The sequence below is a fragment of the Hymenobacter psoromatis genome (genome assembly GCA_001596155.1).
Taxonomy (GTDB): Bacteria; Bacteroidota; Bacteroidia; order Cytophagales; family Hymenobacteraceae; genus Hymenobacter.
In genome coordinates this window covers 57,672-115,342 of the sequence record CP014769.1, presented here as the reverse complement: position 1 = coordinate 115,342, position 57,671 = coordinate 57,672, and the positions used below count along the sequence as shown (strand labels likewise).

The 57,671-nt window shown below is 58.4% G+C and carries 50 protein-coding genes and 3 pseudogenes (1 of these 53 only partly in view); 22 read left to right on the top strand and 31 right to left on the bottom strand.

Going from position 1 to position 57,671, the window contains the following annotated elements; all coding sequences use genetic code 11:
- Window positions 1-33: 33 nt before the first annotated feature.
- From A0257_22865 to A0257_22815, 11 genes and pseudogenes are all read right to left on the bottom strand, one after another.
- Window positions 34-1,155: a hypothetical protein gene (locus A0257_22865; GenBank protein AMR25533.1), complete on the bottom strand. Its 1,122-nt coding sequence runs from the start codon at window positions 1,153-1,155 to the stop codon at window positions 34-36.
- A gap of 269 nt (window positions 1,156-1,424) precedes the next feature.
- Complete coding sequence (locus A0257_22860; GenBank protein AMR25611.1) at window positions 1,425-2,153, bottom strand: ABC transporter permease; 729 nt, start codon at window positions 2,151-2,153, stop codon at window positions 1,425-1,427.
- A gap of 1,802 nt (window positions 2,154-3,955) precedes the next feature.
- On the bottom strand, window positions 3,956-5,194 hold the full coding sequence (locus A0257_22855) for a hypothetical protein (GenBank protein ID AMR25532.1): 1,239 nt from the start codon (window positions 5,192-5,194) through the stop codon (window positions 3,956-3,958).
- Window positions 5,195-5,469: 275 nt separating this feature from the next.
- A complete protein-coding gene (locus A0257_22850; protein AMR25531.1) occupies window positions 5,470-6,315 on the bottom strand; it encodes a hypothetical protein in 846 nt (281 codons plus the stop codon).
- Between the two features lie 3 nt (window positions 6,316-6,318).
- Window positions 6,319-8,673 (bottom strand): collagen-binding protein, encoded by a 2,355-nt coding sequence (locus A0257_22845; protein ID AMR25530.1) that lies wholly within the window; start codon window positions 8,671-8,673, stop codon window positions 6,319-6,321.
- Between the two features lie 91 nt (window positions 8,674-8,764).
- Window positions 8,765-9,178, bottom strand: a complete 414-nt coding sequence (locus A0257_22840) for a hypothetical protein (GenBank protein AMR25529.1) — start codon at window positions 9,176-9,178, stop codon at window positions 8,765-8,767.
- Window positions 9,179-9,218: 40 nt separating this feature from the next.
- Window positions 9,219-10,097: a hypothetical protein gene (locus tag A0257_22835; protein AMR25528.1), complete on the bottom strand. Its 879-nt coding sequence runs from the start codon at window positions 10,095-10,097 to the stop codon at window positions 9,219-9,221.
- Window positions 10,098-10,680: 583 nt separating this feature from the next.
- Window positions 10,681-11,289 (bottom strand): hypothetical protein, encoded by a 609-nt coding sequence (locus tag A0257_22830; protein AMR25527.1) that lies wholly within the window; start codon window positions 11,287-11,289, stop codon window positions 10,681-10,683.
- A gap of 918 nt (window positions 11,290-12,207) precedes the next feature.
- On the bottom strand, window positions 12,208-12,870 hold the full coding sequence (locus A0257_22825; GenBank protein AMR25526.1) for a resolvase: 663 nt from the start codon (window positions 12,868-12,870) through the stop codon (window positions 12,208-12,210).
- 120 nt (window positions 12,871-12,990) lie between these two features.
- Window positions 12,991-14,643 (bottom strand): annotated as a pseudogene (locus A0257_22820) (transposase).
- 233 nt (window positions 14,644-14,876) lie between these two features.
- Window positions 14,877-16,031 carry an epoxide hydrolase gene (locus A0257_22815; protein AMR25525.1) on the bottom strand — a complete coding sequence of 385 codons (1,155 nt, stop codon included), beginning with the start codon at window positions 16,029-16,031 and terminating at the stop codon, window positions 14,877-14,879.
- A 317-nt stretch (window positions 16,032-16,348) separates the two neighbouring features.
- On the opposite strand from A0257_22815, the gene A0257_22810 reads away from it, so the two are divergent.
- The 7 genes from A0257_22810 to A0257_22780 are packed head-to-tail and all read left to right on the top strand — an operon-like array spanning window position 16,349 to window position 19,869.
- Window positions 16,349-17,299, top strand: coding sequence for a hypothetical protein (locus A0257_22810; protein AMR25524.1), 951 nt, complete (start codon window positions 16,349-16,351; stop codon window positions 17,297-17,299).
- Window positions 17,300-17,337: 38 nt separating this feature from the next.
- Complete coding sequence (locus tag A0257_22805; protein AMR25523.1) at window positions 17,338-17,631, top strand: hypothetical protein; 294 nt, start codon at window positions 17,338-17,340, stop codon at window positions 17,629-17,631.
- A 24-nt stretch (window positions 17,632-17,655) separates the two neighbouring features.
- Window positions 17,656-18,204 (top strand): hypothetical protein, encoded by a 549-nt coding sequence (locus tag A0257_22800; GenBank protein ID AMR25522.1) that lies wholly within the window; start codon window positions 17,656-17,658, stop codon window positions 18,202-18,204.
- Between the two features lie 48 nt (window positions 18,205-18,252).
- A complete protein-coding gene (locus A0257_22795) occupies window positions 18,253-18,558 on the top strand; it encodes a hypothetical protein (protein AMR25521.1) in 306 nt (101 codons plus the stop codon).
- The gene (locus tag A0257_22790) at window positions 18,555-19,106 is read left to right on the top strand and encodes a hypothetical protein (protein AMR25520.1); all 552 of its coding nucleotides are present in this window, start codon (window positions 18,555-18,557) and stop codon (window positions 19,104-19,106) included. The genes A0257_22795 and A0257_22790 overlap by 4 nt, the downstream gene beginning before the upstream one ends.
- Window positions 19,066-19,551 carry a hypothetical protein gene (locus A0257_22785; GenBank protein ID AMR25519.1) on the top strand — a complete coding sequence of 162 codons (486 nt, stop codon included), beginning with the start codon at window positions 19,066-19,068 and terminating at the stop codon, window positions 19,549-19,551. The genes A0257_22790 and A0257_22785 overlap by 41 nt, the downstream gene beginning before the upstream one ends.
- A gap of 6 nt (window positions 19,552-19,557) precedes the next feature.
- The gene (locus A0257_22780; GenBank protein ID AMR25518.1) at window positions 19,558-19,869 is read left to right on the top strand and encodes a hypothetical protein; all 312 of its coding nucleotides are present in this window, start codon (window positions 19,558-19,560) and stop codon (window positions 19,867-19,869) included.
- A gap of 66 nt (window positions 19,870-19,935) precedes the next feature.
- Here A0257_22780 and A0257_22775 read toward each other — a convergent pair whose 3' ends face one another.
- Window positions 19,936-20,766: a hypothetical protein gene (locus A0257_22775; protein ID AMR25517.1), complete on the bottom strand. Its 831-nt coding sequence runs from the start codon at window positions 20,764-20,766 to the stop codon at window positions 19,936-19,938.
- On the opposite strand from A0257_22775, the gene A0257_22770 reads away from it, so the two are divergent.
- Window positions 20,765-21,052 (top strand): hypothetical protein, encoded by a 288-nt coding sequence (locus A0257_22770; protein ID AMR25516.1) that lies wholly within the window; start codon window positions 20,765-20,767, stop codon window positions 21,050-21,052. The two genes, A0257_22775 and A0257_22770, sit on opposite strands and share 2 nt — an antisense overlap.
- 396 nt (window positions 21,053-21,448) lie before the next feature.
- Here A0257_22770 and A0257_22765 read toward each other — a convergent pair whose 3' ends face one another.
- Window positions 21,449-22,474 carry a hypothetical protein gene (locus A0257_22765; GenBank protein ID AMR25515.1) on the bottom strand — a complete coding sequence of 342 codons (1,026 nt, stop codon included), beginning with the start codon at window positions 22,472-22,474 and terminating at the stop codon, window positions 21,449-21,451.
- Window positions 22,475-25,449: 2,975 nt separating this feature from the next.
- Here A0257_22765 and A0257_22760 point away from each other — a divergent pair.
- Together A0257_22760 and A0257_22755 are read left to right on the top strand one after the other, a co-directional pair.
- On the top strand, window positions 25,450-26,214 hold the full coding sequence (locus A0257_22760) for a hypothetical protein (GenBank protein ID AMR25514.1): 765 nt from the start codon (window positions 25,450-25,452) through the stop codon (window positions 26,212-26,214).
- Entirely contained in the window at window positions 26,211-26,576 is a 366-nt protein-coding gene (locus A0257_22755; protein ID AMR25513.1) for a hypothetical protein, read from the top strand. Before A0257_22760 ends, A0257_22755 begins: the two co-directional genes overlap by 4 nt.
- Window positions 26,577-27,537: 961 nt before the next feature.
- On the opposite strand, the gene A0257_22750 is transcribed toward A0257_22755, so the two are convergent.
- Together A0257_22750 and A0257_22745 are read right to left on the bottom strand one after the other, a co-directional pair.
- A complete protein-coding gene (locus A0257_22750; protein AMR25512.1) occupies window positions 27,538-28,650 on the bottom strand; it encodes a hypothetical protein in 1,113 nt (370 codons plus the stop codon).
- Between the two features lie 906 nt (window positions 28,651-29,556).
- Window positions 29,557-30,765 (bottom strand): hypothetical protein, encoded by a 1,209-nt coding sequence (locus tag A0257_22745; protein AMR25511.1) that lies wholly within the window; start codon window positions 30,763-30,765, stop codon window positions 29,557-29,559.
- Between the two features lie 2,588 nt (window positions 30,766-33,353).
- On the opposite strand from A0257_22745, the gene A0257_22740 reads away from it, so the two are divergent.
- The 4 genes from A0257_22740 (at window position 33,354) to A0257_22725 (ending at window position 36,150) form a co-directional block, all read left to right on the top strand.
- The gene (locus A0257_22740) at window positions 33,354-33,545 is read left to right on the top strand and encodes a hypothetical protein (protein ID AMR25510.1); all 192 of its coding nucleotides are present in this window, start codon (window positions 33,354-33,356) and stop codon (window positions 33,543-33,545) included.
- 615 nt (window positions 33,546-34,160) lie between these two features.
- The gene (locus tag A0257_22735; GenBank protein AMR25509.1) at window positions 34,161-34,883 is read left to right on the top strand and encodes a hypothetical protein; all 723 of its coding nucleotides are present in this window, start codon (window positions 34,161-34,163) and stop codon (window positions 34,881-34,883) included.
- A 292-nt stretch (window positions 34,884-35,175) separates the two neighbouring features.
- Window positions 35,176-35,643 (top strand): hypothetical protein, encoded by a 468-nt coding sequence (locus A0257_22730; GenBank protein ID AMR25508.1) that lies wholly within the window; start codon window positions 35,176-35,178, stop codon window positions 35,641-35,643.
- A gap of 102 nt (window positions 35,644-35,745) precedes the next feature.
- Entirely contained in the window at window positions 35,746-36,150 is a 405-nt protein-coding gene (locus A0257_22725; protein AMR25507.1) for a hypothetical protein, read from the top strand.
- A gap of 262 nt (window positions 36,151-36,412) precedes the next feature.
- On the opposite strand, the gene A0257_22720 is transcribed toward A0257_22725, so the two are convergent.
- From A0257_22720 to A0257_22705, 4 genes are read right to left on the bottom strand one after another with little or no spacing between them, the layout of a single operon-like run.
- Complete coding sequence (locus A0257_22720) at window positions 36,413-37,678, bottom strand: hypothetical protein (GenBank protein ID AMR25506.1); 1,266 nt, start codon at window positions 37,676-37,678, stop codon at window positions 36,413-36,415.
- A gap of 38 nt (window positions 37,679-37,716) precedes the next feature.
- Window positions 37,717-38,304, bottom strand: a complete 588-nt coding sequence (locus tag A0257_22715; GenBank protein AMR25505.1) for a hypothetical protein — start codon at window positions 38,302-38,304, stop codon at window positions 37,717-37,719.
- 40 nt (window positions 38,305-38,344) lie between these two features.
- A complete protein-coding gene (locus A0257_22710) occupies window positions 38,345-38,950 on the bottom strand; it encodes a hypothetical protein (protein AMR25504.1) in 606 nt (201 codons plus the stop codon).
- Window positions 38,951-38,979: 29 nt separating this feature from the next.
- Window positions 38,980-39,468, bottom strand: a complete 489-nt coding sequence (locus tag A0257_22705; GenBank protein AMR25503.1) for a hypothetical protein — start codon at window positions 39,466-39,468, stop codon at window positions 38,980-38,982.
- Between the two features lie 157 nt (window positions 39,469-39,625).
- Here A0257_22705 and A0257_22700 point away from each other — a divergent pair, with 157 nt between their 5' ends.
- Entirely contained in the window at window positions 39,626-40,015 is a 390-nt protein-coding gene (locus tag A0257_22700; GenBank protein ID AMR25502.1) for a hypothetical protein, read from the top strand.
- Window positions 40,016-40,236: 221 nt separating this feature from the next.
- On the opposite strand, the gene A0257_22695 is transcribed toward A0257_22700, so the two are convergent.
- The 4 genes from A0257_22695 to A0257_22680 all read right to left on the bottom strand — a co-directional run bounded on the left by A0257_22695 (window position 40,237) and on the right by A0257_22680 (window position 42,700).
- The gene (locus tag A0257_22695; GenBank protein AMR25501.1) at window positions 40,237-41,265 is read right to left on the bottom strand and encodes a hypothetical protein; all 1,029 of its coding nucleotides are present in this window, start codon (window positions 41,263-41,265) and stop codon (window positions 40,237-40,239) included.
- Window positions 41,266-41,334: 69 nt separating this feature from the next.
- On the bottom strand, window positions 41,335-41,898 hold the full coding sequence (locus tag A0257_22690; protein ID AMR25500.1) for a hypothetical protein: 564 nt from the start codon (window positions 41,896-41,898) through the stop codon (window positions 41,335-41,337).
- A 92-nt stretch (window positions 41,899-41,990) separates the two neighbouring features.
- Window positions 41,991-42,296, bottom strand: a complete 306-nt coding sequence (locus A0257_22685) for a hypothetical protein (protein ID AMR25499.1) — start codon at window positions 42,294-42,296, stop codon at window positions 41,991-41,993.
- Window positions 42,293-42,700 carry a hypothetical protein gene (locus tag A0257_22680; GenBank protein AMR25498.1) on the bottom strand — a complete coding sequence of 136 codons (408 nt, stop codon included), beginning with the start codon at window positions 42,698-42,700 and terminating at the stop codon, window positions 42,293-42,295. Before A0257_22680 ends, A0257_22685 begins: the two co-directional genes overlap by 4 nt.
- Before the next feature lie 997 nt (window positions 42,701-43,697).
- On the opposite strand from A0257_22680, the gene A0257_22675 reads away from it, so the two are divergent.
- Window positions 43,698-45,497, top strand: a complete 1,800-nt coding sequence (locus A0257_22675) for a hypothetical protein (protein AMR25497.1) — start codon at window positions 43,698-43,700, stop codon at window positions 45,495-45,497.
- Window positions 45,498-45,570: 73 nt separating this feature from the next.
- Here A0257_22675 and A0257_22670 read toward each other — a convergent pair whose 3' ends face one another.
- The 3 genes and pseudogenes from A0257_22670 to A0257_22660 form a co-directional block, all read right to left on the bottom strand.
- Window positions 45,571-46,374, bottom strand: coding sequence for a 2,5-diketo-D-gluconic acid reductase (locus A0257_22670; protein AMR25496.1), 804 nt, complete (start codon window positions 46,372-46,374; stop codon window positions 45,571-45,573).
- A gap of 79 nt (window positions 46,375-46,453) precedes the next feature.
- Window positions 46,454-47,002: pseudogene (locus A0257_22665) on the bottom strand (aldehyde oxidase).
- 247 nt (window positions 47,003-47,249) lie between these two features.
- Window positions 47,250-47,705: pseudogene (locus A0257_22660) on the bottom strand (aldehyde oxidase).
- Window positions 47,706-47,879: 174 nt separating this feature from the next.
- Between A0257_22660 and A0257_22655 the strand changes: the two are divergent.
- The 3 genes from A0257_22655 (at window position 47,880) to A0257_22645 (ending at window position 50,178) form a co-directional block, all read left to right on the top strand.
- A complete protein-coding gene (locus tag A0257_22655) occupies window positions 47,880-48,776 on the top strand; it encodes a transcriptional regulator (protein ID AMR25495.1) in 897 nt (298 codons plus the stop codon).
- A 169-nt stretch (window positions 48,777-48,945) separates the two neighbouring features.
- Window positions 48,946-49,272 carry a hypothetical protein gene (locus A0257_22650; protein ID AMR25494.1) on the top strand — a complete coding sequence of 109 codons (327 nt, stop codon included), beginning with the start codon at window positions 48,946-48,948 and terminating at the stop codon, window positions 49,270-49,272.
- A 171-nt stretch (window positions 49,273-49,443) separates the two neighbouring features.
- A complete protein-coding gene (locus A0257_22645; GenBank protein AMR25493.1) occupies window positions 49,444-50,178 on the top strand; it encodes a hypothetical protein in 735 nt (244 codons plus the stop codon).
- A 284-nt stretch (window positions 50,179-50,462) separates the two neighbouring features.
- On the opposite strand, the gene A0257_22640 is transcribed toward A0257_22645, so the two are convergent.
- From A0257_22640 to A0257_22625, 4 genes are all read right to left on the bottom strand, one after another.
- The gene (locus tag A0257_22640; GenBank protein AMR25492.1) at window positions 50,463-51,440 is read right to left on the bottom strand and encodes a hypothetical protein; all 978 of its coding nucleotides are present in this window, start codon (window positions 51,438-51,440) and stop codon (window positions 50,463-50,465) included.
- Between the two features lie 238 nt (window positions 51,441-51,678).
- Entirely contained in the window at window positions 51,679-52,119 is a 441-nt protein-coding gene (locus A0257_22635; protein AMR25491.1) for a hypothetical protein, read from the bottom strand.
- A gap of 72 nt (window positions 52,120-52,191) precedes the next feature.
- Window positions 52,192-53,082, bottom strand: coding sequence for an NAD-dependent dehydratase (locus A0257_22630; protein ID AMR25490.1), 891 nt, complete (start codon window positions 53,080-53,082; stop codon window positions 52,192-52,194).
- Window positions 53,083-53,225: 143 nt separating this feature from the next.
- Window positions 53,226-54,263 carry a hypothetical protein gene (locus A0257_22625; GenBank protein ID AMR25489.1) on the bottom strand — a complete coding sequence of 346 codons (1,038 nt, stop codon included), beginning with the start codon at window positions 54,261-54,263 and terminating at the stop codon, window positions 53,226-53,228.
- Between the two features lie 445 nt (window positions 54,264-54,708).
- Between A0257_22625 and A0257_22620 the strand changes: the two genes are divergently transcribed.
- On the top strand, window positions 54,709-55,335 hold the full coding sequence (locus A0257_22620) for a hypothetical protein (protein ID AMR25488.1): 627 nt from the start codon (window positions 54,709-54,711) through the stop codon (window positions 55,333-55,335).
- Between the two features lie 343 nt (window positions 55,336-55,678).
- Here the strand turns inward: A0257_22620 and A0257_22615 are convergent, their stop codons facing one another.
- Window positions 55,679-56,035 (bottom strand): HxlR family transcriptional regulator, encoded by a 357-nt coding sequence (locus tag A0257_22615; GenBank protein ID AMR25487.1) that lies wholly within the window; start codon window positions 56,033-56,035, stop codon window positions 55,679-55,681.
- Window positions 56,036-56,229: 194 nt separating this feature from the next.
- On the opposite strand from A0257_22615, the gene A0257_22610 reads away from it, so the two are divergent.
- Both A0257_22610 and A0257_22605 read left to right on the top strand, forming a co-directional pair.
- Window positions 56,230-57,057 (top strand): MBL fold metallo-hydrolase, encoded by an 828-nt coding sequence (locus A0257_22610; protein AMR25610.1) that lies wholly within the window; start codon window positions 56,230-56,232, stop codon window positions 57,055-57,057.
- An 18-nt stretch (window positions 57,058-57,075) separates the two neighbouring features.
- A protein-coding gene (locus A0257_22605) for a hypothetical protein (protein ID AMR25486.1) crosses the window boundary here: on the top strand, window positions 57,076-57,671 show its 5' portion. Its footprint extends 13 nt past the window's final position; the window shows 596 of its 609 coding nt (coding positions 1-596); its start codon is at window positions 57,076-57,078; the stop codon falls past the right edge of the window.

Sequence of the window (57,671 nt, the reverse complement as noted above, 5' to 3'; positions counted from 1 at the left end):
CCTCGCGGAGTAGCACTTGGCTGGACGAACAAGCTACCGACCTCGGGCCAGGGGGTAATCTAGCAGTGGGTAATCTAGGAACAGGCCCTCCACAACCGGACCCGTCGGCCGTGCACCTTGATACGGGACGGCCAGTAAGTGCGCCAGGGTCTGGGCTACTTGCTTGGCGTAGAGCTGGCCCCGGCCCCGCTGTTCGCCCGTGGGGGGCGTATCGGGTCCGAGCACCGCCAGCCAGGTCTGGCCCGAGCCCGGCACCCATAAGCCGTGCTGGCGCCACAAGGGGCCCTGGCCCCGACCGTGGTCGGTGGTAATGAGCAGCGTCGTCTTGTTACGGTAGCGCGGCGTGGCCTGTACGTAGGCCCAGAGCTGCGCCAGACAGTGGTCGGCCGCGTGAGCCGCCGCTAAATAGTCTGCATAACGGCCCTCGTGGGCCAGCTCGTCGGTCTCGCCGAAGCCGATGTAAAGTACCCGCGGCTGCCGGCGCTGGAGGTAGTCGAAGGCGTAAGCAAAAGTGAGCGTATCGGTGCGCACGTGGACAAACGGCCGCGGGCATGTCCGCAGGTAGGCGTTGAGCTGCTGCTCGTGGGCCGTTAGGCCGGGCCCGGCGGCGGGCTGCCAGCCGGCGTTCACGGGAAAGTCACAGCACGGCGCATTGAGGATGTGACCCAGCACCGACCACGAAGCGAAAGCGGCCACTCGCCCCTGGTAGGCGGGGGCCTGGTTGAGGCTGGTCAGCACAGAGGGGTAGTGGTTGTCGACCGGCGCATTGCTGAGGATGCAGGCGTTCGGAAACCCCGTGAGCAGTTCTTGATAGCCCGGATAAGAGAAATGCTGGTAATTAGCCACATTGACCCGGTTGCCGGAGACGCGGTTGCCGTAGAGCTGTCCCTGTGCGGCCACCGTGTCCCACAAGAAGGGCAGCAACGCCCGTCGGCGCTGCTCGGCCGTTGACCGGGCCTCAGGAGCCACCCGTTGCCCGGCGGCGCGGCCCAGCCGCCGCTCCTTGGCACCCCCAAATATTTCCTGCCAGCGCATGCCGTCGAGCGTCACCAAGATAACATTTTCGGTGCGGTACGGCTTGGACTGCGCCAGCACCAGACCAGGCCAGTTGAGCAGAAGGAGCAACCACGCCAGGTGGCGCGGCAAGCAGTGCATCCGTGGGCACGGGCGAAGCAAGGAGTGTGGCATATTGGTTATCAAGTAGTGAGGAAGCTTACGCTTGCTTCCGGCCCAATTGGTTGGGCGCAATTGGCAGGGTATGGCGGAAGCTCCGGGCCGGTAGTGTTACTGGCGAGCTGACGACCACGCAGCAGGTGTTTCCGACCGCCAGACCCGTCTAAAAGCAGATGCAGGAGGAGGCGGCTACCCCCATTTCGAAGCGCACTATTTTACGAGTGCCTGCCCTCCCGCCTACTATAGCTTCTTCACAGTAAGAGGGCGGCTAGTACGTAGTCGGCTAGCAGAACGGCAATAATGGAATTGGTCACGGCGGCCGTGCTGGCCAGCCCTACTTCGAGGGCCCCGCCGTGCATGGTGTAACCTTTGTAGGCCGAGATACTGGCTATCAGAAATGCGAAGACGACCGATTTAATGAGGGAGAAAACCACTGTATAGGGCACGAAGTCGTAGCGAAGTCCGGTGATGTAGTCGTTGCCAGCCATCAGCCCCAGCACCTGACTGGCCACGTAGCCGCCCAGGATGCTTAGGTTCATGGCCAGCATGACGAGCAGCGGAAACACAAACAGCGCCGCCAGCACCCGTGGTAATATCAGATAAGAGGCTGAGTTGATACCCATCACATCCAGGGCCGAAATCTGCTCCGTGATGCGCATCGTGCCCAGCCCGCCGGCGATGGATGAACCCACCTTGCCGGCCAGCACGATGCTGGTAATGGTGGGGGCTAACTCCAGTATCGTCATCTCGCGCACCATGTAGCCCACCATGCTCATCGGCACGAAGGGGTTGACTAGGTTATAGGTAATCTGTACGCACGTGACGGCCCCGATGAAGCTGGCTACCAAGCCCACGATAAAGACCGAGTCGGTCCCGATAAGTACCGCTTCGTCCAGGGTCCGCCGCCCAAGCACTTGCCAGCCCTCAGGTTGGGTAACCGCGGCGAATAACAGCAGCACGAAGCGGCCGAAAGCAGAAATTGGCTGAGGGAACTTGAAATTGACCATTTTTTCGTGGTTAATAAGCAGGTGCTGGATAGGATAATGTCTCTTGGCTGGCGGCCAGCCCGCTTCCTCAAAGCTGCTACCACTACATAAGAGCGGACTCAATTTTTTTGCTAGCCGTTGCTGGTACCAGTGGGCTTGTCGTCGAGGAGAATAGTGAGGTTAGCGGAGCCGTGCAGCGCCACCCCGGGGGCCCACTCTATCACAGGAGAAAGCAGCCCAGTGCTCAGGCTGATTAAGGCGAGTAAAAAATTGATTTTCAGAGGAAAGCTTACAAGTGACGAAATGAAAGCGATGAAAAGAGCTGCTTGCAATATAGCGGGGGTAAGTACTCGTTAACAATTAGCTCATGTTAAATTCGGAGAAATTTATTCTCCATAAATTTCCTGCCTGCGCTAAACATCGGTTAACTGCATAGAAAAGGGTATCTTTGGTAGAATAGTCAACTGGGTCGAGCTGTTCTTTTTTCAGTTTACGCCAGAGTGTTTCCGCCAGATTGAGGTGTGGAGAATAAGTAGGCAAATAAAATACGTATAATCCCCGGTCTTCCCAGAAGGGTAATTGCTGCTGGATAAGTTGGGCTTTGTGAATACTCGCGTTATCTACTACAATCACCGTCGGCTTTCGAATGCGAAAGGATAATTCGTCTAATTGCGTAAACACAAACCTTGCATTAATATTCCCTTCGGTCGTTAGCCAATGCGTTTGATTGCTTCGGCTGATAAGACCCCACACGTTAATTTTATAGCCTTTTTCAACAGGTATGAAAACCTCCTCTCCCGGAAATTGCCAGCCGTAAGGAACATAGCCCGTACTGCAAACATGACTTTCATCTCCATAGAATAAGTCTATAAAATCTTGCTGAGCTAGCTTCTCCAAATCAGCTAGTTGCTCTACTTTTAGCCCGTATAATTCCGGGTTGGGTTTCCCTTTACAACGCTTTCTTATCCGCTTATATCGTCCGTTAAGACTTTTAAAAAACCTTTGAATGTACTTAGGCTAACTACTTTGCTAGATTCCTGTTCCCATGCCGCTTTGGCAGTTTGAATACGCTGTCTGTTCGCTTGTACAGCTTGCAAAACGGATTCCTTATCAACCTCCACGCTGAGCACTGCTTTTCGCCCGCGTCCAGCCTTTGTTTTTAATCCGTCCATACCCTCCTCTTTATACCGTTTTGTCCACGCATTAACACTCACATAGGTCATGGTCGTAAGCTTAGCTACCTGCTCAGAAGCTAGTCCCGCAGCTTTTAGCAAAACTACTTCACATCTAGTGCGAAAACAGGCTGTATTTCCTGTTCTTGCTCCCTGTTCTAAGATTAATTTAGCTGACTCACTTAGTACTGGTGTGTTGACTCTTCCCATGCTATAAAGGTAAGAATAATAACATAAACTATTTGCCAATGGTTACTTAGTTAGCTGACATGTATAGGTTGCTATGTCAGCCGGTATACTCGGCGTATTTGTGCCTGTCATTCGAAGTAGCGCCAGTACCCGGGCCAAGGCCGGCCAGTAAGGGGTCGCCCGATAGTAGGAATGGAAAACAACGCTAGAGATTTTTGAGCCGGCGAGCTAGCTCAGAAAACGTCCGTTTTAACGCTACAAAAGCTGTTTTAGCGGAACATACGCGCTGCCGTAGCCGGCGCGTATTCTTTGCTCATCCCACGTAGCAACGGCCTGTCCTAGCCTCAATAGCTGACCTATTGAGGAAAAATGCTTGGTTTTGACGGTCAACTGAGCTTAGCGTTATTTTTCGTTCCTACTATCGGGCGACCCCTGTTACTCAAACACTAAGCGCAGCGGTACCTGGCCGGGAAAGCGGAGCAGGTACACGCCGGCGGCCAGGTTTTCGCGGACCAGGCGCAGGTCCGTCGGGCGCGAATCGAGACGGCGCACCACGCGGCCGGACAGGTCGAGCAATTGGGCCTCGCCGAGTTGGTGCCAGGCGGCCGGCACCACCAGCTGCACGGCCTCTTGGGCGGGGTTGGGGTAGGCCTGGGCCGTTGCGCCGGCGGGAGTAGCGGCCGTGGCCGCCAGCGGCGAGCCAGCCTGCCGTAGCAGGGGCCGCAGGAAGTCGCGGATGGTCCAGAACGCGGTGTCAGCGTAAGCGGGGCTGCTTTCGGCCGGAATGTGGCCCGCGCCCCGGAGCGCACGCAACGTGTTGCGGATGCCCACGGCGGTGGCGCGGGGATTGAGCCGACCGCTGCCATACACGTACTTGGGCGGCAGCACCGAACCGATTTTGCCCTGGAAGTAGGGTACCGTGGCATCAGCCGTGCCGTGGATGCTGCACAGCGGCGCGTTGCCGGCTTCAATGATGCCGGGGCTTTGGGTGGCCCCGCTCAGGTTGAGCACGGCTAGCACGGCGCTGCTGAAGCCGGGGTTGCCGCTGGCACCCTCGATGCCGCCGAGCGCGGCCAGGCCCACGTAGGCCGGTACTTCGGCGGGTTTATCGATGTAGCCGGTTTCGAGGGCCATGAAGGCCCCGGCCGACGAGCCGCCCACTACCAGGTAATTCGGATGAACGCGGTAGGCTTTGGCAGTGGCCGCGTCCTGGCGAAAGAAGCGCACGGCGGCCCGCATGTCCTGCATCCCGCGCACGGCGGCCTGGGCCACGCCCACCGTATCGGCCGGGGCCAGGTAGCCGGTGACAGGGAAGCCCAGCCGGTACTCGATGCTGGCCGTGACGTAGCCCAGCCGGGCCAGCCGGGTACACACGGCCACCATATAGACATCCGTTTTCGAGCCGACAAAGAAGCCGCCCTGGTGGGCAAAAATGACGAGCGGCCGGCGCTGCACGGTATCACCGGTGGGCTGGTACACGTCCATCGTCAGCATTTGGGTGCCGCCAGTGTAGGTAGTGGCCGCGCCGTAAGTCACGTTGCGCACCACGTCCACGCTGGCGAAAACGGGCTGGTAGTAGCGCCCTCGCGTGGTGTCAATTTGGGCCTGGGCGGCGGCGGGACGGGCGGCGAGCAGCCAGCCGGTCAGCAAGAGGAAAAAGAAAGGTAGTTTCATCGTGCGAAAAAGTTAAATGGGAGAGATGGAGGTTTAAAGCCTGTGGGAGCACGCTGGCGTACCTGGAAGCCGTCCAGGAATTCGCCAGATGAGCATAATTTTCCTTCGGAACCTTACCAATTTCCAAACGGATTTTAAGCTAAAATTTAAAGCCTGATAGTACGTAACGCCTTCGTTAAGAACGCGCTACCCCCGGCTGCGTAACTGCAATTAAACCCTCTTTCAGCCGGTCTTTTAATCCTTCCTCTAGCCCATTCAAACACATGGTGCCTCGCCTACGGTACTTTAATCCGCCGCACGCGCCGCGAATGAGCGCTGAAATAGCCCAGGGCCCCGCCGCTGAAATTGGACGTGGGGTTGGCCGGTGTCACGCTGGAGGCGGGGTTTTCCTGCAAAATCCGGTTCAGGGTGCTGAAGTATTGGTACACGCCGGGGTCGACGTTCTGCATCTCCACGGTCAGACTGTCGCCGGAAATGAGCAAGTCGATAGGCGCGGGGGGCGGGCCGCCTGCGTTGCCGCCGGGCCCGCTGTTGCCGCTGCGTAGCTGCTGGTCCACATGCTTGCCGTCGTTAAACTTATCGTTTTGCAGGTAAATGGTTTTGTTGAGCTGGCCGTTGCGGTACTGGCGGAACAGGTAGCTGTTGCCCAGGCCCACCGGGTCGGTGTACTGCACGACGGTTTGCAAGCCGTCGTCGTTTCCGAATGCGCCCGGCTCGGTGTGCACCTCCTCGAAGGGCACCACCGCTGGCAGGGTGGACACGGCCACGTAGGCCGCGCCGCCGGTTTCGACCCGCAACGTGTACACCCGGCCCGGCACGCCCCGGAGGGTAGCGCCCACGTACTGGCCGGGACTGGTTTCGCGCAGCACTTCCAAGCTACCGGCATTGTCGGAGAGGGTAACGACGGCCCCGGTGACGGGCGGATATGCGTTGGCTTGCTTGTAATTAACTGACGTAGTGAGGCGTACCTGGGCGGGCCGGTTGTCGTCCACCAGGTTGCCTTCGATGACGATGTTCACGGGCGAGGTTTTCAGGGGCAGGTCGAGGACTTTTTCACAGCCGGTGGCGGTCAGCAGCAGCGCCGCAGCGGTCAGGAGCCGCTTGTGCAGAGAGGTGAACATGGCTTAAAAGTTGAAATTATAGGTGACGGAGGGAATCTGGCGGAACAGCGAGGTTTGGATGGCCTCCGTTCTGGTGGCGTCATTGGGGTCTTGCCGGAAGCGGAGGCTGTACGTATTCTCCCGGCCCAGCACGTTGTAAATCGAGAACGTCCAGCTGCTGCGAATGCGGTGGTGTTCCTGGCCGGGCTTCTCGTAGGTCGCGCCCAGGTCCAGGCGGTAGTAGTTGGGCAGACGGTCGGCGTTGCGCAGGCCGTAGTAGCTGATGGCCTGGCCCGCCACGTCGTATTTGCCCACCGGGAAGGTGGCCGCGCTGCCGGTGCTGGCCAGGAAGGTGCCCGAGAAATTCCACTGCGGATTGCGCTGGTAGAGCACCACCAGCGACAGGTCGTGGGGCCGGTCCTGCCGAGCCGGGTACCAGGACCCCGCGTTCACATCCGTAAACTGCCGCTCGGTTTTGCTCAGCGTGTAGCCCAGCCAGCCGGTGAGGCGGCCCGCGTCTTTACGCAGCAGAAACTCGACCCCATAGGCCCGGCCCTTGCCGTAGAGCAGGCTGCTTTCCACGTCGAAATTGCCGCGCAGCTCCGTGCCGTTGCGGTAGTCAATCTGGTGGCTCATCGTCTTGTAGTAGCTCTCCACGACCAGCGAATACGCCTTTTTGGCCCCCAGCGAGCGGTAATAGCCCACCGAAAATTGGTCGGCCAGCTCGGGCTTCACGTTGAAAGTAGTGGGCACGTAGAGGTCGGTGGGCGAGGCGGCGTTGGTGTTGCTGAGCAGGTGCAGGTTCTGCACGTTGCGGGCGTAGCCGGCCTTCACGGTGCTGGCCTCGTTGAGCTGGTAGCTCCCCGCGAAGCGCGGCTCCAGGTTGACGTAGGTTTTGAGCACTTCGTTTTTCTTGGTGTAATCGGTGCTGACCAGCGTGTTGCCTGCCGCGTCGTAGGTCGAGTAGGTGCCCGTACCGAGCAGGCTGAACACCGACAGCCGCAGGCCGGTGGTGAAGTTGAGGCGCGGCGCGGCCTGCCACTCGTGCGAGACGTAGGCAGCCGATTCAAGCGAGTAGTTGGGCTTGGTAGGCGTGGCGTTCACGGCCGCGTCGGTGGCCGCCGTCAGGTGGCCGGGCGTGATGGTGTGGTAGATGGCCTGCCCGCCGAAGCGGAGTTTCTGGGTCGGGCCGAGCGTAAATTCGAAGTCCTGCTTGAGGTTGTAGTCCTGAATTTTGGAGTCGATGCCGTAGTCCTGGCTGTTGGAAGTCAGCGTAACCTGATAATCGTACTTGCTGTAAATCAGTGAGGTATTGGAAAACACCCGGTCCGAAAACAAGTGGTTCCAGCGCAGGGTGGCCGTCTGGTTGCCGTAGTTTTGGCCGTAAGTGCCGGCCAGGCCCAGTAGGTCTTTACCCAAGTAGCCCGAGAAGTACAGGCGGTTGCGCTCGTTGAGGGTGTAATTGGCCTTGGCGTTGAAGTCGTAAAAGTAGAGCTGCGCCTTTTTGGTGGTCTCGTTCGACGAGAGCTGAAGAAACAGGTCGGCATAGGTACGCCGGCCGGTGAGCAGGAACGAGCCCTTGTTCTTCACGATGGGGCCTTCCAGGGCTAGGCGCGAGGCAATGAGACCAATACCGCCGCTGCCGTGCAGCTGCTGGTTGTTGCCCTCCTTCATCTTGATATCGACCACCGACGAGAGCCGCCCGCCGTACTGGGCCGGCATCCCACCCTTGTACACGGTCAGGTCCTTGATGGCATCGGAGTTGAAGGTGGAGAAGAAGCCCAGTAGGTGCGAGGCGTTGTACACCGGGGCCTCGTCGAGCAGAATCAGGTTCTGGTCGTAGGCCCCGCCCCGCACTGAGAAGCCGCTGCTGCCCTCCCCCGCCGACTTAATGCCCGGCAGCAGGGTCAGGGATTTGAGCACATCCTTCTCGCCGAAGAGCACCGGCACCTTAGCAATCTGCTTGAGGTCAATAATTTCGACGCCCATCTGCGCCTTGCTGATGGCCGCTTCGGCGCTGCGGGCCGTCACCACCACTTCGCTCAACTCGCTCCCGCCCGGGGCCAGTTTGAAATCGACGCGCTGGCTAATAGTGGCCGTCAGCTTCCGCTGCTGCGGCGCGTAGCCCACGAAGCTGGCCTCCACGGTGTAGGTACCCGCCGGCGCACTCAGCGAGAAGAAGCCGTAGGCGTTGGCCGCGGTGCCCGTGCCGGGCAACTCGACCAGGCGGATGGTGGCCCCGCTCAGGCTCTCCCCCGTTTGGGCATCCTGCACGGTGCCGCTGAGCGTGACGCGCGTCTGGGCCTGGGCGGCGGGCGGCGGGCCCAGCAGCAACAAAGTCAGCCAGGCCAGCCCGAAGGGGAAATTAAATCTTTTCATGGTGGCTAAGCAGTAGGTTTCAGTAGGTGATTAAGACGGGAAGCAGGATTTTCTTATTACCATCAAGCAGACTATCCACAAATAAATTTTACTAGGGGAGTCGCAGGGCGGTGGTGGTCACGGGTACGGCACGGGGCAGGATAAGCCAGGCGTAGGGCGTGCCAGCTGGCAGGTAGGGGCCAGGACTAATGTCCAGCGCGGCCAAGTAGCCGGCTGCCGGAGCTTTCACAAATACCAGATGCGCGCCGGGGCCGGTACCCACGACGAGTTTGAGCAGCGGGTCGCCGGCTTTCACCGCCTGCCCGTCCTCGAAATACACCGCCAGCACGTGGCCACCCACGGGCGAGTGCAGCACCCGCACCTGCCTGCCCGGTATCGGTCCGCGCAGCCTGACCGGCCGCACTACCACCCCCAGCGCGGGCATTGCCCGGTGCCAGGTCGCCGACCAGCGCAGCAGCGTTAGCCCGAGCGCGGCCAGTACGATAGTGAGCAGCAACTCCTTCATAACGAGCAAAATAGTTACGCCTAGTATGCGGGCAGTCAGCTCATTTAGGCGTGGGCATTCGAAAGCTTAAAGCCAGGCGCAGGACCAGCCCGTTACCGATGGGCGGGCTGACGGGGAGAGGCGCGGTACCCAAGTTGACAAAATCCAGAATGCCGCTTACCCGGTCGCCCGCCTGGTAAATTTCCAGGTTGCGCACGAGGCTGTAGCCGGCCGTGGCGCGCAGGGCCACGCGGGGCTGCACGTAGTATTCGGCAAACAGGCCGGCGATGAACGTGCGGTACCGGACGTAGTGGTTTTCCGGCTCGAGGCGGTAGCTGCCAAAATTAGCGGTCACGTCGAGGCCCGCGTTGAGCTTGGGCGTGGCGGCGTAGCTGGCGGTTAGGGTGGCCGGCACGTCACCGAAAATCCGCACTTTATCGGCTACCTGCCAGTCCAGCCCGCCCAGCAAGATATAAGTAGGGCCGTAAAACGTTTGCCGAAAACCCAGGGTAGCTCCCAATGCCAGCAGTGGATTCACCCGGTAGAGGCCCCGCACGAGGCCGCCGAACTGGACGTCTTCGCCCTTGATGCGGCGGTAGTCGGAGCCCAGGGTCGGGAGGAACAGGCCCGTTAGCCGTAGCGCGGGCGTGAGCTGGCGGGTGTAGCCGAGCACGGGCGTCACCACGAACAGGTGCTGCACGTCGAAGCCCGGCCGGTTGCCCGCGAAGTAGACCGCTTCCGCATTGAGCCCGAGCAGCAGCGCCTGCGATTTGTCGGCCCGCAGAAAACGGGGCATCACGACGCTGGCCCGCGTGATGTACGCCCGAAAATCCGACGCCTGACCGGGGTCCTTACTGGTCAAGGGTAGCACTTCGGAACTGAGGCTGGCCCCCTCCACGTACCCTTGCGCCCACCCTGCCACGGGCAGCAGCGTTAGCAAGAGCGCTCGTACTAGGTGAGCAGCGCGCTCACAAAGTCGGCGACCGAAGACGTGGGCAGGTGGGGCAGCTTGATGCCTGGTTTCGACACGCCCCGCGCCGCTTCCGAGCCAACGTAACGCGCGATTTTTCGCAGCTTGTTTTCTTCGCGCAATTCCTCCAACAGCACGACGTGCCCCAACAAGTTGTCCGAGAATACGTGAGTGACCCCGTAGCTCGTGAAAGCCAGTGGGGCCGCCCGCGTTGATAATCAAGGCATCGAGGGGCATGGTCACCCCTGCCACGGCCGCCTGCACCGAGGCAGGAGTGGCCACGTTCAGGGGCATAGTTTCGAAGATGTTCTTGCCCGTGCGTGCTGCTAGTTCCTTCTGCACGGCCTGGGCGTGCTGCGCGTTACGGCAGCCCAAGTAGGTTTTTTCGGTGCCCGGCACCAACGCTAGCTGCCGGGCAACCTCTTTGCCGGGGCTAGCATTGGCCCCGGTTATCAAGATGGTTTCGTTCATGAAGCAAGGGGAATACCAGGAGGCAAGAATTCGTTTCAGCCAGTTACTTTAACTAGTTGGTCAACTAACGGACAAAAAAACATCAGGGCTGAATAGCCCGAATGATGAACTCGGCGACATCTGTGCGACGGCGCTCCATCTCCTGCTGAAACGCTTCCTCTGACAGGTCCAGCGCCACTTGGAATATTGGCTTGCCTAAGAATGGAAATATTATTAAGGAATTCATATTAATTAGCAGTTGCGCTGAGCTGATTGGGCGGATGCGGCCCTGCGCCACGGCCTCTTCTACTTGGCGGCGATACGTAACGAGGTGTGGCTTCTGATGTTGCATGGCTGCTTTAAAAAAAAACTGCGGGTTGCGATTCGCTTCGTTGACGAGGAACAGGGGCAAAAAGCTATTGCGGCTCATAAAGGTGATGTACTCGCCCGCCAGCTGGCGAATCTTCGCAAATAAGTCCTGGTCGGTTTCCAGGATGGCCGTCAGGCGCGGCAGCAATTCGCCCACGACCCGGCTAATGATGAGGACCGCTAGCTTTTCCTTGCTGCGGAAATAATAGTGCAACAGGGCCTTGTTGATGCCGGCCCGGTCAGCAATTTCCTGCATCCGCGCACCCGCCAGGCCTTTTTCGATGAATACCGCTCGTGCAGCCACCAGGATGAGTTCTTCGGTCGAGGGCTTACGGGATTCCATTATTAGCGCGGCTTAACCAGTTGGGTAACTAAATAGCAGGAGTGCAGTAAAAGTTCAAATTCGCTTCTCGATGCTCCGTTCAGAGTTGTACCCGTCGTAACTAGTTAGGAGGCTTTTCCCCTACTAGCTGTGCCCATTCGGCCCTCAGGTAAGGCCGATGCTCAGACCGGGTAACCACGCGACGAGAGCATCTAAAAGTGTGGGGCAGTCGGGTTCAACCGCTTCTCGGCTACCTTAGATAGCCGTACTTAGGGTATTATTAACCGACTAGGGGAAAACCTCCGAGTCCGTGGCCAATTGGCGTGGTTACTCGTGACAGAGTGCAAAAGCGGCGGAAGAGACTTGAAAAACCCGCTCGTCTCACCCGCTCCTTCACGCAATCGAAATTGGGTAGCGAAAATGAACGTTAGGACTATCGTTTTGCCCTTGTTTTGGGTAATGAATTGCTAGTCAAAGCGCTAATCAGAAAAAGCATGCAGCTGGGCGGCTGAGTCGGATGTTTCCCCTATTTGGTTAATAACACCCTTATAAGGGGAGCTGGCTAGCCCAACAGGTCGTCTACTATCTTCTTTACATCGTCGGCCACGATGCCGATATCGGCCAGCAGCTTGCTGGCATCGGTGCGCAACTCGCTAGGGGCTTCCGCCGCGGGCGCATCAAGCAACGTATCGAGGTGCGTAATAGCCGGGTCAGCACTGCGCAAAGCCGGCGTCGGGTCAGGCGTAAGAGGGGGTTCCATGAGGGGGAAAGGACCAACTAGGCCAAAAGGTTACGGCTAGTTGCTGAGCACCACGAGGTGGTTTGCCTAGGTGGGACAGTTTCGGGCCTCCATTCTCTAGAATCAGGAAAAGGAGGGAGTCGAGTAAATTCGGCTGGGACCCGAGAATAGACCCCGGTTTAGGTTTTGCTCAAATCTAGCTACAGGGCCAGTACCCGCAGATATAAGCGCTTGACCTGTTCAGCCCGGAATGCCTTGCCGGTACGGGTGAGAAAGCGCAGCGCATTCAGCTTCTCGGCAATCTGAGAGTAGTTGAAGCCCTTCTCCCGCAGCAGCAGGATGTGCGCCCCCGCCCGGTCGTTGTGTTCATTCATCCGCGCATTTGCCTGATTACGGGCTCGCCCTTTTTGCGTGGCCGCGGGCGTGAGGTTCGCCGGGGTTCCGAGGCGGGCCCCGCGCGCCTTCTTGGCTGCGAGGGCATCCTTCGTGCGCTTCGAGATGGTTTCGCGCTCATGTTGGGCGAGCACGGCAAAGAGCCCCACGGTGAGGGTATTGGCATCGGGCATGTCACAACAGACAAAGTCTACGCCCGCATCGCGGAGCTGGAAGATGAAGCCCGCGTTGCGCGAGAGCCGGTCCAGTTTGGCAATGAGCAGCGTCGCGCCTTTGGTTTTGGCCAGCGCAATCGCCGCCGCTAGCTGAGGTCGCTCATTTTTCTTGCCGGACTCGACTTCCACGAATTCCCCTACTAAGGGCGTCGCTTGGACGAAGGCCCCCACGGCCGCCCGCTGGGCTTCGAGGCCGAGGCCGGACTGCCCTTGCTTCTGGGTCGAGACGCGCAGGTAGGCGACGTACTGCTTCATGGGAGCGGAGGAGTTTGGGCAAAATTAACCCCATTCCGGCGCATTTCACATTCGTTAAACGAACGAACGTTTACAAGATGGGGTTCTCGTTACAACAGGATACTGTTGGCGAATTGGGCTTCAAGCTATTGCTGGAGGAATTAATCGCTCGAAGGCGGCCTGACGCGTCTGGGCTAACGGCACTTCGTTCAACCAGTTAACGATGCGCGACAGGTTCATTGCCGTGGCGATAAAGACGTGCTGCAAATGCGTTTTGGCCAGGCCCACGTAGCGCGAACGGCGCAGGCCAAAGGCCCGGACCCCTTGCGAGAGGGTGCCTTCAATGCCAGCCCGCTGATTGTACAGCAAAGGCCAGTCTGCCTGACTGTCTCGGGCGCGGGCCGCTTGCAAGGCGTGGTATGGGGCATCGGCTCGCAGCTTAATGGCTCGGCGTTTCATGCGCGTACACAGCGCTCGGACGGGACAGGGCCCGCAGTGCTTCCGGGAAAACTTGATAAACACGCGGGGCTGGCCTTTTTCCAGCGTCTTAAGCCAAGATTGCGACGGATGCCCTTGGGGACAGGTGGCTTGCTGCGCGTCCCAGTCCACCTTAAAATCCGCCGCCGCATACCCTTGCCCCGCGAGCGCCTGCCACTTCTGGTCCTTCCGAGCGGGCCCCACCAACTCCACCTGATGGAGTTGCTGACTCTGGACGAGCAGTTCGGCGCTCACGTAAGCGGTGTCGACCAACTGCTGCGATGGCAGTAACGACTGGTCCGCCAATCCCTGCTGAATCTGCGGCAAGGTGGTCGAATCCGCCTCGGTGCTGACGGTGGTTGCTACCTGCGTAATCAGATGCGGCTGGTCGGTTTCGCAGGTTTCGCTCAAATGGACTTTATAGCCCACCCACGTCGTGGTGCGTTTGCGACTAAAACGAGCTTCTATATCGTAGGGAGAGCTGATGAGCTGCGCGGAAGGCGGCAACTCGTCCTGATTCTCCACGCGCCAGATGAGCTGACCGTCCACCACCCGAAACTGTTGGAGCCAGACCCGGCGTAGGATGTCCACGGCCGGCAGCTGCCACAGCCAGGCAGCCTGGTCATCCTGCGCTATTCGCTCCAGGAGCAACCAACCGTCCTGCCCGACTTGCTGCGCGTAGGTTTCCCGCTGCGGTTTGGTGTGCAGCAGGCGATACTCCTCGGCTCGGGGACCATACCGGGCGGCCCACTCGGGTTGGAGATGGCTGGCTAACCAGTCGGGCAGGAGCTTGGCCAAGCTGTTGAGCGTGAAGCGCATCGTCTCCCCCACGCACTCCAACCGGTTCATGTCCCGGACGCGGGCCAGCACCTACGTCGAGTCCGTTCGCTGCTTGCCCCCGGCTTTGAGCCACTGCTGGTCCTGGCAACAGCGCAGCAGGTGATGAAGGAGTCGTTCTTCGGCCTTGCCGGCCACTAACCGCTGGCGAAATTCAGAGAGGATGCTAAAGTCAAACCCAGCATCGGTCAGCTCCAAGCCCAGCAGATACTTCCAGTCAATGCGACTGCGCACGGCATCGGCCGCTTGGCGGTCGGAGAGATTCTCGGCGAATTGCAGCAGCGTCACCAGCGCCAACTGCCAGGGCGCCTGCGCTGCTTGCCCGCGTGGCGGAAACAGGTCGGCAAAGAGGGCATCGTCGTACAACGTGCCCAAGGCATCGCGTAACTTTATATAGCAATTGCCACGTGGAAAAGCCGCCTGCGCGACTTGGCGCGTTTGGGGCGGAACAGGCGCGCTGGGTTGGGGGTGTAGGCTCATCATTAGAAGCGGTTAAGATGCCTCCGAAAATAGCCTTTCTATCCCAAAACTAATTCGCCAACAGTATCCAACAGGGCGAAAAATTACGCTGAGCCCCAAAGCATTGTCTATCAATGCGCTTTAATAACATCTCACTAAACGCTCTAATTGGGCCACTTTTACATACGCTTGGTGGGCCCACTGGCCACTAAACCCAAAAAAATGAAAGGGTTTCCAGGCGGTACAAAACCCGGCTAAGCGCGAATCTGACGGAAGCCGGCGCGGATTTCGCGAGTAAATAGTACTGGCTGCTCGAAGGCTCCAAAGTGCCCGCCCCGCTCAAGCTCGTTCCAGTAGACGAGGTTGCTAAAGCGGCGCTCAGCCCAGCGGCGCGAACTGCCCGTCTGGTCTTTTGGAAATAAGCTGATAGCTAGGGGCACGGCCACGGGAAGATTTCCCCAAACCACTTCGGCGTTTTCCCAATAAAAGCGCGCTGACGAGGCCCCAGCGTCTGGCAGCCAGTACAGCATGATGTTGTCTAGTAGCTCGTCGCGCGTGAGCACGCTTTCCGGAGTACCCTGATTATCGGTCCAGTCATGAAACTTCTCATAAATCCAGGCTGCCTGCCCGGCCGGCGAATCGGCGAGCGCATACCCCAAGGTCTGCGGCCGCGTGGTCTGCTGCGTGGCGTAACCAGACAAATCATCCCGGTACCGTTGGGCTTGCGCTAGGTAAGTCCGCTCTTTGGGGGAAGCATTGGCCGTTTCTTCCGCTGTTGGGGTGATATCAAGGGTGCTGGCGTGCAGCCCGATGAGGCCCTGGGGGGCCTTGTTACCCAGGGTCATCACCACTAGCTCGCCCCAATCGCCACCCTGCGCGGCCCAGCGTTTGCCATAGCCGAGCCGTTGCATCAACTCAATCCAAGCGTTCGTGACCCGGTCGATGTTCCAACCGACTTCGGCTGGCTGGTCAGAAAACCCGTGCCCTGGGAGCGAGGGCAGCACGAGGTGAAAGGCATCGCGGGCCTGGCCGCCATAAGCGACTGGGTTTGTCAGTGGCCCAATAACTTTGTGAAACTCGACGACCGAACCGGGCCAGCCGTGCGTCATGAGGAGCGGTAACGCATTCGGTTCCGGCGAGCGAATATGAAGGAAGTGGATGCCCAGGCCATCAATGGTGGTACGATACTGTCCGAACCCGTTCAACATTCTTTCGCACCGCCGCCAGTCGTAGCTACTGCGCCAATACTCGCAGAGCGCCTGTATGTTCGCCAGGGGCACTCCCTGGCTCCAGTCGCTTACCGGCTCCTTGTTGGGCCAGCGGGTTCGGTTGAGCCGGTCCTTGAGGTCCTGGATGTCGCGTTCGGGAATCGCCAGTTGGAAGAGCTCTACTTGGTTATTAGTCAGCATAGTTAGACGAAAATTTGTTAAACTCCTTCTCACCCTCGTTCATGGTGTCACTGGTTAAAGTGAGTTTTTTACGAATTCTGAGAGCTGAGGTGGTCGGGTGCAAATGGACAGTGAGCTAAGGTAGGTTGAAAAGATGGACTTGGTTGAAAGTTTGGTCCAGAAGTCGCCTTTGGCCGCTACTGGACTCGAATGGGGTATCGAGAAGCCATTAGCAACGTGTAAACGTTAATTTGATTAGGTAGACCTATGAGGTGGTCTAGATGTATAGTCCCAGAGTGTAGTGGCGTACTTTTCGGGCCAGCAATCCGGCAAATGTTATGGGACAAGTACTTCACGGCAGCGCCCGCACAACTCAGGCAATACGACGCAGTATCCAGCGTAGTCAGGAAAGCCTCCAAACGCTAGCCAAACGCCACAATCTTGACCCTAAAACGGTGGCCAAGTGGCGTAAGCGCACCACTACGACCGATGCCCCGATGGGCCCGAAGCCCGCTTCTACCGTGCTCACGGTCGAAGAAGAGGCTATCGCGGTGGCGTTTCGCCAGCACACGCTGCTGCCGCTCGATGACTGCCTCTATGCCTTGCAGGAAACCATCCCCCAGCTGTCACGCTCGGCCCTGCACCGTTGTTTTCAGCGTCACGGCGTGAGCCGGTTACCGCTAAGCGACGAAGGCCAGTCTGCGCCGAAGAAGAAATTTAAGGACTATCCGATTGGTTACCTCCACGTGGATTTTGCCGAGGTCCGTACGGAGGAAGGCCGCCAGTACCTCTTTGTAGCTATCGACCGCACCAGCAAAGTGGCTTTCGCTGAGCTGCACCCCCGCGCCACGCGGATGGTGGCAGCAGATTTTCTGCGTCGGGTGCTGGAAAAACTGCCTTATAAAGTGCATACAGTGTTGACTGACAATGGCGTACAATTCACCCTGCAACCTCACCAGTGGTTTCCAGGCGGTCATAGTTTTGCCCGCATCTGCCGCGCGTTTGGGGTGGAGCATCGCTTGACCAAACCCGCCCACCCGTGGACCAATGGTCAGGTCGAGCGTTTCAATCGCACCCTGAAAGAGGCGACGGTCCAACGCTATCATTACCAGACCACGGGGCAGCTCAACGAACATTTGCAAGCCTTTTTACTGGCTTACAACCACGCCAAACGGCTCAAGCGCTTGCGCGGACTGACCCCACACGAGTTCGTCTGCGTCCAATGGCAGAAAAATCCAACTACCTTCATTCGTGACCCGACCCAGCTCACCCTGGGACTATACATCTAGAAGAGACGGATAGAAGAAGGACGTATATTTCTTCTGTTATGGCAAGCAAATCCAGCGGGGCGTCGCCCGACAAACGGCGTAAATACGACGAGGCATTTAAAGTGGAGGCCCTGCGCCTGGCCAGTGAGAGTCGCAGCACGCAGGCGGCGGCCCGGCAGTTGGGCGTCAGCCCCAAGCTGCTCTACCGCTGGCAGCAGGCGCAGGTAGTGGCCGAGGTCGGCAGCGTTGAGGTGGCGCGCGACCCGGAGGTCCGCGCGTTGCGCGCCCGTCTAAAGCGGGCGGAGCAGGAGTTCGATAGTTTAAAAAAAGCCTTGGTCTCCCAAATGCTTTAGCCGCATTTTCACCCAGCCGACCCGATGAGCAGCTACCAGCACATCGCCCAGCGGGCCGCTCAGGTGCCCGTGCGCCAACTCTGCCAGGTGCTGCGCGTGGCACCGGCTGCTTACTACGCCTGGCAGCGCCACCAGCAGGGGCCGGTGGTCGAGCCAGCCTGGCAAGTAGCCGTGCGCCAAGCATTTGCCCATCATAGCCAGCGCTACGGCACGCGCCGGTTACGTGCCCAAGTGCAGGCCGAAGGGCATTTGGTAGGCCGTTGGCGCATCCGGCGCGTGCTGAAAGCTTATGGCTTGCGCGCTCAGCAGCCCCGCTCGTTTGTCCCGCGCACCACCAATTCGGACCCGGCCGTGCGCGCCGCCCCCAATCGCTTGCTCAGCCAACCGGCCCCCACCGCCCCCAACCAGGTGTGGGTGGGCGACATTACGTATTTGCCCCGCCAGGGCGGCGGCTGGCTTTACCTGGCCGTATGGCTGGACCGCTACTCGCGCAAAGTCGTGGGCTGGGATGTGCGCGAAACAATGCCCGAAGACCTGGTCAGCGAAGCGCTGCGGCGGGCGCTGGCTGTGTGAGGTGGTCTAGCTAAAACAGACAGTGCGAAGTCTTACCTTCCACTGCCCATGACTGAGAAACCGAATCCTGGCGGGTTGCCGCCTCTCACCCGCAAAAAGTACATGTCGGCTTTCAAAGCCGAATGCGTCCGGCAAGTGGCGGCCGGTGCCCGGCAAACGGACGTGGCCCGAGCCCAAGGCATTTCACCGGCCTTGCTCGGCCGTTGGCAGCGCCAGGCGCTGGAACAAGCCGTGCCCAGCAGCGCGGAGCGCGACGAGATTAAACGGCTACGGGCCGACCTCAAACGCGTGGAAATGGAGCGCGATATTTTAAAAAAAGTCGTGACCATCTTCTCCCAGCCGCCTCAACCATGAGCCGCTACCAGTTTATTCGAGCGTGCGTGGAGCCTTGGCCGGTGCAGATGCTTTGCCACCTATTGGCGGTCAGTTCGGCCGGCTACTACCAGTGGCGCAAGCGCGTGCCTGCGCCCATTGCGGCGTGGCAGCCGGCGGCGCAGGCGGCCTTTACGCGCCACGCCCGCCGGTACGGTACGCGGCGCTTGCGGGCCGAATTGCAGGCCGAAGGCCACGCCGTGGGCCGCTACGCGCTACGCACCTGGCTGCACCGCAACGGGCTGCGGGCCCTGAGCACCCGCCCGCACCGCCCCCGCACGACCGTGGCCGACCCGGCGGCCGTCGTGGCCGAAAACCGGCTGCTCAGCCAACTCGCGCCCACCGCCCCCGACCAGGTCTGGGTGGGCGACATCACGTATCTGCCGCTGGTGGGCGGGCACTGGTGCTATCTGGCCACCTGGCGCGACACCTGCTCGCGCCGGGTCGTGGGTTGGCACCTGGCCGCGCAGATGCCCACCCCGCCCGCTGGTGGTGGGCCTCGACGGCGGCTACGTCCGGCACTGGCATAAAAAAGGCTGTCTCGAGGTGATTGCGGGCAAAAGCATTCCCGCCGAAGGGGGTGCCAAATGCTTCGGCTTCGTGCAGGAGGTCGATACCAAGCCGCGCCGGCGCGTGTTGGAGGTCCTGCGCGCGCAGGGATTACAGGCGAATCAGCAGGTGGAATTCTTTACCGATGGGCCCCCTGTTCTGCGGTCGCTGACGAGCTATCTGAGCGCGGAGTCCACGCACATCCTGGACTGGTTTCACCTGACCATGCGCCTGACGGTGCTCCACCAGTACACGCTAGGCGTGGCCCAGGTCGATGCGGCCGGTGGCAAGGCGTTGCAGGACCGCTTGACCAGCATCAAGTGGCCCCTCTGGCACGGCAACGCGGAGCGGGCGGCGGAAAAAATAATGGACTTGGACGATAGCCTGGCCATGCACCAGGACGACCCGCTGGTGACCAGGAAATAGGGCAAGTTGAAGCCGTTAAGCAGATTAATTGCTGACTTCCAGACCTATGTAGAGCAGAACAGGGGCTTCATGGTGGACTACGCCGAGCGCCATCATTACGGCGAACGGGTGTCTACGGGCTTTGTGGAGTCAGTCGTCAATCAGGTGCTGGCCAAGCGAATGGTGAAGCGGCAACAAATGCAGTGGACCAAAAAAGGCGCGCATTTGCTCGTACAGGCCCGTACTAAGGTGCTCAACGAGGAATGGGAAGACTGCTTTCGGCAGCAGTATCCGGGTTTCCGGTCAGTGCCAGCGGAACCAATGCAGGTGGCCGCTTAGCCCATTGCCCCACACTTTTTGATGCTATCCTACTTGGAAACGAAAGCACAGTTTTATCGAAGCTGTTTAGGAAGTAGTCGGCGGGGCAATTTTGCGCAGTAGCAGTACGGTAAAGGCTAGCCAGTGCAGAGCCAGCCAGTTTTGCAAGCTGGTTTCGTAGCGCACAAGCAGGGCCTTAAAGCCGTCGAGCCAGGCGTTGAGGCGTTCAATGACCAGGCGGCGGCGGTAGAGTTCCGGGTCCAGGGGGGTGTCGTCATCGGTCTGCCAGTCGGCTGAGCGCCGGTTGCGTGGGATGTTGGCTTCGATGCCGCGCCGCGCACAGGCTTGGCGCAAGCTACTGACATCAAAGGCTTTGTCGGCATTCAAAAACAAGCCTTCCAGGCGCAGCTCGGCGGCTTCGAGTAAGTCGCACAACTCGGCAAACACCCGTTCCAACTCGAACGTATCGTGCTGGTTACCGGCCTGGGGCGTGGCCACAGCCAGCGGCAGGCCCTGGTTGTCGGCCAGGAACAGGGCGTTGGTGGTGCGGCCCGCCTTGCGGCCTTGGTAGCCGATAGCGGCCCCGCCATTCTTGGCCAGCGTATGGCTGCCATCGAGTTGGACGCTGGATAAGTCGAGGCGGCGTCGATGCAGGCGCAAGCTGGTGAGCCACAGATTTTTCCAGGCTCCTTGCTTGCCCCAGGCGTTAAAGTGGTAGTACACCCCCTGCCAGCTTAATGGCGGCCCCGTGAACAGGCTTTTGACGGGCAGCCACCGCCACTGGCAGCCAGTTTTGAGCTTGTAGCAGATGGCTTCAACGACCTCGGCCGGGTCAGCAGCCGGCGGCCGGCCACCCGTGCGGGTGGGCAAATGAGGCAGTATCCAGCGGATAATCATATCTTTGGTCAGGACTTCCATGAAGGAGAGAAAGGAGATGGGTCGCACCTCAAATTTCTCGCTTTTGTGGGAGTTTTTGCGTTTTGCTCGCCGCTACCTACTTCCTAAACAGGTTCATCAGCAGGAACGGCGCTGGCCTAATGCCGCCTACTGGGCAGAAGCCTTCCAGAAATATGACCAATTGGTCCGCTCAGGCGCGTCAACTAGGGTAGGCTTTCCGAAGCACTTGGAAAGCATCAAAAAGGGTGGAATAGTGGCTTGCCAGAATACAGAGCTGGTCGCGCTGGTTCCATCTGGATGGGCCTAAAAGAATGAAGGCTTCCGCTTAGCAATGTGTGCTCGCAATGCGCTACTAACCAGCTTTTTATAGAGTATAAAATAGTATAAAGATGGTTAATTAGCGTTTGTACTTTTTAATACTGCACATGGGTGTCCATAGTTTAGGAAGGTACAAAAAATTACTCCATCACAATTGCTTTACTAACCACTCGACTCCCTGGCTATCCTGCTCCTGCCGGAACCCTTGGGAAAGGTAAACCAGCTGTAAGTTTTCCTCAAAAGTGGTGCCCTTCGCCATCTTTTTGCGCACCATGACATCAAACGCTTCCCGCGCCTCCTCCAACCGGTAGCGCACGCACTGGGGCGTGGCCGCGGCGCTGCTCGCCGGCTTGCGGCAACTTGCCTGCTGACGCTGAGCTAAGGCTTAGCGGTACTCCTCCAGCGAGTGACTCTTCGTGATGGCCGTAAAAACCGCCCCCGCCAGACTTTTAATTTTTCCCTGCTTACTCTTCGCGCGCTGTTGATGCACCACATACTGCACGTAGCCGGGTTCTATCTCCCCTCGTTCAATCAACTCCCCAATGACCAGTAGACTAGGCGCTGACACGCCAACCTCCAGCAGGAGTTTTTGCCAGTCCGTCGTAGCCGGCAGCGCTGGTGGAGTCCCTTCATGGGCCACTGGCACCCGCTCGCTAGCCACCGACTTGAAGCGAAAATGGATTTCCTCTACTCTGTTATTTTTACCCCGAATAAGGTCGTAATTGAAGGCCAGGTTCGTTTCCGCCAACTCCTGCTGCGCTCGGTCCAGCACCCGCAGCTTAAAGAGTGGAAATTGCTTGTACTGCCCCTCCAGGTCGAGCACTCGCTTCAACTCTTTTAATCGAATAGTTCGTTTCCCAAAGTCGCTGTGCTGCTTTAGCAACCAGTATATACGGTGGGAATGCGGACTTTTTAATTTACTTACTTCAATTAAAGATGTTTGGGTAAAATTCTCTTTTATTTGTAATAAATAAATATTTAAATCTTTACTGAAAAGTACTTGTACGTTCCCACGTCGTTCAGAACACTTGGCATAAGCTACCAATCTACAGGCAGTAGATTCTTGAACCGCGCGCTTTGATGTACCTGGAACGGCTGGGTAGAGCACCCGGCCCGCGAGCTGCTCGCACACTGCAGCTACTTGCCTATAATCCTTCGAACTAGGCCGCCGCCCCAATCGAGCCACCAGTTCGGTCAGCGGAATATGCATCTCCCGGAACTCGTGGTCGTCCCGCCCGATGCGCAAGAGCATGGCCATGAATAGGCGCATTTCCACGGTGCCCAAATTAAACCGCGCGTTTACTAGCAGGTTGCTTTGGACTAGAATTTTGGTGGTTCCAGAAGTTAAATTGTCAGCAACGATTTTCACAAGCAGAGCGGCAAAGGCGGAAAAAACCCTATTTATTTTCAAGTTCGCCCGAAAAATGGCAATTCAGGCTTGATTTTTGCTATTTTTTGCCAATTCATATTAATTAAGAATATTATTAGAATAAAATCATGGTTTAGTACTACTTTTAGATGTGCGCAGAATGCCTGAGCAGCCGTGACGGTTTTCTGCCCAGCTGGTACTTTTGTCGTGGTTTTTGTAATAGCTGCGCGCCATTAGGGGTAGCACTAGACTCGGAACAGAAAACCCCGATAAGAGGATAGACTATATTCGTTATAAGTCCCTACACCACCAGGAGACGCTTTTAATTTTCCGGGTTCGGTAGCAAGTAGGCCTCGCACGCGGTTCGGTTCCGGGCGCTGGTCTGCGACGAGCCAACAAAGAGAACACCCTAAGAAATAGTATTTTATCCTATCCATACGGCTGGTGCCGCTTCCTGAAGCTCCATCAAATAGGCTTACTATAACAGGATTTATGCCCTACCCTACGCCCACGAGGTGTATGTGAGGGTGGCGGCTTCCCGAGCAGCATGTAGTACTTTCAGCAGTGGAAGCCCCGCTTGCTGAGCGCTTATAGTAACCATAGTCTATCCTCTTATCGGGGTTTTCTGTTCCGAGTCTAGTGCTACCCCCATTACTGTACCCACAAGTCAGCCGGGAGTTGCTGTACATTCTGCCTAGCAGGCAGCAACACGCTAGCCAACTTTTCCTTGTCGTAGTTTTTGTAATAGCAGCCGCCGCACAGCGTAGCTAAAACTTCTTTTACAGCGCACTGCACATTATCCATCACCCGCCACGTGATAGTGCTACTACTTAAGAAGTATGGCCCCAATACAGACCCCGTTGCGTTTCCACCCAAGCCAGCGCCGCACTTACTACTAAAATCACGACGAACCCCTCCCCCACCCACGGGCCTATATCACTGGTATAGGGGTAGGGAAGAGTAAGAACAGAAACTCCCGTTAAGGCCGTAGCGGCGAATCTCAGTGGAGTTAAGGTGTCTCAAAATACGGCGTTTTAACGCTGAAAAGGCATTTTTGGATGACCCGCCGCTTCGGCCCCACAAATGCTTCTCGTTTGATTATCTCGCTAATCAGCGGCTCACACTACTTATAAAACGCGACTTATTAAGACAGAAAAACCTGCTGCGTGCTAAATTCTGACGCTAGGAGTGCCCAACGGGAATTTATATTCTTACTCTTACCCTACCCTTATATTCCCCACCGCCTGCACCAGCGGCTCGGACGAATGATTACTACACTTTGCACAGGCGTTTCCAGGCCCGCAATAACTACCTGCGCTTTTTCTAGGACGGCGGGCCACGTGGCTGCTGAATAGGCACCCGAAGTCAGCACGAACTTAAGGATATTGCTTGCACCATCCAACTCAGCCAGCAGCTTACTGCGCTACTGGCCCTGACGAGCGGCCGCTCTAACAAAGCCACCAGTTCGGTCAGCGGAATGCCCATCTTACGCAGCTCATTATCATCTCACCCAGTGTTCAAAAGCATGTCTATGAATACGCATAGCTTCGCCGTGCCCAAATCAAACCGCGCGTTTACCAACACGTCATGTTACCTCCATTGTTCTGCTGGCGCTAACTGACTCCAGGGATTAGTCAAACAACGTGATTTGCATAGCATCAAATAGGTAGGGATACCCCAAGGATGCAGCGGTCACGCCACTACTACAACTAATGTCTTCTGTAATACATGGGCCGTACCAGTCCCCACCTGGCCAAGGCGGTTTTCCAGCAGCGAACACCGCCCTTTTGCGGGCTGTCCACAGTTTATTTCGTGGTTCGTGTAATAGATTATCGTGGTTCGTGTAATAGCAGTTTCGTGGTTCTCGTAATAGGCTGTCGTGGTTTTTGTAATAGAATATCGTGGTTCTCGTAATAGGTTGTCGTGGTTTTTGTAATGAACAATCTCCGTATCAACCAGGTAAACAAGTAGTTACGGGCGTCATAAACCTTATAAAAGAATAAAAACTATAAACCACTGGTTTAAAGGGAGTTTTTTTGGAAATTTAGGGGTAGGTCCGGTTTTCGCAACTACAACTAACGGGCTCAGACAAAGGCTACATAATTACGCGCGCGCGGCCTTTCGTGGTTTTTGTAACGAGTACCATTACAACTGGCTCAGCCCTACTAAAGACGGCACGGATTTTCAACTTTTTACGCCCCTAACCGAGAGGTTTTGCTCCTGTTTAGTTATTGCTCCCTACTGAGTAAGCTACTCCAAATGAGGTACTCTTGGCCTGCGCGGGGCCATCAGCTATTACAAAAACCACGAACGTGCGTCCGGTCTGGTCATCCGGGACGTAATCTTTGGTCCGTGCCTATTACAAAAACCACGAAAGCGATTTGCTTAGTCGGCGCGACTTCGTGGTTTTTGTGATAGCAGCAAAGAAAGAGGTAGCGAACTAACTGCTGATAGCTAGTTGACTAAGGAGGCGCTCACCTCCCTCCTACTCTACGCACCCCAATTAATGTTTTAAAACGTGCTAGCAGCCCGCAATAATTTGTTGGCTTAGGGGGCCAGGAAGATTTTATCGAACTCTGATAGCAGTTACTTCTTTCATGCGGTACCAGCAGTACCTGATTAGCTAGTAACCGTCTTATATTCGGATTATAAATTTTTATCTTATGGGGCTTAGTTAAAATCTAGCCTTGAGCTAGCTGGATATTATCTGACTAATGACGACTACGGGAGCAAATAAAGATAACATGATTAAAAATACATAAAGTTAGTCTTTATAGAAAGAAAATTTCTACTTCAAATCAGGACCACTGAAATTTTTCGTTAAAGTTTTTTCGGTCAGATTTTTACGCGCTAAAACGACTTAATATGAAGTAGTTAACTACCATCTTTACAGAAAGATTAGATTTGATTTCAAGACGTATTATTCATCTTTATAAAAAGATTGTCTTTGCGAAACAGATTTTCTTTCCCATCTTTACGGCAAGAAAAGTAGATGATACTTCCTTTTTTTGTCTCTCATGAAAGTTATCGCTGTTGCCCAGCACAAGGGTGGGGTAGGTAAGACTACCTCCGCGCTCGGTATCGGGCACTCGCTGGTGCTGCTCGGGCACCGGGTGCTCCTCATTGACTGCGACCCGCAGAGTAACCTTAGTTCCAGTTTCCCGGACCTACAGCCCGCTAACCTGTGCATGGTGCTGCGGGGGGAAGCCACGCTGGCCGACGTGGTGCAGCCGGTGAGCGAACGCCTGAGCCTGATTGCCTCGCGGCCCGAACTAAGTCCGCTCGAACGCATGATTGGAGCCGACGCTACTCATCCCAACCTGCTGCGCCGGCAGCTGGCCGCCCTGCGCCCGCACTACGACTACCTGGTACTGGACACGCCCCCGTCGATGGGACCCATGACGGTGATGAGCCTGGTGGCAGCCGACTGCGTGGTAGCCCCCATGCGGCCCGACCCCTTTGCCTTCTCGGGATTCTATAAGTTGCTAGATATGCTCGACGCAGTACGCGATAACTTCAACCCCAGCTTGGAGTTGAAAGGGGTGTTTCTAACGCAGTACCACCCCAACTACCGGGGGCAGGTGTACCACGACTTTGCGGCTGAACTCGCCCGGCAACCCCGCGTGCAGGGTCTACTGACCAAGACCTCCATCCGCATTAATGCGAAGCTGGTGGAAGCCGTGGCCCTGAAAATAGGTATCCATGCCCACGCCCCCGACTCGAACAGCGCCCAGGACTACCTGGCCCTCACTCGCGAATTACTTACCCGAATTGACGCATGAATAAGCCCGTCCGCCCAAGCTTTGCCACGGCCGCCGTTGCCGAGATAACCGGTCAGCCCCCGAAGCTCGTGAACCCCGACGAAGTGCTGTGGCCGAATGCCGGTACCATGCGCAATACGCTGGGCGTAGCAGTTAAAAATAAAGACGAGAAAGAAATAAAGACGGAAAAGATAACTTTCTCTAATAAGTTGGAAGCCAGCACTTACCTGAAGCTTCAGCAACTAGCTACTTACGGAGGGGAGAATATTCAGGAAATACTGGAGGCCGCCCTCACCGCATACTTTGCGGATAAGGAAGAGGCTGCCCGCCCACTACCACCCAAAGTTTTGGCAACGTTGCGGCGCAAATACCCCTTTCTGTAGAATGGTGACTGGTTGAGAAAACTAAACGACTATGGACTGTAAGTCCATAGGTTTGAAAGCGAATGGAATTCGGCGGTTTCGGCTAAAGCCGACTGAAAGAAGCCACTGAAAGTGGGCCGCTCTAGAATGAAATTCTGCTGGCGAAACGCTAGCGTCAGTCGTTGGGCAAAGAGCAATAACTAACTGACAATCAAAAATTGACCGTTCTTGCATAAGCAAGGCCGGCGAAAGGGAGTAGCAACTAAAGTCTTGCCCTAAAGGGCATAGCTTTAACTAGCGTGCTTGAAAAGTCAAGGGTAGGAGAGTATCACGCCGTTGCGTAAACCAGGGGTTAGCCACCTCATTTGCGTTCGTACCAGTCTGGCGAATAAAGGCAGTGGGGGAGAGATGAAATAGTCAGGTAAAATGCTAGCCGACGGGGCCGGAAGCAATGTCGCAGGTTTAGTTGTCGTGGCCGGTAGTGGTCAACAGATGAAGGCAGCCAGCGGGCCAACACCAAAACGGAAAGCATGGGGCAAACATTTTCTCAGCTGGGCGAGCTGGATAATTAGCAACCAGGGGTCCTCTCAGAAAACGGAAGATATAGCACGTTAAGCGCCCAAAATCTACCTCCCAAGCACAGGAAGGCACATTGAAACGTGGGTTTTCCTGTACATATAACCCCGCCATCCGAACCAGACCGAAACCACCCGCAAGGCCCCCAAAGAGGTACAATGAACTGGTTCACCAATCAAAGTACAGGAAAGACCGATCAGGAAATGAGAAAAATGTACTATCGCGGCCACCCGCAGCGAGCTGTAGAGAACGGTTAAGGATAATTTTTCCTGCTCGTTTTTCTTAACGTGCTATATTTTCCGAATTCTGAGAGCACCCCTACCAGCCGCTTAATCTACCGCTGAAATGCCCCGCACTTTTTGATGCTCTCCAACACCGCCGCCTCCGAGTCTGGGTGGACGACTACCTACTTAGCGGGCTGCTCGGCCGCCCAGATAGCGGGAAATACACTCTTTAGTACGCTCATAGCGCTGGCCGCCACGTTCTCTCCGGGTTTAGCTTTCGTCTCGAAATCACGCAGCACGGGGTAGGTCTCCTTAAGCAGCCTCGTAAGGAGAGTCTCCTCACTACCCAACACCTGGATTACTTTCCGAATCTGAGTCTCAGTCAGCTTTAGCTTCTGCAAGCGCGTCTGCGCCCTCTGCTGCAAGGAGGACAGTGGGGCCACGGACGCGGGAGCAGGAGCCGCTGCCGGGAGCGCCAGCGCTAGCTGCACGGGCTTTTCCTTGCGACCGATGTTGAAGGTGATATCCGTGACGGCCCGGCCGCGCTGCCGGCGCTCCGAGTAGGTAATATCAAAGCTCAACTCGTTGAGTTCGGTGACGGATGGCTTGAGAACCTTGTTGCGGAAGTCCGAGTACTGGCCGTAAGCGTCACCGGTGGTCAGGGCCTTTAGGGTTTCTACCTTCACGGTGTGCGGACTCTTAAACTGCCAGCTACGCATCAGCCAGTACAGCTTATGCGCGCTATTGCTGCGAATAGTCAGCAGCTCATCAATGTCGGCCGTCGTGAAGTTGCCGACCAAGTTAGCCAGGTAGGGAAGCACGGCCCGGCCAAAAGAGGCCACCAGCAGGCGCTTCTCCGAATCGAGCCGGATACTATCGCACAGCGAGACGAGGTGAAAGTCCTCCTCGTTCAGCTTGGGGATGCGGATGGAGGCTGCCATCAGGCGCACCATCGCCTCCTCCAGCAGTTGCCGCTGCTGCCCCCCAAAGCTACCAGTGGGAAACAAATCATCGAGGGGAATAACGGCCGTGGTCGGCTCGCTCTCGTCTTTGCTGATACTACGGAGCATCAGGGCGAATACTTTGGCCTCCAGCAGCGTTTTAGTAGTAGGCGTTTCCACCAGCAGATTATGCTGCGCGATGGAGCGGGTGCGCTGCGCCCGCTCTATTAATTCCGCGTGGTTATCCGGCAGGGGAGGCTCGACCGAAGCCGCGGGTGGGGCTTCAGTGGCCTGGCGCAACTGCTGCACCGCCGCGTGGGCCAGGTCGGCCGTCACGTGGTAGCCGGCCGACAACCACCGGCCATCCACCTTAACCCGCGCTTTCCAGCGGCCGTGCAGCTTATCGTAACTAACTCCTGGATAAGGGCTTGATGCCACGGGTTCTGCTCGGTATTTACGCGAATATACTACGCGCGGGCCGGATGAGCTTAGCCGTGTCTGACCGGTACTTTCTTCTTGCCGCTTGTGTCTGACTACTTACAAGATTCTGCGTTTAACCGTGTCTAACCGGTATTTTCTTCTTGTCCGCTGTGTCTGACTACTTACACGTCAGCATAGTTAGCCGTGTCTAGCCGGTACTTTCTTCTTGTTTGCGTGTCTGGCCGGTACTTTCTTCTTGTCTAGCGGTACTTTCTTCTTGTTTGGCCGTGTCTAGCCGGTACTTTCTTCTTGTCTAGCGGTACTTTCTTCTTGTTTGGCACGCGCAAATTATTGATTGACAATACATTATGAGCCCCTTAATTCTATTAATTCTTCTTTAATAAAAAGGAATGAGTTTTTCATTTTTTTTCTCTTTTTGCAATCAGAAAAAATAGCTTTCAGAGGCAGTACGAAGGGTACTCCAAACTGAGTGGACCAGGCAAAAGCTCCACAAGGTGGCGGACCCGTGTAGATACATTTATTGGCTATTTTTCGGTTATGTCCAGAGCAGGAAGGCCCGGAAACAAGAATGGTATCTGGTAGCAAGTCCCTTGACCTCCGCTCCCCGACTAAACGACTATGGACTGTAAGTCCATAGGTTTGATGGCGAATGAAATTCGGCGGTTTCGGCTAAAGCCGGTTGAACAAATTGCTCCCTACTAAATAACGAAACAAGCTGCGCTCATAGCGAAGAGGTGAGTAGCAACTAAAGTCTTGCCCTGAAGGGCATAGCTTTAACTAGCGTACTTGAAAAGTAAACGCTACCGGGTAACGTTAGCCCTACGAGCCGGCCGTTACCGTCGGGGTCCCAGTAGGAAAAGTCTGCTGGGCATCCACGTAGCTGATTTTGGCGGGGTCGAAAGCCGCCAGGGCCTGCGCTACCCAGTGTTCATCGACGGTGTCCTGGTAGGCCAGCAGGTGCACGGTGGCCGTCTGGTCGGGGTTGAGGCGCAGCAGCCGGCCAATGCGCTGGGCCGCCTTGCGCTCGTTGCCGAAGGCGTGCCAGATGATGCCCACCCGCAGCTCGGGGATGCTGATGCCCTCCGAGAGCTGGGCCACGCAGGCCAGGCGCTGGATTTCCCCGGTGTTAAACTTCTCCAGATTGGCCTGGCTGTGCTTGTTTTTAGAATGGTAGGTGTGGGCCGCCTGCGCTTCGGCCTGCTGCTGGTTGCAGGTGAAGAGCAGCACCTTGTCCGTCTGCTGGTCGGCCAGGTAGCGCATGTAGTGGCCTTTGCCGGGGTAGTTCATCAGGGCCTGCATGCGCAGGATGCGCAGCGTCTCGACCGGCAGCGCGTCCTGGGCGGCGTTGGCCAGCCGGCGGCTCCAGTACTGGTAGTTTTCCCGCTCGCTGGTGGTGTAGGACTGGCCGGATTTGGTGGTCAGCACGTAATCGCGCACCGGGCGCAGGGGCAGGCGATGCACGACCAGGCGGTAGTCGTTGAGCAGGCCCGCCAGCACGGCCTCGTCGGTGGTGTAGTCCACCACGAGGGGGCAGTAGGTGGCCACCAGCCGGCCCTTCTCGCTGTGGGCCTGCGCGGGCGGCGTGCCCGTCAAGCCGAGAATATGACCCTTGCGGGCTGCGTGCGCTTTCAGGCCCGGCTCGTGCGAGTCTTTCAGGGCGTGGCACTCGTCGAGGTAGAGTTTGTGGAAGGAACCGGCGGCGAGCGTTTTGGCCAGCGAGCGGTAGGTGGTAAAGGTAATCTGGTCGAGCAGGTGGGCCAGGCCAAACTTGTTCGCCTCCTGGGGCCAGGCATCGAGAATGGCCTGCGTGGGGGCCGCCACCAGAAAGGGCTTGCCGGAGGACTGGTCGGGTAGCTTGCCCTCAGCGAGCAGGCGGGCCATGTCGCGCAGGCCGACGAGGGTTTTGCCCAGGCCCATCGTCAGGGCGATACCAGCCAACCGCCGGTCCTGGAGCAGGGCCAGCACCTGGTCCTGCAACGCTTGCTTACGCGCGGCCGCACGGCTGGGCGCTTCGGGGGAGGAGGGCATAGGGGAAGCTAAAAAGGAGCGGCAGGGGCTGGCCGGGCTGACCACCCGACTGCCAGCTGGTAGGCGGGTGGTCAGCCAGCAGCGTTAAGCGGGGCGAAGAAAGCAGGAAGCAAGGAGCAGAAAAGAGCAGGGGGGCGCAAGCCAGCGTAGGCAGTTGAGGAAGGCCGCGTAACCCAGCAAAGAGGCAGGCTCCCGGAAGGGAATGGTCAGCCGGCAGGGGTCGGGTTGATGTAGGCTGGCACCGTCGAAGGGGCGGGAGGGTGAGCCGGAAACGGCGTGACGTGGCGGAAAAGCAACGAACCTGCGCCGGCGGGCAGGGGGTGAAAAGCAGGTTGGCTCAGGAAGGGCAGGGGAGAAAAAGGCGCGCGATGGGGTGCGGACAGCGCGCGGGAAATCCTGCAACTGGCGGGAATTACCGCGGAAAACAGCAGTTGACGGACTTGACGAGTCGCGCTACTAGAAAATTAAAGCAGGAAGGGAGAGTCGGGGCGGAAAAAGTAGCCGCAGCAAGCCGCCGAGAAGGGGGGAAAGCGGGCGGCAGAAAGGCAGGACTGCGGGAAGTGGGGGCGAGGTTTGGAGGGTCGGCAACCGGAACGGGGAAGTAGCAAAAGCAGGAGCCGGCTGGGGAAGGCAGGGGAAGAAAATGAACAAAAGTGGCCGGCGCAAGAGGCAATTAGTGTAGGGAGCCTCGGGGAAAAAGTACAAACTGGTAGGGCATAAAAGAGGCCGTGGAAATGGAAGCAAGCGCCGAAGCAGGGGGGCGCGGCGCGGGAAAAGTTCGCGCGAAAGCAAGCGGAGTAAGGGAAAAGGAGCGCGGGAGCAGGAGCGGCTAACAGGAAAAAAATAAACCGCCGGCTCAGGCCGGGAGCAGGGGAAGGCGCGTGCAGCGTTGCGGTAAGCGCGGGCAGAAACTGGCAAGCGACCGCCGGTGGGACCGTAGGTTCGCCCCAGGTAAACGGGTGACCGGGGAGCAGAGCTGAACGAAGGTGAGTCGCCGAAGGGAGGTTGGTTTGCTAAAAATAAGGAGTTGCGGGAAGCAAACGAGGCGGCCGAAAGCAGGTGCGAAAGGAAGAGGGTTTAGGCGAAGGCGGTGTAGCTGGGGCAGCTAAAGTAGCGGTAGCGTTTGAGACGATGGGGAGAAAACAGGAAACCGTTGGGAGGAAAAGGAGGCAAGTGCGGAGGTGACTAGCAGCGGCGGTCGCAGCGAAGTGGACAGGATAAGAAGCGGGTAGTTGGCTAAAAAAACAGCAAGAGTTGGAAGGAAAAGGGAGCGGCTGCCGGTAGAAAAAGAAGGAGTTGGGTGGCTGGAAGGGGAAGGCCAAATGAAAAAGGTTGGGAACAGGTGGCAAGTAAACTAGGAGCAAGGGAGGTAGATGTGGCGAGAACAGGTCGGGCGTACGGGCGTAAAAAAAGGCGGAGCTGGAATAGCGGGGCGGCCGAAAAGTGGGGGAGAAAGCAGGCAGGCGAAGCAGAAAAAGGTGACGGAAGGTGGTTAAAAAAACGCTAAAAGCTACTGGGTAAGGGGAGCAAAGCGCGCAGTAGAAAAGGAGCAGAAGCAGTAGGAGTGGTGAGAATAGAATGGGGTCAGGTGCGGGAAAAAGAAGAAGGCGGCTAGAGGAGAAATTGGCAGGATAGGCAAAAAGCAAGTAGGTAGATTTTGGGGAGATAGCCGAAAAAGAATTGCGTAGATTTTGGGGAGATAGCGCGTTGACGAGTGCGTAAAAATTCTTAAAGTCAGGAGCGGCAGGTGGAGGTGGGAGGTTGGATGGAGCTTAGAGGTCGCGCTAGTAAAAGTAACTCAGGACCGGGGCGAGAAAGGTGGGAGATGGGTAGTAACGGGAGGGAGGCGTCGAGCAGAAAGTGGAGAGAAAAAGTCAATCGAAGGGGAGGTGGAAAATTCTTTCTATAGTAAGGGAGTGGAAAAAAGCAAAAGGGATTGTTCACAAAAAACTGGAGCGGCTGGGGTAGAAAGTTGGCGATGAGGCGAACAATAAAACAGGGAGGCGAGGTCAAGGTGGGAGGCGGTTGAGGAGGAGAGCAAGGAGCAGGTTATCGGATAGCAGTAGAAAAAATTAGTGCGGGATAAGGAAATGAAAAGGTAGCACCGACTGGATTTGAGGTGGCAGCCGGTGAAAAAAAAGAGCGCATCGAGGGAGCACTGCGGAGAAGTTGCTGGTGAGATTTGATTGCACTAGGTAAGAAGTCAGGAGTAAGAGGGGGGTAGTGGTTTGGTAGCGTAAAACCAAGAGAAGGCAGACGAAGGCTTGGTGACTCGAATCAGAACTCGATGGGGGATGAGGTAATGCGTGCAGGGGAGAGCGAGAAGGAAAGCTGCTAATTTGTAAGCGACAAGAGGCGGTTGGTTGCGCAGGAGTCGAGGAGCGTTTTAACCGAAAAGAGTGGGAGTTGAAAAGTATACCGGCTGAGAGGGCAGGAGGGAATAGTAGGAATCAGAGGGAAGTAAAAACTGAAAGAAGACGCGCAGAAAAAACCAGTAGCTGGAAAGTTGGGAGCAGTTCAGTGGTGGGAGAGCTGAGAAGAATGACGAGTAGTTTAGGAGGGTAGTCATCGGGAAAACTGACGAAGGGATGGCAAAGAGAGGTGATAGCGTGGGAGAGATTGGCGTCTATTTGGAAGCAAGGGTGGAGTCGGAAACAGGGAAAGAACTGGGGAGAATGGGCCAGTTGATGGGCAGGGATAATGAGCAGATGAGCAGGGATGCGCAGTGGGGTGAGCCAATGAATTTTGGGGTTGTCCGAGTGCTTGATGTGCTGGGGTAGGAGTAGAATGAGGGTGATTGAAAAGAGCAGCTCGCGGGGAAAAGGTGACGATAGGAGACGCGAGGTTGGAGAGGTTCTTAGTTAATTTCTAAAATCTAATCGAGCGAAAAGTTAGCAGATGCGCGAAGAGTAGTCAAGTAGAAAGTTTAGAAAAGTAGAATCAGTTGAACGGGAAGTAGCTGGGAGATTGCGTATCAGTAGCGTAGGGAGGATGGGCGCGGGAGATGGTAGCTGGAGAATTGGTTGGACACGGAATAGTAGGGTAGGCTTCAAGCTAGTGGCGAAAAATAATGGCTTAATCGGTAGCATAGTTTAGTCCTAGTTTGTAGCTTGGAAAGGAGGGTGGGTACCAACTTTGACAACCCACAATAATAGCTAGCAAGAGGAGCCCTTCAAATCAAAGCTACCGCATTGATTATCAGTCGCTAACATAGTTAGCTTGGGTAAACTACCGTTTAACTAATTAATAGTCAGTACTAGAAGTGATTCCAAGCCAGCTTATTTTTTAGTTTTTTTCGCTTAAAAAGCCAGTCAGTTAGCTAGTAATGGGTAAAATAACCATTAACTAACTGATTTACAGTTTAAAAATGATTCCTTATCCTTACTTTTTTAGTTATGAGGGATATTCCAGCTGAAAGCGGCAACCCAGGTAGGTCTGCCAAAAAAGACTTGCGCAAAAACGTCTTCATCACCAACGCGGCGCATTCTCAACTCAACAAGGCCACCAAAAATCTGCCCATTTCCAACGGCGAGTACGCCAGCGCGGCCATCGAATACTTCGCCCTAAGTGGGCTGGACCCGACTGCTGCGCAGACCAAAGGGCTGGTGGCTATTGGGGCAAAAGTGGGCGAGGCCAGCTACGAGATTCGGAAGCAGGGGGCAGAAATTGGTAACCGAATTGTGGCCATCCAGCGCGTCTTCGAGCGGGAGCTGTTCAAGTTTCTGCAAGCGCAGCAGACGGGAATAGTCGGGTATCTGGAACGCATCGAGACGAACATTCTGGACCATCAGGTAGCGGTTGAATCGCAGATGCTGGCCCCGATGATGGAACGATTAGTACGCACCGGTATCGACAGCCACATAACCCGCGTGCTCACTGAAATTCTCATGCTCAAAACGAAAACCAGTGCTTTCGTGAAGGAAGAACTGCAAGAGTCCACGAGAGACTACGACGCGCAACGGGAACGGCGACTGGTGTCCGAAATTCGGAAATTACTGGAGACCGCGACGCTAGCGACCCCCAAGATTTCCGTTCGGCCGCAACTGACAGCCGCGCCCGAGCCCCCGAAAAAAGTCAAGCCCGCCGCTGAGAATTCATCGGCCCAACCTAAGTCCTGACGAGTGAAAAGCAGTGAGCAATTACGACGGGTTACTACAACCAAGTCCAAGGATGTAGTCGGCGTTACCTCCACCCTTACCTCGGAAGTTCTAGCCAACTCGGTGTTCCGGGTCGGGCAGGTACGTCAAGATTATTAATCCCAAGACCAACGGGCAGCAGGTCTACGCCAACACGGGAAGTGCCCGGCGCGCGACCAACTACCTGGAGAAAGAAGCAAAGGACAATGGGCAGGCCGCCACGTTTTTCAGTTCCACCGAGCGGGGTAATCGGACGGGGGACGAGGTAGTATCGATGCTCGACACCAACCAAAAAGGACTGGGCAAGGACGCGGCCAAGTTCTACTCCCTGGTGCTGAGTCCCAGCGGCGAGGAGGTAGGCGAGCTGGGTAATAGCCCAGAGGCATTAGCGCGTTACACCCGCAGCGTGCTGGAATTATATGCGAAAAACTTTCAGCTCAAAGGGGGAAAGGAGTTGGGAGCGGTGGACCTGGTAGGGGCTGCTACGATACCCCAGGACCGCAAGAACCGCGGCACGGACGAGGGGATGCAAGGTGAGGTGAAGCCCGGCTTACAAACCCACGTGCACGTGCTGGTCTCGGCGCGGGACGCCGCCCAGAAGATTACATTGAACCCGTTAACGACAGCCGACCGCTTCAACCGGGTGCAGTTCCCGGCCCAGGCCGGCGCGCAATTAGATGAGCAGCTGGGTCACGTCGGACCGCGGGAAATCGGCGCAGTAGCTCTCACCCGGACGCAATGAATTGCCGAAAAGGCAGCGGATATTCAGACGCGGGCGGCGTCGAATCGGGAGAAGAAACCACTTACCCCCGAGCAAATTCAGACGAAAGACTTACGACTTGAGGTGCAGGTGGCGCGCGTCAATACCAAGCTGACCGAGCGGCAGCAACTCGACCCGGCGCAGGTCAAGCAGTCGGCCAAGGCGCGCGGATACGACAACGTTTTCTACGCGACGCTGGGAAAAATGGAGCGCAAGGCGGAGCAAGGAGCCTACCCCCACGACCCCTACGAGTTCCTGCGAACCGGGCGCGGGCAACGCGCCGATGTGTTACTGGAGGTGATTCGGGAACGGCCTGTTTACAACGAGCCGGCGATTCCGGCGCGGCGGCCGCAACCGGTAACTTCCGCGACACGCCAGGCATTCGAGCGCTCCCTAAACAAGCTGTCGCGCGCGACAACGCCGAAGACGCGCACGCAGGATGTGCGTAGCGAGGAAGAAAAAGCCCGCGACTACGAACAGGAAAGGTAGCGTCACGCCGCCGCGTCAGGTTGCCAGGGAAGCCGACAGCAGGGGGGTACTTTTTGGGGTAGCCGCAACCGGTCGCGAACATCCTGGTTGCCTGGCGAGGCTGGCAGCTAGCCCTCGACCACGAATGTTCGCCGGGAAGGTCTAACGCGGAATTCTCGCGTTCGCTGGCCAAGTACCTCCGCCGGCTGCCCAACGAAAGCCACGTAGTTTCCTGCGAATGAAAAGCGGGCGATTCCGAAGCTAATAGGGGAGGGCGCTGGCCTTAGGGCTGCGTCCGGTGAGCGCGCAGGTAGGCCTGAGCCTCGGCGTACGCCGGCTCGCGGCGGTCGGCGTGGGCCAGCACGGCGGCGTAGGCGCGGTGGGCGGCGGCCCCGTCCCGGCGCTGGACGGCCAGCCGGCCCAGCGCCGCCTGGGCGAAGAGGTAGTAGCCGGTGGTCCGGCCCAGGGTTTCGGAAAAGACGACGCAGCGCTGGTAGTAGTCCTGAGCCCGGTCGGGGTCCTGGTCGCGGTGCTGGGCCAGGTAGCCCAGGAAGTAGGCGCAGGGGCGGCCGGCCAGGGCCTCGTAGCCCACCCGGCCCTGGGCGTGCTGGGTCAGCACGGCCTGGCAGGTCGCTTCCAACTCGGCCCACTGGCCCTGCGCGAAGCAAAGCCGGGCGTAGTCCACCTGGAAGCGGGAGTTGCCGGGAAAGTCGTGGGCCAGGCGCTGGGCCACGCCCAGGGCCAGCGCGGGCTGCTGCTCGCGCGGGGAGCCGAGAATCTGCACCAGAAAAAAGTCGGCCTCCGTTTTGGCGTAGAAGGCCGTCTTGCTCACGTGCCACAACTCGGCGATACCGCGGCGGCTGTCGCCCTTGGGGAAGAAGAAGAGAATGGGGCGCAGCCAGGGGTACTCCTGGCCAATCCAGACGGCGTAGTAGTCGAACAGGCCGAAGCCCAGCTCAAACTCGCTACTGAGGCCGTTGGCCCCGCGGCTCTTTTGCAGGTAGTCCAGGGCCCGGCGGCTGGCCACGGTGGCCTGGCGCCAGTGGTGGCGGTCGGCGTGGGCGCGGGCCTCGAAGCCGTAGGTGGCGGACAGGAAAAAGCACGCCTCGTAGTTGCGCGGGTCGGCGGCCAGCAGGGCCTGGGCTTTCGTCTGGGCCGAGTCGAGGTAGGCGAAATATATCCGGTCGTAGCGCGTGTCCTCCACCGGCAGGGGCACCATCTTCCACCAAGTGCTGAGCGCCAGCAGGAAGTAGGCCAGCGGGTGCTGGGGGTAGCGGCGGCGCAGGGACCGAAACTGCTTGTCGGCCCGCTCGAACTGGAAGTCGTAGAGGTTATGGACGGCCCCCTCTAGCTCCGTTTGAATGTCCGCATCGAGCAGCAGCCAGCCCTGGGTGTCCACGGCCTGGGGAGCGACGGCCACGCTGTCGAGCGCCACAGCCGGCATGGTTGGTACTTCGGGTGCGGGTACCTGGGCCTGGGCCCGGCCTATGCCGGCTAAGCCTAGGAACCCCACCAGGAGCCAGCTAGCGGCGAAACGGGCGGGGGTCATACGGGGAGTCGAAACGGGCGAGCAGCGGGCCGCGGCCGCTACTTTAGCAGCCTGGCCTTTTGCGCCTCGTACTCGGCCTTGGTCAGGATTTTCTGGTCGTAGAGTTTTTTAAGCTTGAGCAGCTCGTCGGCCGGGCTCAGGGCCGGGCCGGCGCTGGCCCCAGCCCCGGCGGCCGAGACGGCCGCGCGGCGGGTGTTGGCGGTCACGATTTCGCCGCTGGCCTCGGCCGGGTTCAAATCTACGCACCCGTTAATAGTGTTGGCCTTGATGACGGCCACGGTCTTGTCGCCGAAGTTGCGCGAGCGCTGCACCCGGATATCCTTGACCCGCACCGAGAGATTCGTCAGCTGGGAGGTAAAGTTCTGCTGCTTGCTGCCTATGAAGACGTTATCGGGCACGTACACGTACTGGAAGCTGCCGTCGGGCAGGGTGCCCCGGCCCAGGTGCAAGGTGTCGCCCGCGTGCACCACGGTGCCGGCGGCGGTCGTAAACTCGGGGACGGACTTGCCCACAATCTGAGCCTGAGCGGAACCGGCCAGCAGCAGGGCGGACAAGGTGAGGGCAGGGAGCCGGCGGTAGGCGGCGCACCGGCGATAGGCGGCGCACCAGGCGGAAAAGAGCTTCATGCGGGAACGGATGGCGGGTAAAAAGGGCGGAAAATCCGGGCTACTGGGCGTTCTCGGCCTTGAGCCGCTGCTGCTCGCTCCGGGCCTGGTCGGCCGCCGCCGTGCGGCTGTCGATGTTGAACTCCTTGATGGGCTGGCCATTCAGAAAGCTGTTTCGGACGACGGCCCAGGCTTTATCGCCCACCCACTCGGTGCGGTCCCCATAGTCCCGGCCGGGGCCAAACAGGAAGCGGGCTTCCTGCTCCAGCGCGGCTTGGCCGGCCGGGGAGTAGGCCACGGTGCGCAGCGTCACGAATTTGCCATCCCGGAACAGGTAAAACACGCCGGGTACCTGCTGCGCGTGCTTGGCAAACCACGGAATCTGGTGGGGACTGCCCGCGGGGAAGCGGTAGATGTCTACCCCCGACGAGCCCCCCTCGTTCTTTACCAGGCCCGGAAAGGCGCTTAGCGGCTCGCCGAAGCGGTGGCCGGGCACGCCGTTAAGCGAGTCCACGGCCGTGCCGGTGGTGCGGGGCTTGGCCGCCGCCGGTAAGGGGGTACCGGCCGCTGAAGTAGTCGCCGCCGGCTGGTCGGCCGGGGGCGCGGAGCAGCCGGCGACCAGCAGCAGCCCGCTGCCGAGCAGCCGGCCCGCCGCCCGGCGCGGCAAAGAGCGAAGAACAGTCATGGGGTAGTCAGCTAGGAGAGGGTGGGGGTGGGGGGAAGGGGCCGGGCCGCCTCCTCGGGGTGGCGGTCCACCAGCTGGGTGAGGGCCAGCACCACCACCTGGTTGATGGGGTAATGCTTCCAGTGGCTGACGCGGGCCAGGCGTTCAATCAGGTTCTGGGGTAAGGAATAGGTCTGCTTGCGGATAGGACCGCCGAGGGAGAGGCTCACCGGCGGCAGTGGCCCGGCCGGCGGAGCCGGGGAGGCGGCCGCCGCTTCGGCGGGCGCGGCCAGGTAGTGCAGCAGCTGGACCAGCCCCTGGGGGGTGAGGCGGGCCGGCTCGCCCGCCGGGCCGGGCTGCACGGGCAGCTGCAAGGCCTCCAGGGCCTGCCGCCACCGGGCGTAGGGGTAGGGGGGAAAGGCAGCCGCCAGCGCCTGGTGGGCCGCGAGCAGGGCTTCCGCGCGCTGCGCTTCCGGGGTCAGGGCGAAGGGGAGATGGGAGGGGACGGGGGCAGCGGACATACCGAAAGAAAACCAGCGCGGGCGACCAAGTGGGCAGCAATACTCGGCACAATATGCGGCAAAAATGCAGATAATAACGGCATTTTAACTGCAATTAATCAGCAAATACGCTTTAAAATACAGAATATCAGCCGATTAATTTTGCGCTTTTACGCGCATGGCCACCTTCCTCGCTTCCAACCTGCGGGCACTGCGCCGCCGGGCCAACCTCTCGCAGAGCGACGTGGCTGACGAGCTGGGCACGGACTACAACACCATCAGCCGCTACGAGAACGGCAAATCCACCCCCAAGCTGGAGGCCCTCAGCAAGCTAGCGCGGGTCTTTGCCGTGGGCATCGAGCAGCTGCGCGACCAGGACCTGAGTCTGCCCGCAGAAGGCCGGGCAGCGGCCGGAGCCCCGCCGGCACTACCTGGCCCCGCGGTTTCGGTCCGCCCCGCCCGGCACCCGCTGCTGGTTTCGGTGGAGCTGGACGGCACGGCCGCCAGCCTGCACCGGGCCGTGAGCCGGCTGACGGCCATCAACCAGCTCGTGGCCGAAATCGAGTAGCTCAGGATTATCCGCCCGCGGGCCGGGGAGTGCTCCAGGCACTTGCAGCAAGTCGTCCAGCCGGGTCGGGTAGGCCGGCGTGCGCCCCGCCGCTTGCCCCTGCCAGGGTGGGGCGTACGCCGGCTGGCCCCCGCGCCGCTGCCAGCGGCCCCATGCCCCGCCCGAAGCGCTCGTTCAGCCTATCCTGCGCCCAGGCCCGCCGCGCCGAACCCCGGCGCAGGTCAGCGAAGTTCGTCGGTCCCGAGGGCAGCGTTGAGTTCTTCGGGGGTGGGCAGGCTGCGGCGCAGCTCGGCGGGCAGGGCGCGGGTCAGTTGCCACTCGGCCACGCCGATGGGCTGGCTCAGCCCCCGCAGGGCATACTCCGAAACCACGCGGTTTTGGCTTTTGCACAGAATCAGGCCGATGGTAGGCTGGTCGGTTGAGTGGCGCAGGAGGTCGTCGGCCGCGGCGAGGTAAAAGTTTAGCTTGCCGCTGTCTTCGGGCTTAAACTCCCCCATCTTCAGGTCAATGATGACGAAGCAGCGCAGGCGCAGGTGGTAGAAGACCAAATCCAAGTAGTAGTCCTGCCCGCCTATTTCCAGGTGATACTGACTGCCGACCAGCGCGAAGCCCTTGCCCAGCTCCAGCAGGAAGGACCGCACGTGCGCCAGCAGCCCCCGTTCCAGGTCCCGCTCCTGGGCCGGGAGCCCCAGGGATAGGAAATCGAAGGTGTAGGGGTCTTTCAGAATCTGCTGCGCCAGCTCCGACTGCGGGGCGGGCAGCGTACGGGCGAAGTTGCTCACGGCCCGGCCCTGCCGGTGGTAGAGGCCGCTCTCCACCTGAGCGGCCAGCACATTGCGGCTCCAGCCGTTGGTAATGGTTTGCCGCACATACCATTCCCGTTCGCTGGGGTCTTTTACTTTGTCGAGGAGCAGGCAATTGTGAAACCAGGGCAATTTTGCAGCAAGCTGCTGCAAAATTGCCTCATCGGGCCACTGTTCCGCGAAGACCTTCATGTAGCGCAGGTTACGCGGCGAAAATCCGGTCAAGTCTGGAAATTCCAGCCGGAGGTCGGCCGCTAATTGCGTGACTACTTTCGCCCCCCAGCCCTGCTGCTGTTCTTGTTGCCGGATGCTGCGCCCGAGGTGCCAATACAGCAAAATCAATTCGGTATTCACTGCCAGCGCCGCCCGGACCTGGGCGGCCCGAATCTGCTCTTTGAGCGTAGTCAGGAAGGGCGGGTAATCCGCAGGTAGCACCAGGTTTGCCATCGAGAAATCAAGCGTAAAGGGTTACAAGATAGGAAGTAGTCCAGGGGCTACAAGAGGCAGCGCGAAAGATTACTCGCCCCCCAGCCCGCCCGTGGGAGTGAGCCGGCGCAGCAGGCGCTGCACTTCGGCGCTGCCGGGGGCGGGCCCCCCACCGGGCACGCCCGCGGGCAGCGCGGGACTACTGGCCAGGTCCCAGCGCCAGGCTTGCACGATGCGCCCGGCCAGGGGGTGGGGGTAGGCCAGGCGCTGGAACAGGGCGCGCAGGTGGGGACCGCCGCCCGTGCCCTGGGCCACCAGCTCGGTTAGCGCCCGCACGGCCAGTTCGCTGGTGTGCAGTACGTACTGCGCGAGGTCCAGGGCCGGTAAGCCATAGATAGGCGGGTCCATCAGGGGCAGTTCCGGGCTGGTGGCCAGGTGCTGCACGAGCTGGGTCAGGTCCTGGGGGCGGAAGGCGAGCTGCGGCCCTCGCCGGAGCAGGTCGGGGCGGAACTCGTCCAGGGCGCGGGCGAAGGCGCGCTCGGACAAGGTGGGAAAATGGGGGCGCAGCCGCTGGCGTAGCGCGCGTAGGGCGTGCGTCCGTTGGGTAGGGGTGGCCTGCGCATAGGGCAGCGGGGAGGCAGGGGGGGAAAGCATAGCGGATAGCGTAATCGAAGCGGAAAGAATATAGCGGAGTGGCCTCCTGGCCAGCCAGCGGGGGAGGGAGCAGTAGGTGCATCAGGGGGTAGCTAGGGCAACGGGGACGGCACGGGAGGTTCCAGTTTGTCCTCCAGCCACTCACTTTCCAACCAGTCCTGGCGAACCTGCCGGGCCTCGGCCGCGCAGGCTTGCCGGCGCTCGCGCAGGGCTTCGCGGAGCACGTCCACGAGGGGCGCGCCGGTAAGGCGCTCGATGGCAATAGTTAACTGCTGGTCGTGGGCGTGCAGGGTGACGGCAGTGAGGCCGGCCAATTCCAGGGTGGCCAGTTGGTGCTGCTGGCGCTTGGCCAGGTGGCGGGCGCGGCGTAGGTGCCGGAGGTCGCGGCGGTAGCTCATCGGGCCGGAGTAGCAAGCAGGTGGGTGAGCGTCAGGGAGCCGGCCGGCTGGAAGCGGGCGGCCGCGCGGCGGTCGAAGGTGCCGGCGTAGCGGTCAGCGCGGTCGGGCAGGGGCGCGCCGGGGACCCAGGCGGGGGCGGGTTGGGGTTGGCGCGGGCGGTAGCCCCGGAAGCTGGCCGGGCGCAGGTGGCGTAGGGTGGCGCGCAGGGCGTCTTGGCTGCGCTGGTGGGCCACGTCGGCGGCGCGGCGGGCGACTTCGGCTAGGACGTTGGCGTGCCAGCGGGTGAGGCGGGTTACATCCTCACACTCGTGGGCGAAGTGGTTGGCCCGCAATTGCTCCGCTTCACTGAAGAGGGGGTTGCCGAGGAGGGCAGATAGGACGCGCTGGCGTAGCTCGCCGAGCATAGGTTGCCTGGTTACAGGGGTTTCCATGTAATTTTGGGATAAGGTTTGCAAGAACCCAACTTGTAGTGCCTGCGCAAACAGGTGCTATATCGGAGGTCAGTCGTTTCCAGCGACTGGCCTCTTTTGCTTCCTACAGGATAGGCTACTCGTTTTGAGTATCACAAAAGTACCAATACTTTATTGATACAACAAGCTTTTTTGCCTCAGAACACTTGAATTATATTGGTATCAGTTGAGTGAGAATTTTATCTTTGCTCTATGAAAAAGGACAAGGCCGAGCGCACTGGCAAGAAGCAAGTAGGTCTGGAAGTCACCGTTGAAGAAAAGGAGCTTGCTGAAAAGGTGGCTAAAGAACGTGGGCTGGGTTTTTCTGCTTTGGTACGGCTACTTATTAAAGATGAAGCTCGAAGACTTGGGATATTATAGATTTTATGTAAATTAATACTTCTAGATAACAAGAAATCCCAGCCAATTGGCTGGGATTTCTTGTTATCTACACTAAACGGGACACCAATATTGGGGCCTTCATTGGATGAATCTAGCATTGTTGGTCAGTACTTTGCATCTGTTACTTTTGCTGGACATTGAGTAGCAGTAAGTTCGGAAAAACGACCGTATTGCTAAACGACTCCTCGGTGCGAAGCCACTACAGCATAGAGTAAGGTGGCTCAAATTTCCTTAATAGGGGTCGCACAATAGTAGGAATGGAAAACAACGGTAGGGAGAACTGGTTAGCCAGGTTTTAGCCAATCCAAACTTGTCACGGGCAGAGCATTTCGAAAAACGAACCAAGAAACAGTAATTTTAGGACTACCACCGAAACGGTCAACGCAGACCTGGACGGTCATTAACTGGTCAACTTTTTTCAGAACGAGACAGCTTGCGAAATAGAAATTAAGTGTTCCATCTGCGGAGGATTGATGGTCAACTCATTTTAGGACAAGACAAAGAACGTTCGCGCACCCTGCAACGCCGGCTGGGCGAGATTTTGCGCAGTGTGGCCTATGAAGGCACGGCTGATAGCCCACTGGCGCAGGTCCTTACCCAGTACCGGGCGCGGGATGGACAAGTCGGCAGCCATCCCCTGACCGGTTTCCTGAAAGCGGCCGAGCGGACCGCGCTGGCGCAGGCCGAGAGCCCCATCTCCCTTTACAAGGCCCTGCTAGCGGGCCACGTGGCTGACCACCTGAAAGCGGGCAAGCTGAACCTGGCCCACTCGCTGCGCTACCGGCCCTTCGACACCTACCTGCTCGATACGGCGAGTTGGGAGCGGCAGCGGGAGGATTTACTGGCGCAAACAGACCTGACCCACCTGCGGGAGCCGGGGCCCTGGCTAGCCGAGCTGCAAGCCAAGCTGGCCACCGCCTTCGCCCGCACCTGTGAGCGGCTGGACGCCGGCACCAACCCCGGCGTGCGCCCGCGCGCCAACGGCCGGCCCCGTTTTATAACGCCCGCCCGGCCCGTGGAGGACGCCGCCGCCGCCCGGCCGCTATTTCCGGGTCCGGGCCTAATTTCGTTGCACGAGGTGCTGCATACCGTCAACCAGGAGTGCCACTTCACGGACTGCCTCCCGCACTGGAGTCCGCGTAATCGGCCGCCCCGGCCCGCGGAGCGGGTCTTCTTCGCCGGCCTCATGGCCTACGGCTGCAACCTGGGGCTGACGAGCATGGCCCACGCCACCAAGCACGTGGCGCTGGCTACGCTGGAAAACACCGTCAACTGGTACTTCTCGCTCGACAACCTGCGCCGGGCCAACGACGCGGTTATCGCACTCACGGGCAAGCTGCCCGTGAGTCGCCTCTTTAAGCGTCACCCCGAGGTGGTGCACACCTCCTCCGACGGGCAGAAGTACTACGTGGCCGTCGATTCGATTCACGCCACCCATTCCTATAAGTACTTCGGCCAGGAGAAGGGCATCGTTTCCTACGGCTTTCTCGACGACCGCCACCGCCTCTTTTACTCGACCACTTTTAGCTCGTCCGAGCGCGAGGCCCCGTACCTGGTCGATGGGCTGCTGCACAACGACGTGGTGGAGTCCACTATCCACAGCACCGATACCCACGGCTTTACGGAAGTCAATTTCGCCCTCACTGCCTTCCTGGGGATTGAATTCGCACCGCGCATCCAATCCTTTCAGGACCAGCAGCTTTATGCCTTCCCCGAGATGGACATACCCGACCTGACAGCCTACGGACTGGCCCCGGTCAAGTACATCGACCACGCGCTTATCGAGGCCCAGTGGGACATGTTGTTGCGGCTGGTGGTGAGCCTCAAGCAAAAGCAAGTGACGGCTTCCACACTGCTGCGTCGGCTCAATTCCTACTCCCAGCAGCATCCCGTCTACCTGGCCCTGCGCGAGCTGGGCCGGGTGGTGCGCACCGAGTTTCTGCTGCGCTACATGGACGACCAGAACCTACGCAAGCGCATCGACGACCAGCTGGATAAGCTCGAAAGCACCCATACCTTCGCCCGGGCCGTGTTCTACGGCCAAAACGGCCAGATTCCCTACGCCGGCAAAGAAGAGCAGCAACTGGCCGATGCCTGCAAACGACTCGTCCAGAACACGATTGTGTGCTGGAACTGCCTCTACCTCAATCAGTACCTATTCCAGGCCCCGGTGAACGAACGCCAGGCGGTGGCCGACGCCATCGCCGCCAGCTTGCCCGTCAGCTGGCAACACCTCAACCTGCACGGCGAGTTCGACTTCTCCGACGACGCCCTCAAAGACTCGCTGCGCTTCGATATCGAGGCCCTGCTGGCCTTCAACTGGGAGCAGACCCCTAGCCCGCTCGTTTAGCTTTTGGGCCAAACTTTCGACCAGGGCCACGTTTGCGAAGTTTTATTACTTGCTTGCTAATTTCCAGCATTTTTTAAACATGATAAATTAGCCCACTACCTTTATCCAGCGATTTAATAGTTGTCATATCATCGGAAGACAACTCAAAGTCAAACACGTTGAAATTTTCATCTATCCTTTTCCTATTTGCTGATTTTGGAATAACCACAACTTCTCTTTGAATTAACCACCGTAGAACCACTTGGGCAATGCTCTTATTGTATTTGCTTGAAAGAGCTTTTAAAAGGTCATTAGTAAAAAGATTGTTTTTACCCTGAGCAAAGGGGGCCCATGACTCCAACTGGACGCCTTGAGATTTCAACGCCTCCTGCATTTCTGTTTTTTGGGAAAATGGATGTGTCTCCACTTGATTGACTGCTGGCACCACCCCATGCTGCTTAAGTAAATCATGTAGCTGATGCATCGTGAAATTACTTACACCTATCGCCCGTACTTTACCTTCTTTATACAATTCTTCCATTGCTGTCCAGGAGGAATTTACGTCTCCCTGCGGGATATGAATCAAGTATAAATCAACATAGTCAAGACCCAATTTTTTTAACGATGCTTCACAGGCGTGCTTTGCTTTTTCATACCCGATGTCCGCTGGCAAAAATTTGGTGGTCACAAAGATTTCTTCTCGTTTGATACTACTTTTTTTGATTGCTCTGCCCACTGATTCCTCATTAGCGTATGCCGCAGCGGTGTCGAGCAGCCTGTAGCCACTAGTTAACGCATGTAGCACAGCTTGCTCACACGCTAAACCGTCTCGCAGCAAGTAAGTGCCAAAACCAAGCAGCGGCATTTTTATGCCATTATTTAATGTTATGTTCATCATTTCACCCCTATCTGTACGCTTTTTTATACGTTTTTAGGTAGTGGTTCACGCCGGCTGGCGTGAACCACTACCCAGTGGGTTATTTGCCTTGCAGGCCTGCCATGCTGGCGGGATAACGTTCTCCCTGAAGGCTGATGCGGTCCAAAGCCTTGTTGATATTGCCTAAATCATCGCCGTCTAAGGTGATGTTTGCACCGCCTATATTTTCTGCTAAGCGAGCCATTTTTGTGGTTCCCGGAATCGGTGAAATCCAGGGCTTTTGCGCCAATAGCCACGCCAAGGCAATCTGCGCTGGCGTTGCGTTATGTTCTCCCGCAATCCTTGTTATAAGGTCAACAATGGTTTGATTCGCTTCGCGGTTTTCTTTGGCAAAACGAGGAAGGATATTTCTGGCATCAGTCTTGTCAAATTCAGTGTCCGCATTCATCTTACCCGTTAAAAATCCTTTACCCAACGGGCTAAATGGCACGAAGCCAATGCCCAATTCTTCCAGCAAGGGCATGATTTCTTTTTCAGGTTCGCGCCAGAACATAGAGTACTCGCTTTGTAGGGCGGCCACGGGTTGTACAGCATGCGCGCTGCGGATACTTTGCACGCCGGCTTCGCTCATGCCGAAGTGTTTTACTTTTCAAGTACGCTAGTTAAAGCTATGCCCTTTAGGGCAAGACTTTAGTTGCTACTCACTTTTGCCGGTCTTGTTCAGGCAAGGCTGTTTAATTTTTGATTGTCAGTTAGTTATTGCTATTTGCTCAATGACCGACGCCAGCGTTTAGCCAGCAGAATTTTATTCTAAAGCGACCCACTTTCAGTGGCTTCTTTCAGTCGGCTTTAGCCGAAACCGCCGAATTCCATTCGCTTTCAAACCTATGGACTTACAGTCCATAGTCGTTTAGTTTCCCTTCGGCAATCAACTCTTTTACGGTTCCGGCAACGTCTTCGATCGGCACGTTCGGGTCGACGCGGTGTTGATAGAACAAATCGATATAATCGGTTTGGAGGTACCGGAGCGAGTTTTCCGCCACCTGCCTGATGCGTTCCGGGCGGCTATCCAACCCATCGGTATTCTTGCCGTTTGCAAAGCCAAACTTGGTAGCAATGACTACTTTATTGCGTACACCGTGCAATCCTTTTCCTACCAACTGTTCATTGGCGCCCTGTCCATACGCTTCTGCGGTGTCAAAGAACGTAACGCCCGATTCGTAGGCTTTTCGAATAAGGGCAATGGCCTCGTTTTCGTTGGTTGCTGGACCATACCCGTGGCTTAATCCCATGCAGCCGAAACCAAGTTCGGACACTGCTAACCCGGAGGTTCCTAATTGTCGTGTTTTCATGTTGCAGCAGCAAACATCTATTGTTTGTGTGTTTGCTGCTGCAAAATTGGGGAGGAAGGGCAAGCTGATTTGTATACAGATTACGGATTTTCCTACCATTATTACTGATTGGGAAGGCCGGTATAGCAAGGGCTTGCCAGAACCTGTAATTTTGTAGCGATAAAAGAATAAGGTATGGAGGAGATTGTAAAAATTAGCAGCATTGCGCAATACAACACCATGCGGGGCGTACCTACCAAACATCCGCTGGTTGCGCTGATTGACCTCTCGAAAGCGCAACCCATGCCCGCCAAGTCATTCAACTTTGGCTTGTATGCGGTGGGGCTGAAAGAACTGCACAGTGGCCAGTTGCGCTACGGAAGAAGGCACTACGACTACCAAGAAGGAAGTCTGATATTCATAGCGCCCGGCCAAGTGTTGGGGGTGCAACCCGGCATTGAACTATTCGCCCCCACAGGCTGGGCCTTGCTCTTTCACCCCGACCTGCTAAACGGCACTCCATTAGGCAAGTATATACAGGATTATTCTTTTTTTTCGTATGATGTTTATGAAGCGCTTCACCTGTCGGATAGAGAGAAAAGTATGGTGCTGGATTGCTTTTCGAAAATCGAGTACGAACTGGAACAAAATATAGACAAGCACAGCAAAAGACTTATTGTCGCCAATATCGCGTTGTTGCTTGATTATTGCATCCGCTTTTACGACCGCCAGTTCATTACCCGCGACAACGCAAACAGAGGAATACTGGAACGGTTTGAATACTTATTGAAAGACTATTTCTCATCCGATAAACCGCAGCGTGAAGGCTTGCCTTCGGTAGCTTATTGCGCCGAAGCCCTGCACCTATCACCCAACTATTTTGGTGACCTGATAAAGAAAGAAACCGGCCGCTCTGCGCTGGAATACATTCAATCAAAAGTGATAGAGGTGGCGAAAGAGAGACTGTTTGACATGAATAAAACTGCGAGCGAGATTGCCTACGAGTTAGGCTTTAGATACCCGCAGCACTTCACCCGTTTATTCAAACAAAGAGCAGGTGTTACGCCGAATGATTACCGGATGATGAATTAAATGAATTTATTTAAAATTTCATCTTTAAAGATCTTGAAACTTTTGTGCCAGTCTAGTCATTGCCGCTTGCTGGCTAGTGAAATACACTAGGTTCTAAAAGATGTGCCTTTCTGGCCCGAGCCGTAAACTGCTTACAGTAATTTTACTCCCTCGCTGCTACAAGAAGGCCTTGCTTCGCGACTCCCCCGAGGCCTTTTTGCTTGTTGACGACAGCGTGCAGGACAAACGCTACAGCCGCTTCATTGCGCTGGCCAAGCGCCCGTACTCGGGCAACGCGCACGGCATGGTCACCGGCATCGGGCTCGTTAACCTAGTGCACAGCAGCGGCGAAGCGGGCGATTTTCTGCCCCTGGACGACCGCGTGTACGCGCCTGATGACGACGGGCAGACGAAAAACGACCATTTCCTGGCCATGTTTGACCAGGTCGTGGCCGAGGACAAGCTCCTGGCCCGCACGATTTTTTCGACTCCTGGTACTCGGGCAGCACCAATTTGAAACGTATTCACCGCGCGGGTTGGACGTTTTTCACGACCCTGAAAAGCAACCGGTTGGTGAGCCTGGCTAAGGAAAGCGGTTACCAAGACTTGATAGGCCACCGCCGCAAATGAAACTGTTTCATCATCAACGAGGTAATACTGGGTTTACTCTCCAAAACCAACCGCAAACATGGCAAAAATCGCCCTCATTACCGGAGCCGATAAGGGTATTGGCTTCGAAACCGCCCGCCAGCTGGCGCGCGACCACGGCCTGACGGTGCTCCTCGGCGCGCGCGATGCGAAGCTAGGTCAGGCCGCCGCGCTTCAGCTTCAGAAAGAGGGGCTGGACGCCCGCTTTCTGCTGCTTGACCCCAACGATGCCGCCTCCGTGGAGGCCGCCGCCCAGCAGGTAGCCGCCGACCACGGCCACCTCGACGTGCTCATCAACAACGCGGGCATGTTCGTGAAGGCCGATACCGAGACGCCCCCCGCGCAGTTGCCGCTGGCCGACTTGCGCGACACGTTTGAAATCAACGTGTTTGCCCTGCACCAGGTCACGCGGGCGTTCTGGCCACTGCTGGAAAAGGCGGAGGCGGCGCGGCTGGTCAATGCTTCGTCGATTACGGGCAGCCTGGGTGAGCAAACCGACCCGGCCGGCCCGTTCAAGGACGCTACCCAAAAAATGCTGGCCTATGACACGAGCAAGGCGGCCGTCAACATGATGACCATCCACTACGCCTGGCAGTGGCGGAACGGGCCGCACCACGCCAATTCGGCCCATCCGGGCGATGTCAAAACCGACCTCAACGGCGCGGGGACCATAACGGTGCAGGAAGGCGCGAAAACGGCCGTGGCCCTGGCCACCAGCGGCCCCGACGGCCCGAACGGTGGGTTCTTTCACCTCGGCGAGCAGCTGCCCTGGTAGCGCATTTCCCCGTCCAAAGCCGGCTGCTGGCCAAGCCCCGTGTCACCCACTTAGGTCCCGCGCTTGCGCAAGTCAAATGGCTGCCTTAGAGAAGATTGCATATAAGTGTATATAGTAACCGCAGTGCGTAAACCAGTTCCGGGCATCGGTTTTCGTAATCCCTTCACGCGCTGACCTTCCTGCTGGCCATACCTAAGGCGGTGAGTCTATTCAGAAAGCGGTTTATTAGCTAGGCCGCCGTGGGGGCGCTGGGAGGGCTGACTCAGCTGAGCAGGCCGCCAGGGTCAACTTGCTGGCAGCTTGAGCAGGCGCTCGGCGTTGCGATGCGCAATTTTGGCTTTGTCGTCGAAGCTGAGCGGCGCCTGGGCCAGAAATTCCCTGCCCGTGTCCTCCGTGGCGTAGCAGTAGGGATAGTCCGTGGAGAACATCACCCGGTCGGCACCCATTACCTCGACGGCACGCAGCAAATAGGCCGTGGTATTCTGGCCACTGCCGGTGACGTAAAAATTCTGGCGGAGGTACTCGGCGATTGTTTTCTGCGGGCCTTTGTGCTGCGGGCCTTTGAGCAACGGCGTTAGCACGGCAGTTCGCTCCAGGTAGAAAGGCAGCATCTCGCCCCAGTGCCCCAGCACCACCTGCAAGGTGGGCAGCGCATCGAAGGTGCCGGCCAGCATGAGCCGGAGCGCCGCCACGCCCGCATCCAGGTGCCAACCCCAGCCGGCGGCGGCAAACAGGGCGCTTAACTCGGGGCCAAAGCCGTCGTAGTAGGCGGCCCGCACGGCGCGGGGCGGCAATTGCGGGTGCAGGTACACGGGCACGTCGAGCGAGGCGGCCATCGCCAACAAGGGCCGGAAGTCGGCGTGGTCCAAGTACTTGTCGCCGGTGCGGCCGTGAATCATGGCCCCGCACAGGCCCAACTCCTGCACGGCCCGTTGCAGCTCGGTCACGGCGGCGGCCGGGTCGGGGGTCGGCAGCGTGGCAAACCCGGCGTAGCGGTCGGGGTGCGCCCGCACCGCGGCGGCCACGCGGTCGTTGGCCTGCCGGGCCAGGGGCACCGCTTGCGCCGCGGGCAGCAGTTGGGTGCCCGGCGTAGTGATGGAAAGTACCATCAGGTCGAGTCCAATGCGGTCCATCTCCCGCAGTCGGCCCTCGCCCAGGTCCAGGAGCCGGTCGCTCAGCTGTTCGTCGGAAAACAGCCGCATCAGGTCGTCGCCCTGCTCGGGAGGCAGCGCGCTTAGCGCCTGGGCCAGTTCCGGCGTCATGCAATGTTCCTCTAAAACAATGATTTTCATGCGTTTAATCGTTCAATTACTTGTTTAGTGCGGTTAAAAAAGGCTGTCCCTTACGAGACAGCCTCTAGTATTGAAGGGGGTAGGAAAAGCCCTTTGCTGGTTATGCAGCGCCCCGTGCGCCTAAAGCACCGACGATGCCGGGCGTGCAAGGAGTGCGTTGCCGTCCTTCCCTACCCCCTTACTAGCAGCACAACAATCCCTTTGGCGACTAGCCCCGCCGTGCCACGGGTTGGCGGCCGGCGATTTCCGCCACTAGCTCGGCCTCGGGCCGGCCGCGCAGGCACTGGTAATTTAGCTCGAACAGCCAGGTGGCGTGGGCCGCGTCGGCGGTCGTGCGCACCCGGAACTCCGTCCAGCCCCGGTACTGCACGCCGCCAAAGCACATGGGCCGGGCCCAGCCGCCGGCCACCAGGGCCTGCCCCAGCGCGGGGCTGGTGGCCAGGTGCACGTCGCCGCTGAGGTGCAGGTGGCCCAACTCTTCCTCACCCAGGTAAAAATCGGCCCCGTCCACCACTTCGCCCACCCGGTACAGGTCCCAGTGGGCGGCGGCGATGATGCCGGGCCAGCCCTGAATGGCTTGCGACACCGGTTCGAGCACGGTGGCCAGCGTGGGCACGGGTGCCAGCGGGCCTTTTTCAGAAAGTTTCATCAGATTTTTAGGGAGAAACGGGGTGATATGTACAACGATGGCCGCGGCTGGTCTTTAAGCCGCGTTAGCCATTCAGGCTTTCTGGTAGGCCGCCGCAAATTCCGGGGCAAAGTCGGCCAGCTTGGTCTGGCCCATCACCGCGGGCTTGTGCTGCTCATAATCCTCGCGCAGGGCTCCGCTGTGGGTGCTGGCACCCATCTCCACGAAGTTGGCGACGACGTGGGCGGGCATTCCGCGCTGCTCCATCGCGCGTTGGGTTTGCTCGTCGGTGAAGGTGACCCACTTCAGCTCCGGCTGGCCAATGGCGGCCCCCAGAATGTGCGCGGCTTCGGTGGCCGTCAGCTCGTCGCTGGCCACGTAGCGCACGTGCTGGCTGGGGGTAGCCGGGGTGGTCAGCTCTTCGGCGGCGGCGGCGGCGATGTCGCGCGGGTGCACCATCACCAGCTTATCATCGCCCCCGTAGTTGCTGCCAATCATGCCCGACCCTTTTATCATGCCGACAAAGCCGTAGAGGTTGGTGTAGAAATAGCCCGGCCGCAGGTGCGTGAGGGCCACGCCGGCAATTTCATTCAACTGGCCTTCCACGTTGTGCGAACCGAGAATGAAGCCGGTGCCCTTGTCCAGGTGCGCGCCGTAGCTGCTCAAATGCACGACCCGCTTTACGCCCGCCTGCTCAATGGCCTGCACGTAGTTCTGGCCAATGCCACGGTAGTAGGCGACCTGATTAGGCGCGCCAAAGTTGGGCGGCACCATCGCGAAGACGGCCTCGGCCCCGGCCAGGGTCGAAGCCAGAAAAGCCGCGTCCTCCAGCGAGCCGATGGCGGCCGTGGCACCCAGCGCCTCAATGGCGGACTGCTTGTCCGCCTTGCTGCTGATAACGGTGACCGAGTGGCCTTTTTGCACCAAGTCCTGCGTGAGGGGCTGGCCGATGTTTCCTAACGAACCGGTGATGACAATTTTCATGATTGGAGGGTGTTGAATGAGTTGATGTTTTGGTTTTAGCTCTTATACAGCCAGTTGCCGATGAGCGGCCGCCGAGGCTACGCGCCGTGTTCCTAGCGGCGCCCGGCCGAGGGGAGCGTCTGGCCGGCGTGGGGGAGGCGGCCTTACTGGAGGTAGCCTTGTTCCGTCCAGTACTGCCGGGCGGCGGCGTGCAACGGCACGTCCAGCGGCGTTTCGGGCGATTCGACCACCATGCGCGCCAGGGGTAGGTCGGCCTGCTGGCGGCCGCCGATGTGCCAGACCGTGTCCGCCTTGCCCGCCTCCAGGCTCTGGCAGAACTTGCGCACCAGCAAGTCCGGCGTGTCAAGGCGGCAGTAGACGGGCCAGCCGCTGAAGTCCACGGTCCGCACGTCGGCGGGCAGGGCAGGGTAGCGTTCTTTTTCGATGGTGCCGCGCCGAAAACCCAGCTGTTCCAGCTCGGCCAGCCGGTGCTCGGCCAGGGGCAGGAAGTGCATCCCGGCGTCTTCCACTTTATTCGCCCACAGGATGACGCCTTCGTCAAAAATGGCATTCAGGCCGCCCTCGCTGGCCTTGCCGATGCGGGACGCATCGTCGGGCATGGGCTGGTCGTAGGACACGCTGCCGCCCCAGGAAATAATATCGGCGTAGCTGAAGCCGTGCGCTTTCAACACCAGCTCCACGAGCCGGGTGGTGCTGTAGTCCATCGAGCCGCGCGTAGAAAGGCGCAGCGGGTAGCGCTGCTCCCGGATATCGTCGAGCGACTGAAGGCCGGAGGCTTTACTGATGGCAAAGCCCAACTGGTCGTAGTGGGGCAGCACGGCAATCGTGGCCACCTGCATCGGCTGCGCGAACAAGCCCACGCCGAGGTGCGCCATGCGCAGAATGGCCCCTGGGTTCATAATGGATATATCGAGCTTGCGCTCAAATACTTCCACAATGGAGTCGGGATGATTAGCGCCAAAAAGCCGGAATACGCCCGGCTCCCCGGCCTGGCTGCGCAGCTCGATGCGCGTTTCCCGAAACTGCCAGTCCGGCTCGGTCATCATAAAAGAAGCCGCCTGGAGCATCAGCTTGGCGCGAATGCCCGACGGGTCGACGGGGGGCTGGGTACCCAACGCGCCCAGCAGCCGCGTGGCCGTGGGAGAATTCTGGAGGAGCCCGTCTAGTATTTTCTCAAACATCTCGTTTTGCTACTAAAGGGTGAAAAACTGAAGAGCACGGGGGCCATTACCTTTGCGGGGGCATTAGCAACTCCTGAAGGTCCGGTGCCTGGGCCCCGCGCTACTGGTTGATTTTAGCGATTCTTGCCTTGATTTCTGCCCTTTTTCCCCTGGCAAAGTCCCTTGGGAAAGAGGGCGAGAGCAAGAATAATTGCTTCGCAAATATACTATACGGTGTAGTATATTTACTGGTTGCAGGGCAAAATAAATTATCTTCGCGTTTCCGCGGAAACAAGTCGGTTAAGGGCACTTGGCGCTAATACCGCAGGAAGCCTGATTTTTGCACTGCCCACCAGTAAACCGGACGGATACCCAGGCACCAGACGGTTTAGGTTTTACGCAAAGCGAGTGGTTACCCAAAAGCCCAGTTGCCGACAAATCATCAATTCCTTATTCAGTAAACAAAATGGCCAAACGCGGTGCCGAACTCCGAACCCAGATGCTGTACGCCGCCAAGGCCGTGTTCCTGGAGGTGGGCTTCGAGCGGGCGTCGATGGACCGCATTGCCGCGCACGCCAACACGACCAAACGCACGCTTTACGCCCACTTTGTGCGAAAGGAGGACCTATTCCTGGCCGTCTTCGACCTCGTGCTGGACTTGCAGCTGGACCACTTGCAAGGGCCCGCCGACTATGCCCGCGACCCCGAGCAGGCGCTGGTGCTGTTTTGCGCCCGCTTTCTCGAAACGGTTCTGTCGAGCAAGCCCCTGCGCCTGTGCCGGCTGGCCATCACCGAGGCCGAGCGGTTTCCGCAGGGTGCCGGGCGCTTGCACGAGGCCCTGTTCGAGACCGTGCAGGCGCGCGTGGCGCAGTTCCTGCGCGAACAGCTCGGTATGCAAACCGACGCGAGCCAGCAGCTCGCGCAGGACCTGCTGGGCCAGCTGCTCTACCCGCGTTTTACGCGCGCCCTGTTTGGCGTGGCGGAGCCCGCCGCCACGTGGTCGGAAGAGTTAGGCGCGAGCCCCGCCGTGGACCTGGCACCCATCCGCCGCGCGGTGGCCGCCCTGGTGCCCCTGAAAAACAGCGTCGGTTAGGGCACTGGCTACTGGCTGAAAAGTCAGAAAGAAGCCCTGATTATCCCCCGCGGGGTGATGGGTGCCTTCGTCCGCCGCCCCCACAAAGGAGAGCATCAAAAAGCGTGGGGCAATCAGAATTGTAGCATGGTCTAGATAAAAGTATAACCAGTAACCACTTGAGCTGGAGCAGGAGTGCCCCCCACGTTTTGATGCTCTCAAATTTTACGGGTGAGTTGCCGACGGCAAGTAGATTTCCCAATCAGTTGCTTTTGAGCAGCTTGCCTTATCAATCCCGGTTACTAGCCGCGCTGCGCAGTTGCGCCGCCAAGCAACCACGGCCCTGACTGCGGCGACGCGCAATTCACTTGGCGAATAGCTTTTTATGGTGATTGACGCCCCAGCTGTGCAACTCCAGCATTACCTGTTTCAGCGAATGGGAATAGTCGGTGGCGCGGTATTCAATCAGCACCGGGTAGTCGTCGTGCACCACCCGTTCGACCAGCTTGTGTTCTTCCAGGTCTTTCAACTCCTTGGATAGCACCTTGGGGTTGAGTTTGGGAATACTCCGCTGTATTTCGGTGAACCGCCGGTTGCCCTGCATAATGGAGGTCAAAATCAAGACTTTCCATTTACCGCCGACCACCTCCAGCGCGTCCCGAATCGGGAGCATCTCGCCCAGACAAGCCACGTGCTTCGTTTTTCCCTCTGTTAAAATCATGGCGCTTTAGTTTAGGTAGCTACTTACGTTCGGGTAACTACTTACTTTCGGGAAGTAAAAGTAAGGACCTTTGCCGGACTACCCTACTTAACTCAATCCTCATGAGCCAGCCCCCGGAAGCCGTCCCTACCCCCGCCCCCGAACTCGTTGCCCAGCCGCCCCTGCCCATCGTGGATGCCCGGTTTCCGTGCCGCATCGCCGACGGCGTCTGGCTTATCCCGGACAAGCGCGTGCCCCTGGTGCCCAACATCGGCATCGTGGAGGGCGAGCATACCGTGCTCGTGATTGACTGCGGCCTCACGTCCGAATCGGGCCGCCGCGTGCTCGCCGCCGCGCGGGCCATCGCCGGCCAGCGCCAGCTGGTGCTCACCGTCACCCACGCCCACCCCGAGCACACCTTCGGGGCGCAGGCCTTTAAAGGGCAGGCCAACATCTACTACAATAAGCTCCAGCGCGACTACCTGGCGCGCCGGGGCAGCGACCTGTTGGCCGGCTTCCGCTATATACTGCCACCCGGCGGCGGCGCGCTGCTCGACGACATTCAAATCACGCTGGCCGACGAGGTGTACAAGGGCGACCACGCCGTGCTTGATTTGGGCGGCCGGCAGGTCGAGTTCCGTACCTGGGGCATCGCCCACAGTCCGGGCGACCAGACCATTACCGTTCCCGACCAGGGCATCACCTTCGTGGGCGACCTGATTGAAGAGCGCATGTTTCCCATCGTGCCGTTTTACCCGCCCATGAGCGACGGGGCCGACTTCGACTTGCAGACCTGGGACACGGTGCTGGCCGACATTCAGGCGCAGGGCTCGCGCCTGCTGGTGCCCGGCCACGGCAACCTGGGCGGGCCGGAGTTGGCCGGCGAGATACGCGCTTACCTCCGCGACCTGCGCCAAGTTGCGGCAGCGGCCAAGGGCAGCCAGACCGTGGAGCAGCTCGAACCCGTGGTGCGCCACGAGCGCCCCACCTGGGAGCGCACCGAGTTCATCGCCCCGGCCCTGCGCTACCTCATCGGGGCCTAACCAGTTCTTCACTGCTATATGACTTCCTTTCCTGAAGCCAACCCGGATGCCGGACTCGGCGGCCGCCTGCCGCTGCTGCGCCCCGCGGACCTGACGCCGGAGCAGCTGGCCCTGCACCAGTACCTGCGGGACACCAAGATTGGCACCAAAAAGGCTGACTTTCAGGCGGAGCTGCCCGATGGCCGGCTTCTGGGGCCCTTCAACGCCCTCCTCTACAGCCCGCAGCTGGGACGGGGCTTCCTCGACTGGATAGACGCGGAAAGTCAGCACAGTTCGCTTTCCGCGCCGCTCCGGCAGCTCGTCAGCCTGACGGTGGCCACCGCCTGGCACGCGGCCTACGAGCTGTATGCCCACTCAGCAATGGGGTTGAGCGCGGGCCTGAGCCCGGCGACGATAGAGGCAATCAAGGAGGGTAGGGAGCCGGCGGACCTGGCGGCCCCGGAGGCCGCCGCCTACCGCTTCACCCACGCGCTGGTGACCCGCCAGCAGGTGCCGGACGACCTCTACCAGCAGGCCGTCGCGGCGTTTGGGCCGACCGGGGTCGTCGAGCTGGTTCACTTAATCGGGCATTATCTGGTCACCTCGGCCCTGCTCAATGCCTTTGCCATCGGCGC

Excerpts from the sequence above, each read along its gene's own strand:
- A0257_22740 (AMR25510.1), top strand. The coding sequence starts at position 33,354 with ATGGCAAAGAGAGGTGATAGCGTGGGAGAGATTGGCGTCTATTTGGAA.
- A0257_22735 (AMR25509.1), top strand. The coding sequence starts at position 34,161 with ATGAGGGATATTCCAGCTGAAAGCGGCAACCCAGGTAGGTCTGCCAAA.
- A0257_22775 (AMR25517.1), bottom strand. The coding sequence starts at position 20,766 with ATGGAAGTCCTGACCAAAGATATGATTATCCGCTGGATACTGCCTCAT.
- A0257_22760 (AMR25514.1), top strand. The coding sequence starts at position 25,450 with ATGAAAGTTATCGCTGTTGCCCAGCACAAGGGTGGGGTAGGTAAGACT.
- A0257_22615 (AMR25487.1), bottom strand. The coding sequence starts at position 56,035 with ATGATTTTAACAGAGGGAAAAACGAAGCACGTGGCTTGTCTGGGCGAG.
- A0257_22635 (AMR25491.1), bottom strand. The coding sequence starts at position 52,119 with ATGAAACTTTCTGAAAAAGGCCCGCTGGCACCCGTGCCCACGCTGGCC.
- A0257_22730 (AMR25508.1), top strand. The coding sequence starts at position 35,176 with ATGCTCGACACCAACCAAAAAGGACTGGGCAAGGACGCGGCCAAGTTC.
- A0257_22645 (AMR25493.1), top strand. The coding sequence starts at position 49,444 with ATGGCAAAAATCGCCCTCATTACCGGAGCCGATAAGGGTATTGGCTTC.
- A0257_22715 (AMR25505.1), bottom strand. The coding sequence starts at position 38,304 with ATGAAGCTCTTTTCCGCCTGGTGCGCCGCCTATCGCCGGTGCGCCGCC.
- A0257_22805 (AMR25523.1), top strand. The coding sequence starts at position 17,338 with ATGGCAAGCAAATCCAGCGGGGCGTCGCCCGACAAACGGCGTAAATAC.
- A0257_22690 (AMR25500.1), bottom strand. The coding sequence starts at position 41,898 with ATGCTTTCCCCCCCTGCCTCCCCGCTGCCCTATGCGCAGGCCACCCCT.
- A0257_22685 (AMR25499.1), bottom strand. The coding sequence starts at position 42,296 with ATGAGCTACCGCCGCGACCTCCGGCACCTACGCCGCGCCCGCCACCTG.
- A0257_22825 (AMR25526.1), bottom strand. The coding sequence starts at position 12,870 with ATGAAGCAGTACGTCGCCTACCTGCGCGTCTCGACCCAGAAGCAAGGG.
- A0257_22865 (AMR25533.1), bottom strand. The coding sequence starts at position 1,155 with ATGCACTGCTTGCCGCGCCACCTGGCGTGGTTGCTCCTTCTGCTCAAC.
- A0257_22855 (AMR25532.1), bottom strand. The coding sequence starts at position 5,194 with ATGAAACTACCTTTCTTTTTCCTCTTGCTGACCGGCTGGCTGCTCGCC.
- A0257_22620 (AMR25488.1), top strand. The coding sequence starts at position 54,709 with ATGGCCAAACGCGGTGCCGAACTCCGAACCCAGATGCTGTACGCCGCC.
- A0257_22840 (AMR25529.1), bottom strand. The coding sequence starts at position 9,178 with ATGAAGGAGTTGCTGCTCACTATCGTACTGGCCGCGCTCGGGCTAACG.
- A0257_22800 (AMR25522.1), top strand. The coding sequence starts at position 17,656 with ATGAGCAGCTACCAGCACATCGCCCAGCGGGCCGCTCAGGTGCCCGTG.
- A0257_22770 (AMR25516.1), top strand. The coding sequence starts at position 20,765 with ATGAAGGAGAGAAAGGAGATGGGTCGCACCTCAAATTTCTCGCTTTTG.
- A0257_22850 (AMR25531.1), bottom strand. The coding sequence starts at position 6,315 with ATGTTCACCTCTCTGCACAAGCGGCTCCTGACCGCTGCGGCGCTGCTG.
- A0257_22810 (AMR25524.1), top strand. The coding sequence starts at position 16,349 with ATGGGACAAGTACTTCACGGCAGCGCCCGCACAACTCAGGCAATACGA.
- A0257_22720 (AMR25506.1), bottom strand. The coding sequence starts at position 37,678 with ATGACCCCCGCCCGTTTCGCCGCTAGCTGGCTCCTGGTGGGGTTCCTA.
- A0257_22790 (AMR25520.1), top strand. The coding sequence starts at position 18,555 with ATGAGCCGCTACCAGTTTATTCGAGCGTGCGTGGAGCCTTGGCCGGTG.
- A0257_22745 (AMR25511.1), bottom strand. The coding sequence starts at position 30,765 with ATGCCCTCCTCCCCCGAAGCGCCCAGCCGTGCGGCCGCGCGTAAGCAA.
- A0257_22815 (AMR25525.1), bottom strand. The coding sequence starts at position 16,031 with ATGCTGACTAATAACCAAGTAGAGCTCTTCCAACTGGCGATTCCCGAA.
- A0257_22830 (AMR25527.1), bottom strand. The coding sequence starts at position 11,289 with ATGGAATCCCGTAAGCCCTCGACCGAAGAACTCATCCTGGTGGCTGCA.
- A0257_22845 (AMR25530.1), bottom strand. The coding sequence starts at position 8,673 with ATGAAAAGATTTAATTTCCCCTTCGGGCTGGCCTGGCTGACTTTGTTG.
- A0257_22630 (AMR25490.1), bottom strand. The coding sequence starts at position 53,082 with ATGAAAATTGTCATCACCGGTTCGTTAGGAAACATCGGCCAGCCCCTC.
- A0257_22625 (AMR25489.1), bottom strand. The coding sequence starts at position 54,263 with ATGTTTGAGAAAATACTAGACGGGCTCCTCCAGAATTCTCCCACGGCC.
- A0257_22795 (AMR25521.1), top strand. The coding sequence starts at position 18,253 with ATGACTGAGAAACCGAATCCTGGCGGGTTGCCGCCTCTCACCCGCAAA.
- A0257_22670 (AMR25496.1), bottom strand. The coding sequence starts at position 46,374 with ATGATGAACATAACATTAAATAATGGCATAAAAATGCCGCTGCTTGGT.
- A0257_22705 (AMR25503.1), bottom strand. The coding sequence starts at position 39,468 with ATGTCCGCTGCCCCCGTCCCCTCCCATCTCCCCTTCGCCCTGACCCCG.
- A0257_22700 (AMR25502.1), top strand. The coding sequence starts at position 39,626 with ATGGCCACCTTCCTCGCTTCCAACCTGCGGGCACTGCGCCGCCGGGCC.
- A0257_22755 (AMR25513.1), top strand. The coding sequence starts at position 26,211 with ATGAATAAGCCCGTCCGCCCAAGCTTTGCCACGGCCGCCGTTGCCGAG.
- A0257_22640 (AMR25492.1), bottom strand. The coding sequence starts at position 51,440 with ATGACGCCGGAACTGGCCCAGGCGCTAAGCGCGCTGCCTCCCGAGCAG.
- A0257_22655 (AMR25495.1), top strand. The coding sequence starts at position 47,880 with ATGGAGGAGATTGTAAAAATTAGCAGCATTGCGCAATACAACACCATG.
- A0257_22695 (AMR25501.1), bottom strand. The coding sequence starts at position 41,265 with ATGGCAAACCTGGTGCTACCTGCGGATTACCCGCCCTTCCTGACTACG.
- A0257_22680 (AMR25498.1), bottom strand. The coding sequence starts at position 42,700 with ATGCTCGGCGAGCTACGCCAGCGCGTCCTATCTGCCCTCCTCGGCAAC.